A 56725-nucleotide genomic window follows, 5' to 3' on the forward strand; every position below is an offset into this window, starting at 1 on the left:
ATCTCGACGCGGAGATCGTCCACCTGCAGCGCGTACAGCGCCGCCATCAGATGCTCCACCGTGCTGACCGCGACGCCGTCCTTCTGCAGGACCGTGGCGTAGAAACTCGGACCCGTGTGATCGAGGGTCGCAGGGATCTCGACCTCCGGGTGATCGGTGCGCAAGAAGAGGATGCCCGCTCCCGCCTCGGCGGGAAGGAGCCTCATTCGGACCTTGGCGCCGGAGTGCAGACCGACCCCGCGCACCTCGGCTTCCCTGGCGAGCGTCTGGCGGTTGTGCACCGGCCCCGTCCTCCGGCCGTCGGAATCCCGCGGGCACTATAACGTGAGCGCCGCCCGGCCGTCGACGGCCCGGCACGGTCCCGCCCTCTCCGCCCCGGGTTTCAGGCGGAACGGCCGGGCACCGTGGACGTATTGCATCTTTCGTTGACCGATGGCGAGGGCTGGTGGTAAATAGGAGGGGGAAGGCGCAGCGACGAGCCGTGGGGGCGCTGGCGGGCGGTCCCTGCGGACCCGGACCGGCGCCGACCGTCGCACCCGAGGGGTTCTCCAGCGATCGGTGGTCGAGTGGCCGCGAGCCCGGCAACCTCCGGCAAAGGTGGTGGAGTGAGCCCGAGCGAGGAACGAAAGGACCTGCCGCCGGGCACGAGGGTGCGACGAGGCAGCGCGCGTCGGCCCTTGAAGATCGATGGCCGCGAGCCTCGGAGCCTGTCGCCGAAGGAGTCCGACCATGCCGCCCATGCGGTCCTCTTCCTCGAGGAGGGTGTAGGCCGCTTCGGCGAGGGCGACCTGAAGGGGGCCATCGCGTCTTGGGAGAAGGCCCTCGAGTCGGATCCGGGCCTGGCCGAGGCGTGGAGCAACATCGGCAAGGCCAGCGAGATCGAGGGGCGCTACTTCGACGCCGCGCGATCGTTCCGGCGCGCCATCGAGATCCGGCGGGACCAGCACGAGGCGTGGTTCCACCTCGGCAATTCGGAGGACAGTTGCGGGCACTTCGGGGAGGCGGTGACCGCCTACCGGGAAGCGGTCCGGCTCGAGCCGGGCCTGTACGAGGCCTGGAACAACATGGGAAACGCCTACGTCCACCTCGGTCGTCTCGACGAGGCGGTGGAGTGCTATCGGCACGCGTTGTCGCGCCGACCCGGCTCGTACGAGTGCTGGGCGAACTTGGGGAACGCCCTGGTGGATCTCGCGGATCTCGATTCGGCGATCGAGGCGTACCAGCGGGCGATCGAGATCCGGCCCGACGGGCACCAGGTCTGGTACAACCTCGCGTTCGCCCAGGCCTCGAGCGGCCGTCTCGTGGAGGCCGCGGAGGGATACCGCCGAGCGGCCGGCCTGCTCCCCGACGACTACGAGGTCTGGTACAACCTCGGGAACACCTGTCTCGAGATGGGCCGTTTCGACGAAGCGGTCGAGGCGTTCCGATCGGCGCTCAGGGGCGGCGACGGGGACCACGAGGTCTGGAACAATCTGGGCAACGCGCTCGCGCAGCAGGGATGCCTCGTCGAGGCGACGGAGTGCTTCGAGCACGCGCTGCGGATCAAGCCGTCGTACGACCTCTCATGGAACAACCTCGGCAACGTTCTGGAGGAGCGCGGCGAACTCGCCCGGGCGACGAACGCCTACGACAGGGCGGTCTCGCTCGCGCCGTACCAAGCCACGTACCACCTCAATCTCGCGTCGGTGCTCGCCCGCCGCGGCGAGACCGACCGAGCCCGCGAGTCGCTCGCCCGGGCGCTCGGCCTCGCGCCCGAGTTACGCCAGCTCCTTCCGGGCTTCGCGGAGTTCGTCCCGATGCTCGGCCACCCGGACCTCCAGCTCTAGCGAAGGACGTGTGCGCGATGAGCCTCGATCCCGATGAGGACAGCCCGACCCTCGAGACCCTCCACCGAAAGGTCGCATCCCTCGCCGACGCGGTGCGACCCGCGGAGGTCTTCCGGCGCCTCCTCGACGCCTCCCGGTTGTTCGTGCCCCGGTCCGCGGTCTTCCTCTCCCGGGACGGGTGCTGGAAGGGCTGGGGCGCCTCGGGGTACGCGCGGGAAGCGTCGGAGCGTCTGCGCCAGGTCCGCGTGGTCGCGGGGGACGGACCGCTCGACCATCTCGTGCGACCCGAAGGGGAGGGCGGCGGCGTGCCGCTGCCCGCCGATGCTCTGCCCGAGTTCGGACAGCCTCCCGCCGCCGAGACGCGGGGGATTCCGCTTCGCGCCGGCACGCGGACCATCGGCGTCTTGGTCGCTCAGCGCGCGCCGGGCGAGGAGCCCTGGTTTCCGGCGGCGCTCGGGATCCTGACGACGGCCGCTCGCCTGAGGCTCGAGCTGGACCTCACCCTGAGGAAGCTCCAAGGCGCCGCCACGCCTCATACGTCGGACGGCGTTCCCGCCCTCACGGCTCCTTCCGGACCTCCCGCCCCGGAGCGACTCGCCGCTCCCGTCACGCCGGCGGAATCCTCGATCGCGCCGTGGCTCGGCCATCCAGCGACCCCGCCGGACGACTTGCGGCGCGAGGAAGCGCGCCGTTTCGCAAAACTCGTCGCAACGGACATCCGGCTCTACAACGAGGAGGCGGTGGTGCTCGGGCGGCGCGACCGGGACCTGTTCCGGCGCCTCGAGGAGCAGATCGAGAGGGGCCGGGAAGCCTTCGAGCGCCGCTTCCCCGATCTCGGCACGCCTGGCAGGGTCGTCCTGCACGAGGCGTACGTCGAGATCCTGGCGGGAGGCGACGCGGATCTGTTGCCGATGCCCGAAGCCGAGGAGCAGGGTCCCGAAGAGGCGCCCCAGGCCTGATCCGGCGCCTCGCGCGCCCCGCGGGCGCGGCCGCGCGGTGGACCTTCGCCGCCCGTGCCGCTAACATCGGCGACCGATGGTTCTTCGAGCCTGGCGCCCGCGCTCGCTGATGGTCGCCGCGATCGTCCTCGTGGCGGCGGGAGCGTCGCTCTGGTGGTGGACTCGGCCGCGTAGGTGGGACGATTCTACCCATCCGCCCCCACCGATCGAGCGGGCGATCGCGCGGTACGGAGCGGGGAAGCCGCGGGAGGCCGAGGAAGACGTTCGGCGATTCCTGCGCACCTATCGCGCTCCCGCTTGGGAGCCCCGGGCGCGCGTGCTGGCGGCCTGGAGCCTGGCGTCGCGCGGACGCGCCGCGGAAATCCCGTCGATCCTCCCGTCCCCGCTCGATCCGGGCGAGCCGCTTGCGGCCCACGTCGATCTTCTCCGGGCCCGCGGTCTCCTGGCCATCGGGCGGTGGAACGACGCCCTCGCGGTGGCGGGAAGGGCGGCGGCCGTGGAGGGATTTCCCGGCCGGGAGGAGGCCCTCCGATGCCAGGCGGCGGCGCTGGAGGGATGCGGGCGCGACCGGGAGGCGGCGGCGGTGCTCGACCGCGCCGGAAGCCCGGCGCTGCGTTTCGAGGCCGCGCGCATCGCGCTCCGCCACGCGGATCGCCAGGGGGCGAGGCGGCGCCTGACCGCGATCCTCCTCGAAGCTTCACCGGGCGACGACTCGGAGCGCGCTCTCGACACGCTCCTGACCGAGTTCCCGGACGCAGGGTCGAGATTCCTCCCGGCGGAGCGATCGCTCGCGCTCCGCGCCGCGCGCCGCACCAGGGACGCCGGGCGAGCCCAGGCCGCCCTCGATCTGGTCGAGGCCCTGCGTCCCAAGGGTGCCGGACCCGCCGCCCTTACCGCGGACGAGGCGCTCCTCGAGGCGGACCTGCTCGTAAAGCTCGGTCGCGACCCGGAGGCGGAGGCGTTCGTGATCCGCGCGGCGCGAGGTGACGCGGAGAGTGCCGCCGGCGCCCGGTATCTGCGCGCGAAACTCGACCTCGCGCGGGGGCGTGGCGGTGCGTACCGCGCCGGCCTCGAAGGACTGGCTTCGGCCGCCGGTGCATCCAGATGGCGGCTCCAGGCGCTGGCCGACCTCGCCCGGATCGAGGAGGGGCGGCCGTCGGAAACTGCGCTCCGGGCGTACCGGCGTTATCGCGACGTGGCCGGGAGCGCGGCGGAGCCGAGCCTCCTGTGGCGCGAGGCGTGGAACGCGTACGACCTGGGGCATGCCGATCAGGCCGACGCAGGAATGCGCCGCGTGTTGGACCGGCGCGACGCGCCGGACGGGATCCGCGCCGCAGCGCTCTACTGGGCGGGCCGCCGAGAGGAGCAGGCGGGCCGGAGCGCCGACTCGCGAAGCCAGTACCAGGAAATCGTCGCGCGATGGCCGAACCACTACTACGGGATGCTGGCGGCTCGTCGGCTCGGCGTCGCACCGCCCCGGCTCGCCGACCGACCGGTGCCCCCGTCGCCGGATCCGACGTCCCCGGTGTCGCGACGCTGGCTCGTCGCGGCGAGGTCGCTGCGTTCGATCAAGCTCTGGGAAGCGGCCTCCGCCGCCTACCGCGCCGCGGCCGGTGCGGCGGGGCCACGCTCGCGCTCCGTGGCGCTGGAGGCGGCGGACGCGGCGCTCTCGGAGGGAGCGGATGGAGACGCGGTCCAGCTCGTGCTCCTGGCCGTCAAGGATCGGGATTCCGCCAACCTCGCGGGGCTAACGCTCCGAGAGGCTCGTCTCGTCGTGCCGGCGCAGGATCCGGAGCGGCTCGCCGGAATCGCCCGCGCGTCGGGGCTCGACCCGGCGCTGGTCGCCGCCGTGGTCCTCCAGGAGAGCGCGTTCAACCCCCTCGCGCTCTCCTCCGCCGGAGCCCGCGGACTCCTCCAGCTCATGCCCGCGACCGGCGAGGAGGTCGCTCGGCGAATCGGATTGGCGGGATTCCGAGCCGATCGGTTGTTCGAGCCCGAGACGAATCTCAGGCTGGGCTGTGCCTACTTCCGGGACCTCCTGACCCGGCTCGGATCGCTTCCCGTCGCGCTGGCGGCGTACAACGCCGGCGCCTCGAGGGCCGTCCGCTGGACGGCTTCAGGAGACGACCCCGACGGGGAGCGCTACGTGGAGCGTATCCCGATCCCCGATACCCGCGGGTACGTGAAGCGCATCCTCGCCAACGTCCGGCTGTACCGGATCGCCTACTCCGAGGGGCTGGGCGCGAGGTGAGCCCCGAGGCTCGTCGGAGGATCGTGGGAGCGCGGCCCCCCTTCACGCGATCTAGGGTGGCCGCGGACGCCGCGCTCCTGCTGGCGACCGCGGTCTGGGGCACGAGCTTCGTGATCGTGCGCGAGGCGCTCGCCGAGGTTTCTCCGCTGGCCTTCGTGGCGTTGCGGTTCAGCGTCGCGGCGCTTCTCCTGGGCCCGTTCGTGGTGTGGCGTGGCGGGCTGCCGTCCCGGCGCGAGGTCGGCGCGGGCGCCGCCGTCGGCATCTGCCTGTTCCTCGGCTTCGCGACCCAGACCGAGGGACTGACGACCGAGGGACCGGCCCGCGCGGCGTTCCTCACGGGCCTCGGCGTCGTGATGGTCCCGGTGCTTCAGGTCGCGATCTACCGTCGCGTTCCTCCACCCCTCTCGCTCGCGGGAGTCGCGCTGGCCGCGGGCGGGCTCGCCACGATGACGGGCATCGGCGGCGGGGGCCCCTCGCGCGGCGATCTCCTGCTCGTCGCCTGCGCGGCCGCCTTCGCGCTCCAGATCCTCGCGGTGGATCGGTTCACCGCGGCGATCGGACCGCTTCGGCTCCTCGCCGTGGAGCTCGCGGTCGTGGCGGCGCTGGCTTGGCCGGCGGCCTTCGCGCTCGAGCCGGTCCTCATGCCCCGGAGCGCGGCGGGTTGGGGGGCGGTCGCCTCGATGGCGTTGCTCGCCACGCTCGGTGCTCTCCTCGCGCAGAACTGGTCGCAGCAGCGCACCCCCCCCACACGCGCCGCCGTGATTCTCACCCTGGAGCCGGTGTTCGCCGCGCTCTGCTCGAACCTGGTGACCGGCGAGAAGCTCCGCGGCGCCGCTCTCGTGGGCTCCCTGCTCGTCCTCGCGGGGATGCTCGCCGCCGAGATGCCCGGGCGACGGGCCACGAAAGGCGGAGCGGAGGATGCCGCGGCCTTCGGGCGCGGATAAACTATCCTGTGAGTCCGCACGTTTCCCGGAGGATCTCATGCAACGCATGCTCGGCATCGTGGTGACGACGACGGTCCTCTCGTTCATGGCGCCGGCGGCCTCGGCCGACGAGAGGCGGATCGGTCGCTTCGCCGTGGACACGCTGGCCGACGGGATCTACCTCTTCCGGCCGGCCGACGCCGGATCGGAGCGGACGAACTCCCTCGTGGTCGAGCGAGACGACGGCTTGCTCGTCGTGGACGCGCAGCCGTCGCCCGCGGCCGCCGAGGAGTTGCTCCGGGCGGTCGCGCGGATCACTCCCAAGCCGGTGCGCTATCTCGTCCTCTCGCACCCCCACGCCGATGCGGCCGGAGGGGCGTCCGCATTCCCTCTCGAGACCGCCGTGATCGCCTCCCAGGGTTGCCACGACGCGATCGCGGACGCCGGCTACGATTTCGGCGCGGAGGCGAGAGCTAGAGGGGGGAACGACTTCAAGGAGCCGAAGCGGCGAATTCCGACGGTGATCCCGGTCGGGACCCTCCTCCTCGACGACACGAAGCACCTCGTGCGGGTCTTCCCGCTCCCGAAGATGCCGGCCCATTCCGTCGGCGACCTCGTGGTGTGGGTCCCCGACTCGGGGGTGATCGCGATCGGAGATCTCCTGTTTCCGTCGCGCGCGCTCTGGATCAAGGGCGGGGATCTCGGCAACTGGATCGACGTCCTGAACGGCCTTCTCGAGGAGCGGCCGAAGATCGTGGTGACCCTCAGAGGCCCGGCGGAAGACACCCTGGAGATGCGGCGGACCCGTGACGCGGTGGCGTGGATTCGAGGCCAGGTTCAACAGGCGTTCGTCGACCGGCTCGCCCCCGGGATCATGCCGGATCGGATCATGGAATCGCCCGACCTCGCCAGCCAGTTCGGCCCGGAGGTTCCTCGGCCGACGCTCCGTGCGCTGATCGAGCAGGCGGTGCGGGAGGTCCAGGAGTTCCGGCGAAGGCACAGCATTTCGTGATCCCTCGAGAGCGCCGCGGGGAAATCATCGACCCGGCCGGCGACGGACGATCCCGTCCCTGACGCCGCGGCCGGCCCGTTTCAGGCGATCGAGGATCGCGCGCGCGAATCGGCTGTGGCCGCTCAGGATCGCGAGTCCCGCGAGGACGAGGACCCACCCCTGGATGAGAGGAAGGAACCCCGCGACGACTCCCACCGCAATGAGCGTCAGTCCGAGGATCCAGTCGGCGATCCTACGTGCTCGCGAGGCGCTCACCCCTCGAACCCCAGGGTCGCCTCGTGCGCTAAGGTGCCCTCGAAGACCACACGCGCGTCCCCCTCGAGGATCGCCGCCTCCGGCGCGTCCTTCGGCCCCGGCAGTTCCACGAGAAGCGGGATCCCGCTCCGAGGCGACACCCGCACCGAATCCCCGGTCCAGCCGAGGAGCCTCGCGGCGTGGGCCGCGGCAACGGCACCGCTTCCGCAGGCGAGCGTCTCCCCCTCGACGCCGCGCTCCCACGTTCGCACGGCGATACCGTCGTGCCGGCGCCCCATGACGTCGACGTTGGTCCCTTCGGTGCCGAATTGCGGGTGGAGGCGGAGCGCGGGCCCCCATGCCTCGAGCGGGGCGCAAGCCACGTCCACCACCGGCACGACGAAATGGGGAACTCCGGAGAGCACCTCCCGTCCGCCGACGATCGTGCCCGAGACGTCGAGCTCGAGCGTCCGCCCGGCGCGGGGGGGAGGAAGGACCAGTCGGACGCGATCGCCGAGAATCCGGGCCGGGACGTCGCCCACCGAGGTCTCGAGGACCAGGGTCTCGTGGACGAGGCTCTCGAGCACGGCGAACCGCGCAGCGCAGCGGCAGCCGTTTCCGCAGAACGCGGGGACGCCGTCCGGGTTGACGAACACGACGCGGATCCTGCCGGCCGAGGACGGCGTGACCACGAGGACGCCATCCGCGCCGACCGAGAGGCCCCGGCGGCACACTCGACGGGCCCACGACGCGAGCCCGTCCCCGAGCGCCTCCGCCTCGCGCGCGCCGATGACCACGAAATCGTTGCCCGCCCCGGACATCTTGACGATCCGCATGCCGGCGATCATCGTCCGCTCTCCGGGGCGGCCCCGGTGTCCTTCACCACGTCCACGGCAACGGTCTCGGAAGGAGGGCTCTCGTTGCCCGCGCGGTCCACCGCGGTCACCCGATAGGAGACGCGGTCCCCCGGTCGCACTTCGGGGTCGAGCAGGAACGGCTCGACCCCGAGGTCCGGACCGATCCTCTGCCACGCGCCGGTCTCGTTCCGGCGCGAAACACGGTATCCCGCCAAGTCCCGCTCCTGGTTCGGATTCCAGAACAGGCGGACGGCTTGCCCTTCCTGAACGGCGACCATTCCCGTGGGCGCCGCAGGCGGGAACCGGTCCTCCGCGCGCACCTCGACCTCGGGAGACGACTCGCTCTCGCGAAAGGGCGCGCCGTCGGACACCGCGGTCCGGACCGCGTAACGGTACGACTTGCCCAGCACCACCCCGGAATCGAGGTACTCCGCGGACGTCACCGGCTCGAGCTGCAACGGCTTGTCTCCGAAGGGTTGGTCGCGCTCGGCCCGGTAGACGTTGTACTTTGGCGTGCCCTCCTCCTTCGGCGGCTCCCAACTTAGACGGACCCCGTCCGCGGTCGCCTCGGCGCGCAGAGCGGTGGGGGCCGGAGGCGGCGCCACGGGAACCAGATCGGGGGCCACCACGAGGGGAGACGGCCGCCCCCTGCGGTCCCGCACCCGGACGGCGTAGCGCAGTGTCCAGTTCACACCCGTCCCCGCGAGGTCCCTCCAGGACGCGTCCTTCGCGGCGAGGCGGCCGCCCGAGCCGAGTGGATCCCCCTCGAGCTTCGCGACGATGACCCCCGCCCGCCGGAACGCGTCCGGGTCCTGCGGGGGACGAACCCCCGGGCCGTACGCGACTCGGACCAGCTCCGCCAGAATCGGCTGCTGCGACGGTCGGGGGCCTCGCGGCGCCGGCACGACGAACGAGATGTCGATCGCCTCCCCGATCTGGCGCGCCGCCACTTCCCTGGGCGGAGTCGGCCCCCGCGGCTCGGGGGGCCTGAGCGCTCCCTTCTTCCCGCACCCGGCCCCGATGATCACGAGGAGCGCGAGCGCGCCGGCGGCGGGAAGGAACCTGCGCATCGGTGGGTCAGAGGATGAAGCGCGACAGGTCGGTGTCGCTCGCGATATCGGCGACCCGATGCCGGACGTACGACGCGTCGACGACCACCCGGCGTTCCTCGGTCTCCGCGCCCGCGAACGACACGTCTTCGAGCACACGCTCCATCACCGTGTGCAGTCTCCGCGCGCCGATGTTCTCCGTCCGCCGGTTGACCTCCTCCGCGACCTCGGCGACCGCCGAGATGCCGTCGGGGGTGAAGACCAGCTCGATCCCCTCGGTCCCCAGCAGCGCCTGATACTGACGGACCAGCGAGCTCTCCGGCTCCGTGAGGATCCTCACCAGCTCGGCGCGCCCGAGCGAATCCAGCTCGACGCGGATCGGAAATCGTCCCTGGAGCTCGGGAATCAAGTCCGACGGCTTCGAGACGTGGAACGCCCCGGCGGCGATGAACAGCACGTGATCCGTCCGGACCATTCCGTGCTTGGTGCTGACCAGCGTGCCCTCGACGATCGGGAGGAGATCGCGCTGGACGCCCTCCCTCGAAACGTCGGGCCCCTGCCCGCCCTCGCGACCGGCGATCTTGTCGAGCTCGTCGATGAACAGGATCCCCTCCTCTTCGACCCGCCGGATCGCCTCGCGCTCGGTCTGGTCGGGATCGACGAGCTTCTCCTCCTCCTCGCGGCAGAGGATCTCCCTCGCCTGGGCGACCGTCAGGCGGCTCGTGCGCGATTTGCCCTGGAAAAGCCCCGGGAGCATGTCCCGGAGATTCATGTCGAGCTCCTCCATGCCCGCCTGGGAGAAGATCTTGAATGCCGCCGGCGCCGGCGCCGTCACCTCCAGCTCCACCGGGCGCGATTCGAGGCCCCCCGACTGAAGCTCGCGCTCGAGGACGGACCTCCTCAACTCTCGCGAGCCCGCCTCCCCGCGCTGCGGCGGCGGCCCCTCCCCGGCCCGCGGGTCGGATTCCCCCTGCGCGAGCAGCAGGTCCACGAGCCTGCTCTCGGCCGACTGCCTCGCCTGCGCCCTCACCTGCTCGCGCCGCTCCTGACGGACCATGTCGAGCGCGATTTCGACGAGATCCCTCACCATCGACTCGACGTCGCGCCCGACGTACCCCACCTCGGTGAACTTCGAAGCCTCGACCTTGAGGAACGGCGAGCCCGCGAGCCGGGCCAGCCGGCGCGCGATCTCGGTCTTGCCGACCCCCGTCGGTCCGATCATCAGGATGTTCTTCGGCACGACTTCCTCGGCGACCTCCGGCGGGAGCTTCCGTCTCCGCATGCGGTTCCGGAGCGCGATCGCCACCGCCCGCTTCGCCCGGGCCTGGCCCACGATGAACCGGTCCAGCTCCGCGACGATCTGCCGCGGGAGGAGCCCGGCGCCGGATTCCTGTGGCGTCTCGACACGGCCGGGCATGTAGAACACCACGCTCAGACCTCCTCGACCACCAGCTGGTCGTTGGTGTAGAGGTCGAGGCCGGCGGCGATCCGGAGCGCCTCGGTCACGACCGCCCGCGCGTCGAGCGCCGTGTGCAGGAGCAACGCGCGCGCGGCCGCCATCGCGGCCACCGAGCCGCTCCCGATGCCGAGTACGCCGTCGTCGGGCTCGATTAGGTCGCCGGTCCCGGAGAGCAAGAACGTTCGCTTCAGATCGGCCACCACGAGCATCGCTTCGAGCCTTCGGAGCGCCCGGTCGGTCCTCCAGTCTCGAACCAGCTCCACGGACGCCCGCTCGATCTGGCCCCCGTGGGCCGAGAGCTTCTCCTCGAAGCGCGTCAGGAGAGCGATGGCGTCCGCGGCGCCGCCCGCGAAGCCCGCCAGGACGGTCCCGCCGGCGAGCGTGCGGACCTTCCGCGCCCCCTGCTTCACGATGGTCCGGTCCAGGGTGACCTGGCCATCGCCCCCCATCGCCACCCGGCCGTCCCTGCGCAGCGTGAGGATCGTGGTCCCGGTGATGGTCGGACCGTCCGCCATGACGTTCACCTCCGGAGGGATCGAAGTGTAGAACGGATCCGGGACCAAGTCACTTCGAGGGCGGTCCCGACGGGGAAGGAGCCGGGGCCGAGGCAGTTCTCGTGGATGCCCGAGGGCCTCCGCACGAGCTAGTTTGGAGTCGAGGTACTATCTTTTGCGGGGGAGCCCTTCGGCTTCCGGTGCATGGAAGGAGGCGCGCACCCTGGGCCAGCTGAGCGCCGGAGCCAAGTCCTTCGCGTGGGTGGTGATCGTCGCCGGCCTCGTCGCTGGCGTGCGCCTCCTCGTCGGATTCGACCCCTCGACGTGGAACCCTTGGCCGGTCCTCCTCTTCGGCGTGCTGGGGGTCCTGGCGACCGCCCTCTCGGTCAGCTACCAGGGGTACCTGCCCAGCACCATCGTCCACCAGATCGGCACGTCGTTCGTCTACGCGCTGTTCTTCCTCGCCGATCCGGGAGCCACCTGCATCGTCCTGGTCGTCGTGAACGCCGCGGACTGGATCTTCAACCGACGTCGGGTCCTGACCGCGCTCTTCAACACGGGACAGCTCAGCTTCTCGCTCTGGGCGGCGGTGGAGGTCAGGGGCCTCCTGCGGCCGGGCTTCCGCGTGCTCGACGGCGTCGAGCCCGCGACCCTGTTCGCGGCGCTCTCGTCGCTCCTGGTCTTCTTCACGATCAATCACACGCTCACCCATGTGATCGTGAGCCTTGCCAGCCGCCGCCCCCTCCTGAGGCTCGACTTCGGCACTCGGAGCGGGATCCTGAACGAGATCTCCTGCATCGCGTCCGGGCTCGGAATGGCGGTGCTCTGGTGGGTCAGGCCGTGGCTCTCGCTGCTCGGTGTGCTCCCCGTCTGGCTCACGATGCTGCTCCTCGTCCTCCTGAGCCGCCGAGAGAAGGAGCTGGAGGCTCGTGAAGCGGAGCTCCGCTCCCTCCAGGATCTCGGCCTCGAGATCGGCGCGGAGCTGGACGCGGAGCGTCTTCGCAGCGCGGTGGTGAGGGTCGCGACCGAGGCGCTCCGCTCGTCCGGGGCGATCCTCGCGATCCTGGACGACGGCACCCGGCGGCTGCGCGTGCTCGCCACCCACGGCATCACGGGCGACCCGCCCTCCACGCTCTCCCTGGAGGGACTCGGCTCTGACCCCCTCGCGGACGGCAGGATTCTGCGCCTCGCGGCACTCGACGCGAGCCCCTCGGCGTGGCCGGAGATCCGCCGTCTCGACGCGAGCGGCATCATGGCGGCCCCGCTCCAGATTCTCGGACAGCACGCAGGCGTGCTGATCCTGTTCCACGGCACGGGGCGACGGTCCTTCGACGACGACGACGTCCGCCGGCTCGAGACGCTCGTCCGGTTCGTGGACATGGCCCTCTCGAACGCGCAACTCGTCGCCGACCTCAAGCAGGTCCAGACCCAGCTCCTCCAGACCGAGAAGATGTCGGCGCTGGGGATGCTGGTCTCCGGGGTCGCCCACGAGCTCAACAACCCGCTGACGTCCGTGGTGGGTTACACCCAGCTCCTCCTTTCGAGCGAGCCGGACGCCGAGCGCCGGAGGATGCTGGGCAGAGTGGCATCGGAGGCCGAGCGCGCCGGTCGGATCGTCCAGAACCTCCTCACGTTCTCCCGCAAGCACAAGTCGGAAAAGCAGCCGACCGACATCAACGAGGTGCTGGACCAGGTGCTGGATCTCCGAGCGTACGAGCTGCACGTGAGCAACGTGGAGCTGGTCCGGCGCCTGAGCCCGGGACTCCCCAGCGTCGTGGTGGACCGGCACCAGATCCAACAGGTGTTCCTCAACCTGCTGACGAACGCCGAGCACGCCGTCAAGCACGTTCCCCGGCGCGGGCGTCTGGTCGTCGAGACGCGGGAGCACGACGGTCGGATCCGCGTGGTGGTCTCGGACAACGGCCACGGCATCTCGTCGGACAATCTCGGGAAGGTCTTCCTCCCGTTCTTCACCACGAAGGAGGTCGGCCAGGGCACGGGGCTCGGTCTGTCGATCTGCTACGGGATCGTCCAGGAGCACGGGGGGACGATCGACGTGGAGAGCCGCGACGGTGAGGGGGCGTCGTTCGTGGTCGAGATCCCGGCGACCCCCGGAGCGCACGAGGCGCAAGAGAAGGCGGCGGTCACCCCGGCCCCTGCCCCGCTGGCATTCGCCGGGGGGGCGCTCCTCGTGGTGGACGACGAGGAGCCCATCGCGGACCTGGTCCGTGACGTCCTCGAGGCGCAGGGGTGGACGGTGAGCTCGGCGAAGGAGGGCTCGGAAGCGCTCAGGCTCGTCGCGCAGAGGCGTTTCGACGTGCTGCTAGTGGACATGAAGATGCCCGGGATGGACGGCCAGACGTTTTACGAGGTGCTGAGGAAGTCACACCCCGAGCTGGCGCGCCGCGTCGTGTTCTCCACCGGCGACGCGGGCAGCGACGGGACGAGTCAGTTTCTCGACACCGCCGGGAATCCGGTCCTGGGCAAGCCGTACGATCTCCGATCGCTCGTCGAGACCGTGTCCCGGGTCGCCGGCGGGTCCACGCAGGTGCACTGACCGCGCGCGCGCTCCGGCAGGAACGCCCGGAGGCGCCGCGACGGGCCCTCGCCTACTGGAGGTCCTTGGGGCCGGGGACGATCGGGGCGGCGTCGGTCTCGCGGCGGACGCCGCGGCGAACGCCGAGTGCGTAGGCCGCCGCCTCGAGCCGCTCGCCGCTCTCCCGGATCCTGCGGGCGCTGTTCTCGAGGTGGGTCTTGGCCTGCCGGAGCTGGTCGGCGGGTTCGCGGTAGAGGTCCCTCGCGCGTCCGAGGCCTTCCTGCATCCGGGTCAGTGACCGCCGTGCCTCCGCGGACGAGGTGCGGATCATCTCTTCGCGGCGGAACGCTTCTTCGAGGGCGGAGAGGAACGGATCGGCGGCCTCGTCGAGCGAGATCGCCTTGCTCGTGAACAGCGCGCGCACCTGCTCCACGAACGCGAGCGGAGCGCCGGTCAGCCGGGCCAGGTCTTCGATCTCCTCGGCGATGCTCTTGGGACGTCGATCGGACATCGCTCCATCTCTCCTGTTCCCGTTTCCTATTTACGATGAAAACCGGAGCGGTCAAGCGGAAAGGTCGGACGAAGTCGGCCCGCGTTCCGTCGCCGGAACGCGGGCCGCTCGCGGAGCGCGTGACGAATGCCGATCGCGCCGAGAAGCGCGAAACCGCGGCGCGGAGGCGCATCTCCAGCACGTTTCCGTAACGTGCCGATGCGACGTCGGCGTCCCGAGCGGTAGTCTTTTCGGCGGCCGGGTGCATCATGTCGCGCAGGAGAAGGACCATGGGGTGATCCGGGTGGGCGTCGCGGGCTGGGACTATCCCGACTGGCGCGGGACCGTGTACCCCTCGAGGCCCGGCGGAGTCTTCGACCGCCTCGCCTACCTCGCGCGATTCGTCGATCTCGTGGAGATCAACAGCACGTTCTATCGTCCGGTGGATCCGCGCGTCGCGTCGTCGTGGACGCGACGGACGGCGCATCGGAACGGATTCCGTTTCACCGCGAAGGCGCACCGCTCGTGGACGCACGAGGCCGCGGACCCGGTCTCGGCGGTCCCGCTCACGCTCGCGGGTCTCGAGCCGCTCCGCGAGGCGGGAAGGCTGGGCGCGTTGCTGGTGCAGTTCCCGCAGTCCTTCCACCTCGGCGTGGCGTCCGTGGCTCGGCTGGACCGCCTGCTCGACCTCCTCGAGGGGTGGCCCGTCGTGGTCGAGGTGCGCCACGCTTCGTGGGACGACGCCGGATTCCGGGAACGCCTGCGGTCGCGCGGCGCGGGACTGTGCGCCGTCGACCAGCCGCGGGTGGGCCGCGCGACGCTCCCCCCGTTGGCCGTGGTCACCGCCGGGGTCGCCTACCTGAGACTCCACGGGCGGAACGGGGCCGACTGGTTCCGCGAGGGCGCCGGGCGCGACGCCCGCTACGACTATCTCTACGCCGAGGACGAGCTGCGGCCCCTCGCCGCGATGGCCGTCGAGATGTCCCGCGGCGTGCGCGAGGTCTTCGTCGTCCAGAACAACCACTTCCGCGGGAAGGGGCTGGCGAACGCCCTGATGATGAAGCGGCTTCTCGGCGACGAGCGGCCGGACGCCCCCGAGGAGCTCTGCGCAGCCTATCCGGCGCTGCGCGGCATCGTCGAGGTCCGGCGAGAAGGGCTGTTCGGGACGCGCGGCTAGCGCTGGTTCGGCCCGGCGCCCTTCGCCGCGTCGCCGGCGGGACTCCCGCCCGACAGGCTCGCCAGCAGCTTTCGGGCCTCGGCTGCGTGCGCGTCGCGTGGATAGTCGGCGACGAGCTTGTCGAGGTAGATCGTCCCCTCGACCCTGTTCTTCGCGAGGATCAGCGCCCGCCCGAGCTCCAGGTACACCTTCTGTTTCTCAGCGTACCTGGAATAGTTCGCGAGGATTCCACGGAACCTTTCCGCGGCGGAGAAGTACGCGTGCCGCTTCACGTAGTACCGGCCGACCAGGTACTCGTGCTCCGCGAGGTGCACCTCGGTGAGCTCGATCATCCCCCGCGCCGGCGCCGAATAGACCGAGTCCGGATACCGCTTTTCGACGTCCTCGAAGTCGGCGATGGCCGCGCGGGTCTGGCTCTGGTCCCTCGCGGGGCTGCTGATCTGCTTCAGGGAGCAGATCCCCGCCTGGAACTGCGCGTAGGCGGCCCTCGGATGGTCTCCGTAGAGCGTGACGAACTCGACGTATTTCGAGCGGGCATCGATCAGGGAGATCGAGTCCCCGGTGTAGAACAGCACGTCGGCGAGCGCCAGCCGGACCAGGGGCTCCAGCGCGGGCCGGTTCTGAGCGTTGAACTGGACGCCTTCGAGGAGCGATTTCGCCTTGGCGAGGTGGTGCCGTTGCAGCTCGCCCATCCCCCGGGCGTACAGATCCTCGGCGACCAGGAGCCCCTTCCCCTGTTCCCCTCCTCGCCGGTGGGCCGCCCCGCAGCCCGCGGAAGCGGCGGCGATCGCGAGCGACACGAGAGGAACGAGGACGCGGTGGGACCTTGGGGGCGTCATGCTCGGTCGCTCCGCGGACCGGACAGCTTCGAGCGCAGGCCTTCCGGAAGGCGCCGCGGGCGGCCGTCCCGTCCGACGGCCGCGTGCACGCTGAATCCGGCGGCGACCGGCGACCCGTCGGCGGCTCGATCGATCTCGTACTCGAACCGGACCCTGGCGCCGCGCGCCGACACGAGCTGCGTCGTGATCTGCAACACCTCGTCGTATCGGGCCGGAGCGAAGTAACGGGCGCCCACCTCGGCGACGGGAAAGAGGATCCCGTCCAGCTCTTCCACCTCCGCGTACGGGCAACCCAGATCGCGCATCAGCTCCGTCCTTCCCAGCTCGAACCAGACGAGGAAGTGGGTGTGATGAGCCACTCCCATGCGGTCCGTCTCGGGGTACCGGACTCGGGTCGTCGTCCGGCCGACCCGGGACGAGCCCCCGTCAGCGCTCCGAGCCATGCTCTTCGAGGGCCGAAAGGCGGGCCGACATTCTCGCCGCATGCGCGCGGGGGCTGCCTTCCCCGAAAATCGCGTGGCCCGCCACGATCAGATCGGCACCCGCCAAGACCAGCTCGTCCAGGTGATCGAGGGTCACGCCGCCGTCCACCTCGATCCGCGTCTTGAGACCCGCATCGTCGATCCGCCGCTTGAGGTCCCGGATCTTCCTCGTCGCGCCGGGGATGAACGCCTGCCCGCCGAATCCCGGATCGACCGTCATGACGAGGACGAAGTCCGCGAACGGCAGGATCTCGTCGAGGCTCGTGAGCGGCGTTCCGGGGTTCAGCGCGACGCCCGCCTCCGCGCCGTGATCGCGGATCGCCTGCACGGTGCGGTGAAGATGGCGCGCCGCCTCCACGTGGACGGAGATGAGGTCGGCCCCCGCGCGTCTGAACGTCTCGAGGTACCGGTCGGGCTCCTCGATCATCAGGTGGCAGTCCACCGGGAGCTTCGTGGCGCGGCGCACCGCCGCGGTCACGGCTGGCCCCACGGTGAGATTCGGCACGAAGTGCCCGTCCATCACGTCGACGTGGACGAGCCCGGCGCCCCCGGCCTCCGCCTCGCGGATCTCCTCCGCCAGGCGTCCGAAATCCGCCGACAGGATCGAGGGTGCCAGCAGCGCCGTCACGTCCGGGTCCCCTCCCATATCTTCACCGCGCCACCGTCAGGTCCACCGCGTCGCGGGAGGACACAGGATAGCCTTCCGGCGGCAACTGGCCCACCACGGTCCCCGCAGGGCGGCCCGAGGCCTCCACCTTGCGCACCGTGCCCTTCCGGAACCCGCACGTCGAGATCCACGCCTCGACCTTCGCGATCGGCCGGCCGGTCAAGTCCGGCATGACCCAGAGGACCGGCGGCGGGCCGCTCGAGACGAGGCGGTGGATCCGCATCCCACCGATCGCGAGGCTCTCCGGGGGCGGCACCTGCGCGACGACCGTCCCCGGTGCGACGGCCCGGGATGGAACGACGGCATCGTCGCCTGCGACGAGGCCGTCCCGCCGCAGCTCCACCACGGCCTGGCGGTCGGCCTTCCCCACGAGATCCGGCACCTTGAGCACCTCACCGCCGAGGCTCAACACGACCCGGATCTTCCTGCCGCGCCTGACCGACGCTCCGGCCGGCGGATCCTGCTGGAGGATCCGGCCGCTCGGGACCAGAGCGTCATGGCGCTCCTGGGCCACCTCGACCACGAGATCGCGCGCGGCAGCCCGCCGCTCCGCTTCGCGACGGTCGGTCCCCGAGAGATCCGGGACCGCAACTTGGGTGGAGCGCGTCTCGATCTTGAGGACGGCGAGGAACGACACGGCGGCCACGACCACCGCGAGGACTCCGACGCCGAGGACCCACGCCGCAACGATTCCGGTCCTATTAAGCCACCGTCGCTCGCCTCCGCTCATTCGCGCTCCCGATCGGGCGCCCGCATTATAGAAGCTCGTTCCCGCGCTCGGCTCGCCCCGCTCACCAGCCGCCGGACGCTCCTCCGCCCCCGGAGAAGCCGCCGCCGCCCGAGAATCCTCCACCGGAGAACCCGCCCCCCGATCCGCCCAGGAAACCGCCGCCCCCGCCGTAGAACCCGCCCGGGGATCGGAAACGACGTCCCCCGCCCCGGCCGCGGAACGCCGCGCTACGCGCGGCCGACAGCAGCCCCGTGATCAGGATCAGGACGACGTAGGCGAGCGGAAGCCAGGGCCTCCGCCCGCCGCGCCGGGAATTCGCCGTGTACTCCCCGCGGGTCGCGGAGATGATGGCGCGCGACGCGGCCTCGATCCCACCCGCGTAGTCCCCCTGCCGGAAGCGCGGGGCAAGCGTCTCGGCGAGAATGTCGCTCGCGACCGCGTCGGTGAGCTTCGCCTCGAGTCCGTAGCCGACCTCGATCCTGGCCCGGCGCTCGTCGAGGAAGATCGCCAGGAGCACGCCGTTGTTCCGGCCCTTCTGCCCCAACTTCCAACGCTCGAAGAGTCGGTTCGTGAAATCGTTCAGGTCGTCGCCGCCGAGGGAGCGGAAGACCGCGACCACGACCTGGTCGGTGGACTCCCGCTCGTACGCCTCGAGGACGAGCTCGATTCGCCCTCGCGAGGCGGCGTCGAGGACGCCTGCGTAGTCGTTGACCCGCGCCGAGGGAGACGCCGGGATCTCGAGCGCCGCCGCGATCGTGATCGCGGTGGCCACGACCGCGGTCGCCGCGCTCCATTTCATCGCCAGGACCCACGGAGCGCGGATCAGAACTTCACCTTCGGGGCCTTCTCCGCGCCCGGCTCGGCCTCGAAGAACGCCTTCGGCTGAAACCCGAAGAGGCCCGCCAGCATGGAAGCCGGGAACACGCGGATCGCGGTGTTGTACGCCTGCACCGTCTCGTTGAACCGTCGGCGCTCCACGGCGATCCGGTTCTCGGCTCCCTCGAGCTGGCTCTGAAGCTCGCGGAAGTTCTGGCTGGCGGTCAGCTGCGGGTAGTTCTCCACGGTCACGAGGAGCCTCGAGATCGCGCCGGAGAGCTCCCCCTGGGCCTGCTGGAACTGCCGGAACCGCGCCGGGTCGTTGAGGAGCTCGGGAGTGAGCACCATCTGCGACGCCTTCGCACGCGCCTCGGTCACCTCGGTGAACGTGCTCTTCTCGAAGTTCGCCGCTCCCTTGACGGTCTCCACGAGGTTCGGGATCAGGTCCATGCGCCGTTGGTAGACGTTCTGGACCTGGGACCAGGCGGTGTCCACGGTGACCTGGCTGCGAACCAGACCGTTGTAAACCCCGACCCCCCAGCCGACCACGCTGAGGACGATCACGAGCAGGACGAGAGCCGCGACTCCGCAACCGATCCAACCTCGCATCGGAGGCCCTCCTCGCATCCCGCACTCGCGGGGCGCCCGATTCTACCAGTCTCCGCCCGAGCCGGTCCCGGAAGAAAGCAGGATCAGCGTGGGATGCGCTCGAGAAGGTCCCCGGCCGCGACGTGTCGACCGTTTGCCGCGTCCCGCGCGCTCATGACGCGGCGGTCCTCGGGCTGGACCCGATGGACCGCGAGAACCGTGCCTCCGCCGCAAGCGATCCGCACCGCGTCCCCCTCCAGGCCGATCACCGTTCCCGAGGCCTCGGCGGTGGAGGCATCGCGGTCCGCGCTGGCTTCTACGATCCGGATCCGCCTGGCGCCGCGCCGCAGCCACACCCCCGGCCACGGATCGAATCCGCGGACGCGGGCCTCGATCTCCCCCGCGGTCAAGCCGGGATCGACCTCCCCGTCCGAAACGGCGAGAAGGTGCGCGTACGTCGCGAGGGAGGGATCTTGGGGGCGCACCACGAGGGACCCGTCCGCGAGCCGCTCGAGCGTCTCGAGGAGGAGCGCGGCGCCCACGCCGGCCAGCCGCCTCGTCAGGGACGGGGCTCGCTCGCCGGGCTCGATCGCGACCTCGCGCTGCAGGAGGACGTCCCCCTCGTCCATGCGCGCGTTCATCCGCATCGTGGTCACGCCGGTGAACTCCTCGCCGTTCGCGAGCGCCCACTGCACGGGCGCGGCGCCTCGATATCGGGGGAGGAGCGAGAAGTGCACGTTCACGGCGCCCGCCCTGGCCGCCTCGAGCACCGGCGCGGGCAGAATCTTCCCGAAGGCGACCACGACGAGGACCTCCGGCCGAGCGCAGAGAAGGGCCTCGCGAAACTCCGGACCCTTCACCGAATCGGGCTGGATCACCGTGAGGCCCGCGCGGACGGCCGCGTCCTTGACCGCGGGGCATCGAGGCGCCCCCGACCGGCCGGCGGGTCGGTCGGGCCGGGTGACCACGAGAGGAACCGCGTGGCCTGCCGCCAGGAGGGCGGCGAGGCTCGGTACGGCGCTCTCGGGCGTCCCGAGGAAGACGACGTTCACTTGGCCGCCGTGGCGACCCAGTCTCCCGTCTTCATCCGCTTGCGAATCTGCCGCTTGATCAACTCGCGCTTCAGAGGCGACACGTTGCGGAGGAAGGTTTCGCCGTCGAGATGCTCGATTTCGTGGAGGAGGGCTCGGGCCATGAGGGCCTCGCCGACGAACTCCACCTTGTTCCCGTCGAGGTCCAGCCCTCGAACTCCCGCCCGGAAGGAGCGCTCGATTTCCAGCGTGATGTCGGGAAACGACAGGCAGCCTTCTTCTCCGACCTGGCTGCCCTCGGTCGCCGTGATCTCCGGGTTGATGAGAACCTTGCGCTCCTCCGGCCTCTCGCCCACGGTTAGGTCCACGACCAGCAGCCTCCAGGGAGCGCCGACTTGGTTTGCCGCAAGGCCCACCCCGGGGGCCGCGTACAGCGTGTCGACCATGTCCCGCACGAGTTCACGGATCGCCGGAGTGATCGCGTCGACCGGTCGGGTCGGGCGGAGCAGGACGGGGTCCGGGTAGAGGACGATCGGCAGCACGGCCATGGAGGCTCTTCCCGGCGAAATCGCCTTACGTTTCTTCCTTTGGCGCCAGGCCGAAACTACCATCGGCCCCCGAGAGCGTCAAGCGAGGCAACGCTCCCGCGCGGCACTGCGGATCCGGAGCTCCTGGGGCCCTCGCGGATGTCCCCAGAGGAGGACGGAGGGATTCCTACCGGTGACAGACGCGCGGTGTTCGGGCGCACGCGAGTCCGCGCCGTCTCAACCGGATCTCTCCCGTCTGCAGTGGCATGGAGGCTGCAGATCCCACGGGCGCGACGGTGGACCTCATGGGGGCCGCCGGGGAGGTCACGATGAACCGCGCCGGTTTCGCTCTCGCACTTGCGACCACCCTCCTACTTGCAGCTGGCCCGGCGCGGGCGCAGGCCGAAGACCCGGAAGCGTACGGGGACGATTACCAGCAGGGAGATTACGGCCGCATCCGCTCCGCCGAAAACGGCGCGACGATCGATCGTTCCCAGCCGGACAGCGGCGGGCGGCCCGGAGATGGCAGCGCCACGGTCAACGCGCCGGTCTTCCCGGGCGACACCATCCGCACGGGGCGCGACCAGAGGGTCGAGATTCAGCTCGCGAGCGGCGCGCTCCTTCGCCAGGACGACGATTCCGAGATGACTTACGTTTCCCTGCCGCGCCCCGGTGCGGAGTTCCAGGACAATACGGTGCTTCGGCTGTCCTCCGGCGCCGTTCGGATCGTGGGCGTGGTGGGGGAGAAGGAGACCTTCCGGCTGGATACGCCCGCCGCGTCCGTGTACGTCCTGGGCGATGCCGACGTGCGCGTGGACGTGGTTCGCGGCGGGTCGACCAAGGTGCTCTCGCACCGAGGCGTCGTCGAGGTCGTCGGCGAAGGCGGATCGGTGCTGGTGCGCGGCGGGATGCGGTCCGCTGTGGACGCGGGGTCGATCCCGTCCGACCCGCGCGCGTTCAACACGTTCGCGTCGGACGGATTCGACCGCTGGTGTGACGGGCGCGACGACGCCTACCGCGTCCGGAGCCGCTCTGCCGGATCCCCCGAGTACGACCCCGACGCCGGATACGGCGCGGTTCCCGGCGAGGTCCGGCCATACTACCACGAGCTTTCATCGTACGGTCGGTGGGTCGACGCTCCGACCTACGGATGGGTCTGGTACCCGTACGATGTCGCTCCCGGTTGGCGGCCCTACAACGACGGCTACTGGGACTACGGTCCAGGCGGCTACTTCTGGGTCGCCAACGAGCCGTGGGGATGGGCTCCCTACCACTACGGGCGCTGGAACTGGGTGTCGGGGTTCGGCTGGTGCTGGGCTCCCGGCCGGGTGTTCGGCGGCGCTTGGGTCTCGTGGGCGTGGGGATCGGCGTACGTCGGGTGGGCGCCGCTTGATTTCTGGGGTCGTCCCGCATTCGTGGGGAGTCTCTGGTACGACTACTACGACCCCGCCTGCTGGACGTTCGTCGGCTTCAACCACTTCGGCGGCAGGGACTATCGGCGCTGGGCGGTGCCGATCGATCGACTGGGCCCCGACCTGCACCGAATGGCGGTCGTGACCCGTCCGCCGCGCTTCTCCCCGAGGGGCCTCGCCAGCGACCCGTCGGTCCGTGAGCGGGCGGCGCGAGTGGCGATGCAAGACCGGGCGGCGCACGTCCGTCCCATCGTGCGAGATCGCGTCCCCGACACGAGATTCCGCGCCGTCGAGGATCGCCTGATCGAGCGGGACCGCAAGCAGGCGCGGCCCGGCGCCGGGCCGGTGGGCGCCCGACCCGTGGCTCCCGGTCCGAGACGGTCCGTCGGCGTCTCCGAGATCCCGAGATCCGTCTCGCCCACGGCGGGCAGCAGCGGGCGCGGTTCCCGGAACCCGTCTTACGGGGACGAGTCGGGAAGCCGACGCCCCAGGGTGGCGGCGGCTCCCCCGGCCGGGAGAGAGCGGAGTCAGGGCAACGGAGCGCCCGAGCCGGAACGCTGGCAGCGCAGCCGCTCTCCGAACGCGGAGCAGCAGCAGGCGCCCGGCGTTCAGGAACCGGCGCGTGGCCGTCGCGGACAAGACGGAGGGAACGGCTACGCGAGACGCATCCTCAAGGACCCGCTGGCCGAAGAGCGGGCACGCCAGCCAAAGCCTCACACGGACCGGCCGGCCGCCGACCGTGACACGCGCGACCGCGTCCGCGACATGTATCAGCATCTCGCCCGGCCCAGGGAGACAGGTCCCCGCGAGGTTCCACGCGACGTCCGACCGAGCCCGCCGTCTCCGCGGTACGAGCCGCCGACGCCCCGCGTCGAGCGGCGCGCCTCGCCGCCGGCCACATCGCCTCCACGGGTCGAGCGCCCTCGCTCGCAGCCGACGCCGCAAAGCGGTCAAGACGCAGGGCGCGCCCGGCCGAAGGAGAAGGAAAAGAAGAGATGAACGGATCCGAAAGCGTCCGACGCCGGCACCCACCCCTCATCCGGTAGTCGGCGCGGGCCGGCGGCATGGGTCGCCGGCCCGCTTTCTGTTCGGGTCAAGGCTGCCGGTTCGCAAGGGCGATTGCGCGCCTCGAGACGGCGGATTCTACCCATTCCGATGGGTACGTTGCGGACTCCGCCGCGACCTCGAGGTGAACAGTCAACACTGCGGTGCGATCGCGATCGAGCCTCGACCCGATCCCACGGTCGATCGCAGCCCCCATCACATGACCCATCTGAATGGGGAGAATCCGCCGTCACCAGCCTTGGATGTCCGTGGACGCCGCCCTCAGCGACCTCCCGCCCGCGTCTCCAGGGCAGCCAGCAGCTTCGCGTGGATTCCCCCGAAGCCGCCGTTGCTCAGGACGGCGACCACGTCTCCGGGACGCGACGCCTCGGCGAGATGCGCGACGATCGCATCCACGCCGGGGAGAAAGCGCGCGCGGCGTCCGCGCGTCGAGATCTCGCGCGCGAGGCGGTCGGGGTCGAGACGCTCCGCCGGAGGCAATGAGCTCGCCCCGAACACTTCCGCGATCAGCACCTCGTCCGCGGGATCGAACGAGGCGGCCAGCCGGTCCTGGAACACGTTGCGACGCAGCGACCAGGACCGCGGCTCGAGGACGGCCCAGACCTTCCTCTCCGGATATCGCCCCCTGACCGCCTTCAGCGTTTCCGCGATCGCGGTCGGATGGTGGGCGAAGTCGTCGAGCAGCGTCACTCCATCCGCCTCGCCTCGGACCTCCAGGCGGCGGCGGACGCCGCGGAACGAGGCGAGCCCCGCGGCGATCTCCTCCGGGGAGAGCCCTTGTTCCGCGGCGGCGGCGACTACCGCCAGCGCGTTCCGCACGTTGAACTCGCCGAATACGCCGAGGGCGGTCTCCGCGTACCGCCGGCCGTCCCTCTGCACCTCGAATCGGGCCCCCTCAGGCGCCGCCGAAAGTCCGGCGGCCCGCCAGAGTCCGGCCGTCAGACCGTACCCTTCCACGCGGGACAGCGCCCCTCGGGTCACCTCGACGGTCGTCTCGCAGTCCTCGTGGCGGATGACGAGCCCACGCCTCGGCACGATGTTCACGAGCCACCGGAAGGCCGTCTTCACCTGTTCGAGGTCCCGGTAGATGTCCGCGTGGTCGAACTCCACCGTCCCCACCAGAGCGGTGTCCGGGCGGTAGTGCATGAACTTCGGCCCTTTGTCGAAGAACGCGGTGTCGTACTCGTCCCCCTCGATCACGAACGCCGCGCCGTGGCCGAGGCGGTACGGCCGGTCGAAATTGGCGGGGAGCCCACCGACCAGGAATCCCGGATCCTGTCCCGCGTGGTGGAGCACCCACGCGAGCATCGCGGTGGTCGTGGTCTTGCCGTGGGTCCCTGAAACGACGATCGAGTGGCGCCCCGGCAGAAACCGGTCCTCCAGAACCTGCGGCATGGAAGCGTGCCGCAGGCGGCGGTCCAGGACTTCCTCGGCCTCGGGATTCCCGCGGCGGACCGCGTTGCCGACGACCACGAGGTCCGGAGCCGGGCGGAGGTTCCGCGCGTCGTAGGCCGCGCGGATCTCGAGACCCATCGCCTCGAGGAGCGTGGACGTCGGCGGGTACAGCTCCGTGTCCGAGCCCGTGACACGACAGCCGCTCTCGTGAAGGAGGCCGGCGAGCGCCGCCATGCCGGTGCCTCCGATCCCGATCAGGTGGACATGCTCCGACATCGTGGACTCCCTCAGTTCCCGCCGAGCAGCCGCTTCAGGAACCCCTTCCGGCCACGGTCACCCGCCGAGCGCTCGAGCCCTTCCCGCAGGACGCGATCGAGGTCGAGCTGCACGGACGGGGCCTTGAAGTCCCCACGGATCTTGAGAGGCATCGTGAGCCGGCCGCCGGGATCGAGGCGGAATTTGAGCTGTGGCGTCTCGCGAACGAGATCGCCGCTGGCCCGCCGCGAGAACGACGCGATCACGTCGAGCCCCAGCGCGCCGTCGAAGCCGACGCTCCCCCGGCCGTCGAGGTCGAGATCCGCGGAGCGGAACTCGAGGTCTTTCGTGTCCCCGCGCCCTTCGTGCACGTCGAACGACGCGGACACGTGATCGAAGGGCGTTTCGTCCCGTCCGATGCCTCGGCCCCCCGCCAGCTCCAGGATTTGGGCGACCTGCTTCAGGATCCCGACGGTCGGGAGCCGCCCGTCCTTGAGCTCCGCGCGCGCCGACCCCCGGATCGAGCCGGCGACGCTGCCCCCGGCGGCGTCCCCGCCGACGTCGAGCGTGAACGAGCCGACGCCGTGAATCGACCCCTTGCGCGAGGGGTCGATCGACGTCAGCAGTCGGTCGGCGTCGACGCCCTCGAGGCGCGCGTCCAGCCGGAACGGCGCGCCTGGCGATCCGAGGTCCAGGACCAGCGTCCCGTGGCATCGTCCGCCGTACAACGCGAACGTCGCATCTTCGAACCGCGCCGCCTCGCTCTCGATGTCCAAGCGCGCGCGGAGATCGGTCATCTCGAGTCCCGCCAGCCGCCCTTTCGCGGCCTCGATCGTGCCGCGGCACGCCGCGCGGAAGAGGAAGCCGCGCCGCGGCACCGGCTCCGCCGCGAACGACGTGGGGAACAACGCGCTAAGAACGGCGGCCGCCCCGGTTTCTCCGCGGCGGATGCCCGACAGCCGCGCCATCTCGTCGAAATCCACCAGTGGAGAGGTCAGGTGGAACTCCAGCTCCGGGCGGTCGCCGGCGAGCCCCTCGCCCGCCAGCGTCCCCTCGACCCGAGTCCGGCCGATCTCCGCCGTTCCCCTCAGGAAGAGCCGCAAGCGACCCGTCGCGAAGCCGTCGACGTCCCCGGAAGCGGCGACCCTGGAGGCGCCCGACTCCGCGTGAAGCGATGCGAGCCGCAAACGGTCGGGAAGGACCGTGGCGTCGAAGGCCGCGCGGAACTCCGGAGCGCCCGGCGCCGCACGGAGCGATCCCCTCGCGTCCCCCACGAGGCGCGGCGATCCGCCCTCGGTCCGCCCGAGCCTCACGTTCGCCGAGAGGCCCGACGCGAGCACCTTCTCTCCCGCGAGGATCGCGCCCTCGAGGAGAGAGACGCTCCGCAATCGGACGTCGCCGAGCAGCAACGACAGGATCGCGGGGCGGACCGAAACGCGTGACGCGGCGAAGCTGACGCCGGAGCCGGTCTCCGCCGCCTGCGATCCTTTGACCTCGAGCCCTTCCGCCACCAGCGCCAGACCGGCCCACAGGGACAGCCGCATCCGGGCCAGCGAGACCTTGTGTCCGAGAGCCTCGGTGAGACGCGCCTCGACGCGCGGACGGAACCGGTCGGCGTCGACGAGCCAGGGTACCGTCAGGCCTGCCGCGACGTACAGGGCGGCAACGGTCGCGACGCTCGCAACGGCGATTCGTGCCGGCCGTCTCACCCGATCACCCGACGCGTGCGCGGAGGGCGCCGGCACCGTGTCCGCGACCCGCTTTCCGCGCGCCGAGGTGCGCTTCGAGAACCCCGATGCGAGCGAGGCCTCGCGCCCCTCCTCTCCCGAGCGCCGGGCCCGGGATCGGTCGCCTCGGGACGCGCATCAGAACGTCCATTCGACGCGGACGACCTTGGCCGACCCGGGGACGACCGCGACCGACGCGACGCCCCATTCCGAGTGGCAGCTTCCCCTGCGCTCGACGCGTTTCAACGTCCAGCGCAGCGTCAGGGACTTCAGCGCGTCCAGGGCCATCCGGCCCGAGCCCTCCTGGACGCGGACCGTGGTGACGGTCCCGACGGGAAGCACCGCGACCAGGAACGTCGCCCCGTTCGGCAGGCTCGGCGCGTCGATCTGGTCGTAGTTGAACGTCGCGGGCGTCAGCACGTCGATCCCGTCCCCGCTCGCTGCGACGGACGAGATCCCCACGAGGGTTCCCGTGCCGAGCCCGAGCGCCTTGATCATCACGATGCCGTCGTCGTCGAGATCCGCCTGGCCGCGAGCCTTCTCCGCGTCGAACGCCGCGAGACGCCTGTCCACCCACGCGTTGAACACCTCGTCCGTCGGCGACGGCCCGCCGGGGACTCGCTGGCCCGCGTAGAGGCACCGGAGCATCTCGTGGTTCGCCGCCTGCACCGCGTCGATGTACGGGAAGAGCGCCTCCCCCGCCGTCCTGCGGCCGGGACCGCACCCTGGAGCGGCCAGCAGTAGCGAGACCAGAGCCATCCGGATCGGGGTCGGTGGCGCGACGCGCCACGTCATCGCTCGCATGTCGGTCTCCTCCCCCCCGGGCCGCATGCCGGGACAGCGGCCGGATTCTAGCCCATATGCGGTGCAGGAGCGCCGCGGCCTTGACACGCGGCGATCGCCCCGGTTACGTTCGGGTTGCGAGGAGACGAGATGCCGAGACGGGGGAGGCCGACGTGGCGCTCGGAGCGGCGGTGTTGAGCTTCGCGGCGGTCCTCGGGCTGGTCGGCGCGGGCGCCGCGTGCACAGTGGGAGGGGGCGACGGCCGCGAAGCGTCGCCGGCCGCGGAGGATCGGGAGCGCGCGGAGCGCCTCGGGATGGTCGAGTCCCAGATCGCCTCGCGGGGCGTGTCGGACCCGGTGGTCCTGGACGCGATGCGGAGCGTGCCGCGCCACCGGTTCGTCCCCTCGTCCGAGGCCCGGTTCGCCTACACCGACGGGCCGCTCCCGATCGGCCACGACCAGACGATCTCGCAACCGTACATCGTCGCCCTGATGACCGAACTGCTCCGCCCGACCCGGGAGATGAAGGTGCTCGAGGTCGGCACGGGCTCCGGCTACCAGGCGGCGGTGCTCGCCGAGTGCGTCGGCGAGGTGTACACGATCGAGATCGTCGAGCCGCTCGGCCGGCGGGCCGCGAGCCTCCTCGAGGAGCTCGGGTACCGGAACGTGCACGTCCGCGTGGGCGACGGCTACGACGGGTGGCCCGACGCCGCCCCATTCGACGCGGTCCTCCTAACCGCCGCACCCGAGAGGATTCCGCAGCCGCTCCTCGACCAGCTCAAGACCGGCGGCCGCCTCGTGCTCCCCCTCGGGGCCGGCGCCCAAGACCTCGTGGTGGTGACCAAGACGGACCACGGGAGCGTGCGCGAGGTCGTGGCCGCCGTCCGCTTCGTGCCGATGACGGGGAAGGTGCGGGACGCCCGATAGGTCTGGCCGCCTCGCCCCGACGGGCCGTATAATCCCGCCTTCACGCGCCGCCCGACGCCGAGAGGACCGCATGGCCAAGCTCATCACCCCGCGCGCCGAGGACTACTCTCGCTGGTACACCGACGTGGTCACCCAGGCCAGGATGGCCGACTACTCCCCGGTCAAGGGGTGCATGGTGATCCGGCCGCACGGGTACGCCCTCTGGGAGAACATGCAGCGCGTGCTGGACCGGATGTTCAAGGAGACGGGCCACCAGAACGCCTACTTCCCGCTGTTCATACCGAAGTCGTTCCTGGCCAAGGAGGCCGCGCACGTCCAGGGGTTCGCGAAGGAGTGCGCCATCGTCACCCACTCCCGGCTCAAGACCCTGGTGGTGGACGGCAAGACGACGGTCGTCCCCGACCCCGAGAGCGCGCTCGAGGAGGAGCTGATCGTCCGGCCGACGTCCGAGACGATCATCTACGCGATGTACGCCAAGTGGGTCCAGTCGTACCGGGACCTGCCCGTCTTGATCAACCAGTGGGCGAACATCGTCCGCTGGGAAATGCGGACCCGCCTCTTCCTGAGGACCACCGAGTTCCTCTGGCAGGAGGGGCACACCGCGCACGCGACCCACGCGGAGGCCGAGGAGGAGACGCTCCGGATGCTGGACGTGTACGCGACCTTCGCCGAGGAGTACATGGCGGTTCCGGTGTTGAAGGGGCTGAAGACCGACAAGGAGAAGTTCGCGGGGGCGCTGAAGACGTACTGCATCGAGGCGCTGATGCAGGACAACAAGGCGCTCCAGGCCGGCACCTCCCATGACCTCGGGCAGAATTTCGCCAAGGTCTTCGACCTCAAGTTCCAGACCGAGGCCGGAGACTGGGAGCACGCCTGGAACACCTCGTGGGGCGTCTCGACGCGCCTCGTGGGCGCGATCGTCATGGCCCACGGGGACGACAACGGCCTCGTGCTGCCGCCGCGCCTCGCGCCGGTGCAGGTGGTGGTGGTCCCGATCTTCAAGGGATCCGATCCGGTGGACCGGATCCTGGCGGCGGCTCGAGAGGTCCGAGACCGCCTCGCGAAGGTCGGGCTCTCCGTGAAGCTCGACGATCGGAGCAACTTGTCCCCCGGCTTCAAGTTCAACGAGTGGGAGATGCTGGGAGTGCCGGTCCGGATCGAGCTCGGGCCGAAAGATCTCGAGAAGGGTTCGGTGGTCGCCGTCAAGCGACCGAACCGCACCAAGACGTTCGTGCCGATGGCCGACCTCGAGGTCCGGATTCCCGCGACGCTCGAGGAGATCCAGCAGGAGATGTTCGAGGCGGCCCGCGCCCGGCGGGACGCGGCGACGTTCCCCGTGGACGGCTGGGAGGAGTTCAAAGAGAAGATCGAGTCGCCGGGGGGCTTCCTGCTCGCACATTGGTGCGGAAGCTCCGACTGCGAGGCAGCGATCCAGGAGGACACTAAGGCGACCGTCCGCTGCCTGGCGTTCGGCCAGCCGACGGAGGAGGGACGGTGCGTCCGCTGCGGCGAGCCCTCTCGGAAGCGCGTGCACTTCGCGAAGGCGTACTGAGCCCGTCCCGCGCGGCCGGGTCGCTCCCGTGAGCCGGCTCGCGCCGCGCGGACGGCGCGGCGGCGTCTTGCTCGCCGTCGGGATCGCGGCGGTGCTGCCGTACCTCCTCCTTCCCGGTCAAACGTTCGTGTTCGACGCTCCCATGGCGGTCGTGGAGAACCGCGCGGTCCAGTCCGGCTCCTTGCACGACCTCCTGACGTCGGATTTCTTCGGCGCTCCGGCGGACGCCCCGTACAGCAACCTGTCCTATCGCCCCCTCGTCTCGCTGACGTACGCGCTGGAGGTGCGAGCGGTCGGCAACGCGCCTTGGGCCTTCCACGCGGTGGACATGCTCCTCCACGCGGCCGCGTCGGTGTCGGTCCTGCTGCTGCTCGAGGCCCTGGGGATCGGGGGAGGCCTCGGTATCGCCGGCGCGTTCCTGTTCGCGGTCCACCCGGTCGCGAGCGAGACCGTCGCCAGCGTGGTCGGGCGGGCCGATTTGATGGCGTGCCTCGGCCTCCTCCTCGCGCTGCTCCTCCACCACGACGCCGGGCACCGGCGGAGGCCGTGGGTCGCGGAGGCTCTGGCGCTCCTCGCGCTGGGCGCCGCGCTTCTGAGCAAGGAATACTCGGTCTCGTTCCCCTTCCTGCTGGTCGCCTTCGACGAGATCGTTCGCGCGGGCGGTGCGAGGGATCGGCGCGACGCGACGCGACGGTGGGGATTCTGGGCGGGGGCGTTCCTCCTCCTCGGCGCGTACGTGGCCACGCGCCTCGCGGTCCTCGGGTCCCTCGGCGCGCCACCGGGGTTCTCGCCGTCCGACAACCCGCTGGCGGGGGCGCCCTGGTGGATCCGATGGAGCACAGCGTTCTCCATCCTCGCCCACGCCGCGAGACTGCTCGTGGTCCCGCTCGGCCTCAGCCATCACTACGCCGGCGGGAGCCTGCCGGTCGTCACCAGCCTCCTCGACCCACGCGCCATGCTCCCGGCGATCGGGCTCGCCGTCGCCGCCGCCCTCGCCCTCGTGGGCCTCCTCCGGCGGAAGTGGCTGGCCCCTCCCCTCGCGCTGCTGCTGTTCCTGTTCCCGCTCCTCCCGTCGCTCAACACCGTGGGGATCACCGGGGTGCTGTTCGCCGAGCGGTGGCTGTACCTCCCTGCCGCCGGCTTGGCGGTCCTCGCCGCTTGGGCCCTCGCTCGGGTCCCCGTGCGCCCGCCGTGGCCGCGGGCCGCCTGGGCCGCCTCGGCGTGCGTCCTGGTCCTGCTGGCCGGTCTCACGGCCCTCCGTGTCCGAGATTGGGGCTCGCCCGTGAGGCTCGCCGAATCGGCCCTCGAGGGATATCCCCGGACCGCCAAGGTCTGGCACGAGCTCGGAATCGGCCGGGAGGAGGGCGGACGGATCGCGGAGGCGGCGGACGCGTTCCGCCGATCCCTCGACCTCGATCCGTCGAATCCTCGAGCGTGGAAGAGCTACGCCGCCGTGCTCGGGCGGCTCGGCCGGCACCGGGATGCCACCCTGGCCTGGCGTCGTCTGATCACGCTCGCGCCGAAGGACCTGGCCGTGCTGTGGGTGGGCCTCGGAGATTCGGAGCTGGCGGCGGGGGATCTCGCCGAGGCCGTCCGGGCACTGGAGAAGGCGCGCTCGATCGCCCCGGCGGACCCTGGGGTCCGCTCGCATCTCGCCGAGGCGCTCCTCGGGAGCGGGAACGCCGCCGAGGCGGTGCGGGCACTGATCTCGGACCCGGTCGATCGCGAGGCGAAATCCGTGCTGTCCGCTCCGCTGCTTCAAGCTCTGCTGCGGCTGGCACGCGCCGGGACCACGGATCCCGCGGCGAGCTCGGAGTCCCTGACCCTGGCGCGAAGGGCCGCGGCCTCGGGTCTTCCGGACGCGGAGTGCCTCTTCGCGTGCGGGCTCGTCGCGTCGCAAGCCGCCAAGGAGGACGAGGCGCGCCATTGGTTCCGCCAGGCGCTGTCCGCGGACCCGGCGATCCTGCGTCGCCGCCACGAGGCGGCGGTGCGTCTCGAAGGCGAGGGGCGCTACGGCGAGGCCGCTGGGATGTACCACGAGATCCTGGCGGCCGACCCGGGCCACGCGCCCACGCTGTTTAACTTCGGACGGGTGCTCCTGCTCGCCTCTCGCCCACGGGAGGCCGTTCCCGCGCTCGTGCGCGGCCTCGCGATCCAGGACGACGCCAGAGCGCGGGAGCTGCTCGCCGAGGCGCGACGGAGGGCGGGCGGCGCGAAATAGAGGGCGGAACGGCGCGGGAGCTATTCCAGAAGCGTCTTCAGCTTCCCGAGGGTTTCGCCGACGACGCCCGCGGGAAGCGCGCAGATCAAGCTCGCCTTTCGGGCGCGCCAGTCCAGCGACTTCACCTGGTCCGACAGGATCGTCCCCGCCACGCCCAGGCCTGCGGGGATCCTCACCTCGAAGGGATACCCCTTCACCTGGCTCGTGATCGGGCAGACGAGCGCGAGCCCGACCTTCCGGTTATACGCGGCCGGGGACACGACGACAGCCGGACGTCGCCCCGCCTGCTCGTGACCGGCCTGCGGGTTGAGGGTGATCCACACCGCGTCACCCTGCGCGGGAACGAACGGGCGAGACGTCACCATACCTCGCGTCCCACGGGGGTTCCGGTCCCGACCTCGGCGTGTAGGTTGGCTCTCGTCACGCCGGAGAGGAGATCCTTCAGCGAGTATCGCGGACCCGCGGAGGGCGTCATGACGACTTTCCCCTTTACGACCGACATGTCCAGCTCGGCGCCCTCGTCGATGCGGGCGTCCTGCGCGACGGACCTCGGGATCCTGACGGCCAAGCTGTTCCCCCATCGGGCGACCGCGACGCGCATCCGGCACCTCCGCTCGTATCTACAATGAAGATACAGCGACCGGTTGCCGGATTCAAGCGCCGGAAGGGAAACGACTCCGATCTCCTTCGCGGGGACCGACCGGGACCATCGTATCGCCGCGCCGCGCCGTGGGCGATCTTCGCTCAAGTCACTCCGTTGCGATGGCACAACCCTCGCGCTAACGCGGTGGCTCGACCCGATAGATCGCAAATCCCGTTCGCTCGGAAAGTCCGACGTAAGCGTCGCCCTGCGAAGATGGATCGACGGCAAAGATTTGGCTGGGTCCTTTCGAGTAGCGGAGGGTGATCCGAAGCACCTCGTCGGGGACGAGCGTGGCTCGCTTCGCCTGCCCGCGATCGACGTCGGCGATGAGAACCGCCGTTTCTCCCCCGAAATCGGATGAAACCCAGGCCCTCCCCACGTTGTCGATCCAGATCAAGTGCTCGTAGCCCGCGTTGATTTCCATGGACGCGTCGACGGTACTCCCCGCGCCGATTCTGGCCACATGGGATCGACCGCTTGCGCTCCCGAGGAGATAACGAGGACGTCTGTCCCAGACCAGGTCGTCGACGTCGTCTAGCTTGAGCGGGTTCGCGACGTGAGCCGATACCGTCCTTTGCATGCCGCCCTCGTGAGACCACGAGTAGACGCGGAACTCGAGGTCCCCGTTTCGGGCATCGCAATAGATGAACAGCAACCCACCGTCGGGCGAAGGCTCGACGTGTACGTGTCCCTTTTCCGGAAGGTCGAGCCGCCACGGTCCGTCCACCCGCGCCCCCGCCTCGACCGAGTAAGCTGCAAAGGCGCTGGTCGTCTGGAAGATCGCGTAGGCCCTCTGGCCGGCCGAGACAAGCCACGTTTGCCAGGAAGGTAACGCGACTCCCGCTTTCCGCCGCCCCGGCAGCGCAGATTTGGTAGCGTTCCCCGTCGATGGGTCGAGGACGGCGATGGATCCCGTTGCCGGATCGTTGATGACCAGGCGATTGCCGACGAACACCATCGCGTCGGGGACGGCCCAGTCGGTTCGCGGATCGGCGGTGGGGTGCCCAGGCAGCCGGAGTCTACCGACCACCGCATTCCGGTCCGCCCACGATGTCCGAAGAACCTCGACCGCGCCCGGCCAACGTGATGGGTGGGGTACGCGACTTGCGTGCGGGGGCTCGGCCGCGATGCAGCACGCACAGGCCAGAGTGGCGGCGATCGCGCAGACGAGAGCCGCCGTGGCTCTCATTCGAACTGGAAGACGCTCCAGGAACATCGTGCCCGGGACCTCGAGCCGGAGATAGAAGAACGCGCTAGAGCGCCCAGAGCTTGTGGATCAGGTCCACCACCCGGCAGCTGTACCCCCACTCGTTGTCGTACCAGGCGATCACCTTGGCGAAGGTCCCGCCCAGCACGCGGGTGGACAGGGCGTCGAAGATCGCCGAGGAGCCGTTCTGGATGATGTCCGAGGAGACGATCGGCTCCTCGGTGTACTCCAGGATTCCCTGGAGTGGCGGCTTGGACGCCGCCTCCTTCATCGCCGCGTTCAGCGACTCCACCGTCGCAGGCCGGGTCAGCTCCGCCACGAGGTCCACGGTCGAGCCGTCCGGCACCGGGACGCGCATCGCGATGCCGTCGAGCTTCCCCTTGAGCACCGGGAGGACCTTGCCCACGGCCCGGGCGGCCCCCGTGGTGGTCGGGATGATGTTCTCCGCCGCGGCGCGGGACCGCCTGAGGTCGCTGTGAGGCACGTCGGCCAGCCGCTGATCGTTCGTGTACGCGTGGACCGTGGTGATGTAACCCTTGACGATGCCGAACCGCTCCTCCAGCACCATGGCCACGGGGGCGAGGCAGTTGGTCGTGCAGGAGGCGTTGGACACGATCCGGTGCTCCGGCTTCAGGTCCTTGTCGTTCACGCCGATCACAACGGTCGCGTCGATCTCGTCCTTCGCCGGCACGGTGAGGATCACCCGCTTGGCGCCGGCATCGAGATGCAGGGCGATCTGCTCGCGCTTCCTGAACCTCCCCGTGGCCTCCACGACGACGTCGACACCGAGGCTCTTCCACGGGAGCTTCGCCGGGTCTTTCTCCTCGAGCATCAGGACGTCCTGGGTTCCGGCCTGCATCCGGTTGTCGAGCAGCGTCACCTTCCCATCGTAGGGACCGTAGACCGTGTCGAACCGGAGGAGATAGGCCAGCGCATCGTTGCTTGTGATGTCGTTGAGGGCGACGACCTCGATGTCGTCCCGCTTGCTCAGGATGCGGAACACGGCCCTTCCTATCCGGCCGAACCCGTTGATCGCGACCCGCGGCTTCCCCGTCGCCATGTCCCTCACCTCCCCGCCGGCGCGGCCATGTCGTTGAACTTGGCGAGGCGCAGGACGAGCTCCACGACCCTCGTGGCGTAGCCCCACCCGTTGTCGTACCAGGTCAGGGTCTTGAGCAGGTTGCCCCCGAGGACCAGGGTGGACAGCCCGTCGAAGATCGCCGAGTGCGCGTTGCCGATGACGTCGGACGAGACGATCGGCTGGTCCACGTACTCGATGATGCTCTTGAACCGGGTGGCGGCCGCCGACTTCACCACTTCGTTGACCTCCTCGGCGGCGACCGCCCGCTTCATCAGAGCGACCAGGTCCACGATCGAGCCGTCGGGGACCGGCACGTTGAGCGCCATGCCGTCGAGCCGGCCCTTGAGCTCCGGCAGGATCCGCTCCACCGCCTGCGGGGACCACGTCGTCGCCGGGATGATGTTCTCGGCGGCGGCGCGGGACCGCCTGAGCTCGGTATGCGGGACGTCGGCGAGCCGCTGGTCGTTCGTGTACGCGTGCACCGTGGTCATGAAGGCCCGCTCGATCCCGAACGCGTCGTTCAGGACCTTGCAGATCGGGGCCAGCGCATTGGCGGTGCACGAGGCGTTGCTCACAATCCGCGTCTCGGGAGTCAGCACGTGCTCGTTCACCCCCATCACCACCAGGGCGTCGATCTCGTCCCGCGGCGGAACCGTCAGGATCACCCGCTTGGCGCCGGTCTCGAGGTGCTTCTCGAGAATGGCGCGAGTCCTGAACTGGCCCGTCGACTCGATCACGATGTCGACGCCCAGGGCGCCCCAATCCACGTCCCCCGGCGCCTTCCGCTGGAGCATACGGATCTGGCGCCCCTTGGCGTACATCGAGTCGCCGGACACCCACACCGGCTCGTCGAAACGCCCATGGACGGTGTCGAACTTGAGCAGGTACTCGAGCCCCTTGGGGTCGGCGATGTCCACGATGGCCACGATCTCGATGTCGTCCCGGGGGTAGAGAATCCGGAATACGTTCCTGCCGATCCGGCCGAAGCCCATGATCCCGATCCGAATCGTCATGTGCGTTTCTCCCTCGACCTCGGAGGGTCGTGGAATGCCGAGGCCGCGCCATTAGAGCACGCGCTACGACGGAGGGGCAACCTCTCCGCCGGGCCTCGCCAGGCCCTCTTTGTTATCATGGCGCGGCCCGGTGGGCGCTCCGCCGGCCTCCGTGACCGAGGACGTCATGCGGAACCTGTTCGCCACGATCAGCCGGAATCTGACGAGCCTGGCCGGCGTCGCCTTGACCACCGCCGCCGCCATCCTCTTCGTCGCGATGTTCCTCGTGGAGGCGATCGGGATCGTGGAGGCGGGCCCCTACGTCGGGATCCTCGGCTTCCTCGTGCTCCCCGGGCTGTTCCTGCTGGGCCTCGTGCTCATCCCCGCGGGGCTCTGGCTCGAACGGAGGCGGGACCGGAGGATCGCGGAGCGAGGCGGAGCGCCGCCCGCGCTGCCGGTGTTCGACTTCAACGATCCCCGCACCCGAAAGACCCTCCTGCTGCTCCTGGCGCTCACGACGCTGAACCTCGCGATTCTCGGCGTGGCGGGATACAAAGGGGTCGAAGTGATGGACTCGACCTCGTTCTGCGGCAGCGCCTGCCACAGCGTGATGGCGCCCGAGTACGCCAACTACCAGCGCTCCCCTCACGCGAGAGTCGGCTGCGTGTCGTGCCACATCGGCCCCGGCGCCAACTGGTTCGTGAAGTCGAAGCTGTCCGGATCCTGGCAGCTGATCGCCGTGATGTTCGATCTCTACCCGAAGCCGATCCCGACGCCGGTCCGGAATCTCCGCCCGGCACGGGAGACCTGCGAGCAGTGCCATTGGCCCACGAAGTTCGTCGGCGATCGCCTCAAGGTGCTGACCCACTACGCCGAGGACGAGGCCAACACGGAGCTCAAGAACGTACTTCTGCTCCGGGTGGGCGGGGCCCAGGGGCGGTCCTCCAAGGGGATTCACTGGCACGTCGACCCGGCCATCCAGATCCGCTACCGATCCGACGAGAAGCGGGAGAGCATCTCGGAGGTCGAGCTGACCCTGCCCGATCGGACCGTCAAGACCTTCAAGACGGGCGGGGACCCGGCGAAGGCTGCCGCCGCGGAGGAGACCTGGCGGACCATGGACTGCGTGGACTGCCACAACCGGCCGACCCACATCTACCGGATGCCCCAGGACGAGATGGACGCGGCGCTGCGGGAGCAACGGATCGACCGGTCGCTCCCGTTCGTCCGGCGGGAAGGGTTGAAGGCGCTGGAGGGAGCCTACGCATCCCACGAGGAGGCCCGGGCGAGGATTCGCGAGCAGGTCCTGGCGTTCTACGCGAAGAACTACCCCGAGGTCGCCTCGGGAAAGCGGGACCTCGTCACCACGGCCGCGGAAGAGCTGGGGAAGATCTACTGCGTCAACGTCTGGCCGAGCATGCACATCGCCTGGGGGACCTACGCCAATCACATCGGCCACCAGCACGCCCCGGGCTGTTTTCGCTGCCATGACGGCGAGCACAAGACCGCGCTGGGCGAGGAGATCTCGCAGGATTGTTCCACCTGCCACACGCTGCTCGCGCAGGAGGAGAAGGAGCCCGCGATCCTCAAGGAGCTCCAGCCCTAGCGTCGCGGACGACCGAGCCTACGGCCGGGATCCGGACGCACCCCGAAGCCTCTCGAACGAGTAGATCCCCGTGTCGTGCCCGTCGGACCAGACGATCTGGATCGCGTACGAGCCCACGGGCACCACGCGGACGATCGACAGCTCCCCCGCCGAGGCGGCCCGGACAACCCTCAGCGGGTCGGCGGAAGGGGGAGCCGCCGCGCGCGCACGGCATGCCGCGCAGGGACAGCTCCGACGAAGGTCGTCGAACCCGAGGCAGGTCTCTTGGCCGTCCGCCCACGCGATCGCCAGCTCGCGGCCGATCACTGCGACGTTCACCGGCGCGAATCGATTCACGGGGTCGCTCATGGCCCCGAGGGCAGGTCGGCGAGGCCGTACTCGCGGACCTTGAGGGCGAGCTCCGCGAGGCGCGCGTCCACCCGGCCGAACACCGAGTCGCGCGGCCAGGATCCGTCACCCGCGCGCTCACCGGCCGGGAGTCCGGTGAGGATCTCGATCCCCGCCTCGATGGTCGAGATCGCGAAGATGCGGAACCGGCCCTTCTCGACCTCCTCGACGACGTCCTTCCTCAACATCAGCTGCGTCAGGTTGCGGGAGGGGATCAGGACCCCCTGCTCCCCGGTGAGCCCCTTGAGCCGGCAGAGGTCGAAGTACCCTTCGATCTTCTCGTTGACCCCGCCGATCGGCTGGATCTCTCCCCTCTGGTTCACGGAGCCGGTGACCGCGATGGATTGGCGGATCGGGACCCCCGACAGGCTCGACAGCAGCGCGTACAGCTCCGACGACGACGCGGAGTCGCCGTCGATCTCGTCGTAGCTCTGCTCGAAGCAGAGGCTCGCCGAGAGGGCCAGCGGCTTGTCCTGCGCGAAGCGCGAGCGGAGGAACCCGGCGAGGATCAAGACCCCCTTCGTGTGGATCGCCCCGGACATCTCGGCCTCGCGGTCGATGTCGACGATCCCGGCGCGCCCCACCGCCGTCGACGCGGTAATCCGTGACGGGAGGCCGAAGGCATGGTCGCCGACGTCGAGGATCACGAGACCGTTCACCTGGCCGACCTTCTCGCCGTCGAGGTCCACGAGCATCGTCCCGTCGGCGAAACGCTCGCGGAGAACCTCCTCGACGAGATCGACTCGCCGCACCCGCTGGGCGATCGCCTGGTCCACGTGTCGCGCGTCGACCCGCTTCGCCTTCTCCTGCTTGGCCCAGTAGCCGGCCTCGCGGATCACGTCGGCCACCTCGTTGAACCGCGTGGTGATCTTCTCCTGGCGGCCCGCGAGGCGGACCCCGTGCTCGACGACGGCCGCCACCGCTTCCCGGTGGAACGGGGGGAGCCGGTCGTCCTGGCACTTCTTCCGGACGAACGCCGCGTAGTTCTTGAGCTCGTCCGCGCTGCGCGGCGTCTCCACGGCGAAGTCCGCCTTCACCTCGAAGATCTTCTTGAAGTCCTCGTCCAGGGCGTGGAGCAGCCGGTAGATCTGCCGGGTGCCGATCAGGATCACCTTGACGTCCAGCGGGATCGGCTCGGGCTTGGTGGAGACGTTCGAGCAGAGGTTGAACGGGTCGAACGTCTGGATCTCGATCACCTGGTTCCGGAGCGTCCGCTTCAGCGCGGGCCACACCCCGCTCTCCGCCAGGACGTCCAGGGCGTCCACGACCAGGAAGCCTCCGTTGGCCCTCGCGAGACTTCCTCCCTTGACGCGCGTGTGATCGGTGCTCCACTCCCCCGACGCGTCCCGAGCCCGCTCGAGGGTCCCGAACAGGTTCCGGTAGGTCGGCGAGGTCTCCCAAATGATCGGGCGTCCCTTCGTCTCCGCGTTGTCCACCAGGACGTTCACCGCGTACGGGAGCATCCGTTCCCGCACCTCCGCCCGCGCCCGATCGCGCTCGGCGCCGGAGGACGGTGGTTCCTCCCCGTCGCGGAAGCGATCGAGGTGATCGAGGATATTCTCCGCGGCTTCGTCGATGAACCCCGCGACCCTCTCCCCCGGGAACTCCTCCTTGAGGTCCGAGGTCGCCTCCCGGACCAGCGGGCGGGCGAGCTCGCGGTCCAAGTCGATGAGCTCGCGCCGCAGGTCGCGCTCGAGGTCGCGGAACTCCTTGGTCAGGATCTCCATCGCCTCGGTGAGCTTGGCGTACTTGGACTTCAGCCGGTCGAACTCGCGGCGCTGGAACTTCTCCTCCTCGACCAGGGACTCCAGCTGGCTCATCGCCACCGGATTCCCGGCGACCACCGGCATGAGGTCCGGTCGAACCACGGGGCCGAGCTGCACCTGCACCAGGGCGAATCCCTCCGCCTGAACCCGCTTCTCGAACTCCTTGAGACGCTCCTTCTGGAGTTCCTTCGCGGCGTCGATCTTCTCCGATCGCCGCTTCCGGTACGGATCGGAGTCGAACAGCTCCGGGACGTGCTTCCGGAACCCCTCGACCAGATCCTCCAAGGCCTTCCTGAACGCCCGCCCCTTCCCGGCCGGGAACGAGAGCAGCCGGGGCTGATAGGCGTCCTTGAAGTTGTAAACGTAGACCAGGTCGTCGGGTGCGGTGTCCCCCCGCTCGACGGCCGCGAGCTGGCGCTTGACGGCCGTGGATCGGCCGGTCCCGACCTCGCCCGCGACGAAGATGTTGTAGCCCGCGCTCCGTATGGCGAGGCCGAGCTTCAACGCCTCCATCGCCCTCGGCTGGCCGATGATGTTGATCGGCCCGTCGCCGAGCTCGTCGGTGGTCTCGAATCGGAACTTCGACGCGTCGCACCGCCACCGGAGCTGCGGCGCGGCGAGCTCCATGGGGACTTTCGGACCGGATCGCTTCGGGGTGGGGCTCATCCGCGTCCTCCTGGCGGAATCAAGCTCTTCCGGCATCTCGTGCGGCCGCCGGAGACGTCTATACTAGCCCGTTCCGGGCGCGGCGCGCCGGGGTTCGGGAGTTCTCCCGAGGCGCCGGGAACCGCGGGAGTCGGGCCTCGTTTCACTCGATGGGAGCGGTCATGGAGGATCGGGCGGCCGACGACCTGGTCCGGGTCGATTCGATCCTCCGGGGCGACCGCGACGCTTTCGCCGACCTCGTCCGGCGATATCAGAGCCTGGTGGCGGGGGTCGCGTGGCGATACGGGATCCGGCGTGACGACATCGAGGACATCGTGAGCGAGGTCATGATCAAGGTCTTCAAGAACCTCCACCTGTACCGGCCGGACTATCCCTTCTCCACCTGGCTGTACCGGCTCGCCGCCAATCACGTGCTCGATCAGGGACGCCGCGCCCGGCGGGAGCACGGGCGCACCGAAATGCCGGCCGAGATCGCGGACGACACCCCGGGGCCCGGCGAGGGCATGGAGGGGCGGGAACGGGCCGCGCTGGTCCGCTCCGCGCTCGAAGAGATCGACAGCCGGTACCGGGAGGTCATCTTCCTGGTTTACGTCGAGGGAAACAGGGTGGACGAGGTCGCGCGGACCCTGGGGATTCCGGAAGGCACCGTGAAGACCCGGCTGATGCGGGGACGGGAGGCGCTCCGCAGGATCCTGGTCCGCCACCATCCCGAGCACTTCGGAGTCTGATGTGGACTGTCGCGGCGCGAGGTCGGCCATTGTGGAGGCGAGCCTCGGGGGACTTGCGCCCGAGGCCGAGGCCGCCCTGCGCGTGCACCTCGCAGTCTGCCCGGGGTGCGCCGCGGAGGCTCGCGCGGAAGCCGATCTCGAGGCGGCGCTGGCGCTCCTCTCGACCGACCCACCTTTCGAGGCGGACGTCGCAAACCGGGTCCTGGACGCCATCGCGGCGATGGAGCCTCCGCGGCGCGACGCGGTGCCCGCCCGCCAGCTGGGATGGGCCGCGCTCGCCGCGGCGGGCCTCACGGTCGGGATCCTCGTTTCGGGCGTCTACCTCGCCCCCTCGATCTTCGGCCTCGCCTTGGAGGCGGGCCGGTCGCTGCCGGCAGCCGGCGGCGTCCTCGCGCGGCTCGGAGGCGCGGCCCTCGCGACGCTCGCGAGCACGAAGCCGCTCTTCGTAGCGACGTGGGATCTCCTGACCGCAGCTTCCACGCTGGTGCGAAAGGCCGAGCCGCTCTTCCGCGGGGCGGCGGCTCTCACCGTTCTTGCCATGTTGATCCTGACCACCGCGGTGATCGCGCGCGACCTCAGGGGCCGCGCCCCCGCGGACCGCCGATGAGGAGCCGTGAGATGAGACGCAACGCGAGAATCCTGGCGTCGTGGGTCGTTGCCACCCTGGTGCTCGTGCTCCTGGTCCCGGCGGCGCCGGCCGCCGACGGCAAGGCGGGGACCGCGGCGGCACCGACGGCGAACGCCGCCAGCCAGGCCGCCCCGAAGCCCGTGGTGCCCCCTGCCCCCGCCGAGGCCGGTCGGCCCTCCGCGGCCACCGGGAAGCCGTCGGCGCCGGAGTCCGAAGCGGAGGATGCCGAGGCCGGGGAAGAGGAATCGCATCACGAGGGGCGTGGCGGCGGCGACAAGCTCGCCGTGATGAGCGACGTGGACGTCGTCGAGGGTCAGGAGGTCCACGGCGATGTCGTCTGCATCGGCGGGAAGGTGAAGCTCCAGGGAAAGGTCCGAGGCGACGTGGTTGTGATTGGCGGAAGTCTCGACATGCTCGGATCGACCCGCGGCAGCGTCGTGGGCGTCGGCTCGAAGCTGGTCCTCCATCCCGGCGCGAGCGTCGGGCAGGACCTCGTCAACGTGGCCGGCGGACTCGACCGCGGCGGGGCCAGCGTCGGCGGCAAGGTCGTGAACATCGGCGTCGGCGGGAGATGGCTCGCGCACCTGCCCGGGCCGTTCGGGATGCTGGGCTTCATCCTCTTCTGGATCAAGCTCCTGAAGCTCGTGCTGGTCTTCATCGGCCTCTTGCTGCTGGCCGCGTTCGTTCCCGACCGGATTCGCCTCATGAGCGAGGAGGCTCCCCTTCGCCCGTTCCTCGCATTCTTCGCCGGCCTGGGAGCCTACATCGTCCTGACCATGACGATGATCCTGCTGTGCATCACGATCATCGGGATTCCCGCGGCGCTGCTCCTGTATTTCGCGTTCATCGTGGTCAAGTGGATGGGCCTCGCCGGCGTCTTCCACCTCGTCGGCAAGCGGATCGGGCGGCTTCTCGGTCGCGACTTCTCGCTCCTCGGAGCGATCCTCCTCGGCTTTCTCCCGTTCGCGGTCCTCCGGTTCCTCCCGTTCTGCATCGGGACCCTCATCTGGTTCGTGCTCGAGGCCATGGCCGTCGGCCTCGTCGTGCTGACCCGCGCTGGGGGACGGCGGTACGGCCTCGCCCCCGGACCGCCGACGCCGCCGGTGCCTCCCGTTTCGACGGCTCCCTCTCCACCCGTTCCCGCGCCCTGATCGGAGAACGCGCCGGCTGCTAGAATTCGGCGGAATGAACGATCGGGACGGATCACTCGGGGCGTGTTGTCTCACGCTGCGAGGCAGGGGGACCGCTCCGGGCCTGGCCTGCGGTCCGCTCCTCAGGAATTCCCCCGACCTGGCTCCGGAAGCGTTCGAGGGCGCGATCCTGCTGGCCGAGCGCGCGGTTCCCGACGATGTCGGGAGGATCCTCGCTTCCGCGGGCACCCTCACGCTCTCGGGAACCCTCCTGTCCCACGTCAGCCTGCTTTCGCGGGAGTTCGGAAAGCCCTCGGTGGCCCTCGGACCCCGGTGTCCCGCGCGCCTCGTCCCCCCCGGGAAGGACGACACGCTCGTCGAGCTGATCGACGTCGTCGGGAGTCCGGGGGAGCTGGCGGTTCTCCGCGAGGGGGACATCGTGTCGATCGACGGCGACGCGGGGACGATCTCGCTCCCGGGGGGACTCGGCGAAGCATCCCGGCTTGCATTCCGCCGGATCCACGCCGCCCTGGTGAACTACTCACGGGCCCCGGACAGCGAGGCTTCCCTCGGCGCGCTACTGGCCGTGGTGGAAGCCGGCGGGCAGCCGGCTCTGGCCTCGGTGATCGGATCCGCCGTCCTCTGCCGACTCGTCCCTCCGGGTTCCGCCTCCAGGAGGCTGGTCGAGGGGATGCGATCATCGCGCGCGCTCGGGGAGGTGGCCGAGGCTCTCCTCTCGGAAGCCCGCGACCGAATCGCCTCCGAAGCACGCTCCCGCTGCGAGCGCACGCTCGACGCGCTCACGACCTGTTCCGACCTCGGATCGCTCGATCAGCTCCATCGATCGGCCCACGAAGGCACGCGCCGGGATCAGGCGCGGGTCCGGGACCTCGGGGACTCCGAATCGAGCCTCGCGCCGCTTCTCGCTCCGGTCGACGCCGAGGCCTCACGCCGCCGTGCGAAGATCGTGGTGCGCCTCGTGGCGGACGTCGGGGCCGCTTCCGAGCTTTCCGACGCTGCGCTCCGACCGCGCCTAGGAGGCCTCCTACGCTTGGCCCGAGACGCGAGGTCCGCGGGGCTCGGAGGCGAGGACGTCGCGCTCCTCGAGCGCCGGCTCGCCCACGCCGTCGCCGACGAGCGAGAGCGCACCGGCAGCCGCCTCGTGGTTCCGCTCTCCGAGGGGGAACCGGCCGATCGCCGCTTGCTGGGGGGCAAGGCCGCCGGTCTCCTCGCCGCGCTCGAGGTGCTGCCCGCGGGCTGCCGGGTCCCCCGAGGATTCGTCGTCACCTCCTCCGCCTACCGCCTGCACCTGCTCGGCGAGCGAGGGGAGCGGCTGCACGATGCGGTTCGGGAGATTCGAGACGGCGCCGCTCTATCGCGTCGGGCCCGTGCGATCCTGCTGGGGAGCGAAGTCCTCGAGGACGTGGTCCGGGAGATCGAAGCCGCGTGGACGCTCCTCGGCGCGGCCCGAGTGGCGGTTCGCTCCTCGGCCACCGTCGAGGACGGGCCGTCAGGGAGCCTCGCGGGACTCTTCGACACCTGGCTCGGGGTCGCCGGTCTCGACGAAGTTCTCCACCGGACCCGACTCGCCTGGGCCTCGCTCTGGAACACGAGAGCCTTGAGAGCCATGGCCGCGATCGGGCTTTCCCCGCTCGACGTGGCTCAGGCGGTCCTGGTCCAGGAGATATCGGAGACCCGAGCGGCCGGCGTGCTCTTCTCGCGCGACCCGGCCGGCAGATCCGACGCGGTGCTGGTCAACGCGACGTGGGGGCTCGGCGAGGCGATCTCGCAAGGAGAGGTCGGTGGCGACCTGTACTGGGTCCGTCGCGAGACGGGAGAGGTGCTCGCGTCGGAGCCCGGCGCCGCGGTCTCGTGCCTCGCTCTCGATCCGGCGGGGACCGGTACGATCGAAGTCCCTCTCCCGCTGGAGCGGGCCGGCCGTCCGTGCCTCGGCCCCGGAGACCTCTCCCGTCTCGCCGCGCTCGCGCGCGCCCTGGAGGCGTCGGCCGGCCGGGCCCAGGACGTGGAGTTCGGCATCGCCGAGGACGGGAGCGTGCTGGTCTTCCAGGTCCGCCGCATCGTTCCCTCCCGTGCCGGGTGAGTGCGGCCCGATCTCCGCACGGAACCCGCCGGCCCGGCGCGTCCGTGGGACTTCTCCCGGCCGACGCCGTATGATGAACTGGACGATTGACGCGTCCGCGGAGGATCCGAGCGAGATGAGCTTCACGACACGATGGCTCCCCGCCGGGGCCGCCATCCTCGCCGGGGTGGCTGCGACGGTCCTCGCCGGGGATCCGTCCCCCAGCGTCCGTTTCCTGTCCCCCCCGAATCTGGGGCGGGTCGTGGGCAAGGTGAGCGTCGAGGTCTCGTGCGAGCCGCCCCAGGGCGCTTCGGTCGCGCGGGTGGCGCTGAGCGTGGACGGCAAGCCGCTGGCCGTGCTCGAGTCGCCGCCCTACAAGACGGTCTGGGACGCCGGCGACGGGACATCGCCGCACCGACTCGACGCGGTCGCGTCGTTCTCGGACGGGACGGAGGCGCGCGGCATCGTGCGCACGTCCGCGTTCCGGGTGGACTTCGTCGAGAACGTCGACCTGGTGAACGTCTACGCGGTGGTCCGCGATTCCCATCGGACGTACGTCCAGGGGCTGCGGCAGGAAGACTTCCGGATCTTCGAGAACGGGCGGCCCCAGGAGATCGACCGTTTCAGCACCGAGTGGAAGCCCTTGAGGGTCGCGATCGTGCTCGACACGTCGTTGAGCATGAAAGGGGCTCGCCTGGAGGCGGCTCAGGACGCCGCCCTCGAGTTCCTGAAGCTGCTGGAGCCGGAGGACGAGGAGCTCCTCGTCACCTTCAACGACAAGGTCGTGATCGCCCAGCCGCTCACCACCGACCGAGGGGCCGTCGGGCAGGCGATACGGAAGGCGACGGCGACGGGGGGCACGGCTCTCTACGACGCCGTCTACCGGACCTCGGACCTGCTGGAGAAGTTCGAGGGCCGCCGGGTGCTGGTGCTCCTGTCCGACGGGCGGGACGAGGCGGCGAGCGGTCTCGAGCCGGGCAGTCTCCACACCCTGGCCGAGGCCCTCGACCGCGCTCTCCGCAACGAGGTGATGATCTTCACCATCGGCGTCGGGAGCCACCTCGACGAGCAGATGGACTTCGACGGGAGCCACTCGCTCGAAACGATCCTCAGGGACCTGGCGGAGAACACCGGCGGCCGCACGACGTTCTCCTCCAGGGCCGGGCAGCTCCGTAAGGCGTTCGACGAGGTGGCCCAGGATCTCCGCCACCAGTACTCCCTCGCGTACGTCCCCGACGACCGGCGCCACGACGGAACCTGGCGCGACATCCGGGTGACCGTGGCGAGGTCGGGACTCAAGGCCGCGGCGAAGCGTGGATACTACGCCCCCTACCCCTCCCCCGGCCCTTCACGTCCGGCCGGCGGAGCCCGCTGAGCACCGTCGTGCGGCGGATCCCGGCCTAGACCTTCGCGTCCTCCGGCGGACGCTTCCGGATCAGGGCGAGGTTCCGGAGGTAGACGGCGAGGCCCGCCGACTGCCCCAGCACGAAGACGGGGTCACGCCGGTGGAGCGCGTACGCCAGGAGCAGCGCCCCTCCGGCGAGGGACAGCCACCAGAACGACGACGGCACCACGCTCCGGCGGCGCCGCTCGGACGCGAGCCACTGGATCACGAACCGCGCGGAGAACGCGGCCTGTCCCACGAGTCCCAGGAGGAGCCATCCGGTGGGGATCCGGTCAAGGGTCATGGCGGATCACCTCGTAACCGAGTCCGCGCCTCTTCATCCAACGGACCGCCAGGAGATCCGCGAACGAGCGGAACACCCGGTTCCAGACCCCGTACTTGCTGCGCCCCGACCGGCGGGGTCGGTGGTTGACGGGGAGCTGCACGACGCTCCGGCCTTCCATCCGGATCAACGTCGGAAGGAACCGGTGCATGCCCGTGTAGAGCTTCAGACCGCGGAGCGCCTCGGCCCGGAACGCCTTGAGCGAGCATCCGGTGTCCACGATGTCGTCCCCCGAAAGCCGGTTCCGAACCGCGTTGGCGATCACCGAGGAGACGCGCCGGAGCCAGGAGTCGTGCCGGATCCCGCGGTACCCCACCGCGGCGTCGTGGTCCCGCAGCGCTTCGAGGAGCGCCGGTATGTCCCGCGGGTCGTTCTGGAGATCGGCGTCCATGGTCACGACGAATCTTCCCCGAGCCGCCTTGAATCCCGCGTCGAACGCCGCCGACTGCCCCCGGTTCTCGCGGAAGTGGAGACCGCGGACGCCCGGGCGCGAGCGCGCCAGCTCGGCGATCCTCTCCGCGGAGCCGTCCCGACTCCCGTCGTTCACCAGGACGATCTCGACGGACAGGCCCGACGGGCCGAGCGCTCCCAGGATCTCGGCGACGAGCGGCTCGAGGTTGTCCCGCTCCTCGAACACGGGAACGACGACGGTCAGGTCGGGCGCACCCATCGGCTCCGTCACGTTCGCGCCTCCGTCGAACGGCGATGTTTGCGGTTGAACGGCCACAGCCTCCGCAGTACGCGGAAGCGCCGCAGGAACGCATCCTCCTTCGCGGTGAATTTCCCCGGCGCCAGGAATTCCTTCCACTTGAGGTAGGCCGCCTCGTCGGTCAGGGCCAGCCCGCGGAAGAGCAGCCGGTGCGCGAGACCGTCGGGCTCGAGGCAGATCGCCCCCGCGAGGTCGAGCAGCACCAGCTCCCCGTCCGGCCTCAGCATGAGGTTCTCCCGACCGCGCAGGTCGTTGTGCACGACGCCGGCCTCGTGGAAGCGGTCGATCAGCGCCCGCAGCTTGAGGAGGTGGTCCTCTCCCCTCGCCCTGGGGTTCGGGGAGCCGTGGAGGCGCTCCCCTTCGACCCGCTCCACCGCCAGCGCGAGGGCGTCCACCGCGCCGACGAATGCGGGGATTCCGGGCATCCGCCCGAGCCAGCGATAGGCCTTGAGCTCACGGTGAATCTGGATCCGGCCGAGCAGGCGGGTCCAACGCGACTTCGCCGCGAAATCCTTCACCACCATCACGCCGTCGCCCACGTTCACGAGAAGGAGATCGGCCTTGTCGCGGCCCCCCTTTTGGAGAATTCCAACCGTCGCCGCCGCGATCTCGTCCCGTCGAGGGGCGCGTCGCGGGACCGCCGGGCGATTGTGGGACCCGTGCGGGGATGGTATGTTGGGCGAGTCCGGAGGCTTCAAGAGGAACAATCCCAGCGATTTCAGCAGCTTACCGTGTTCGAGACCGTGTCAGAGTCTAGCACACCGTTCCCGTCCGGCGTGGACCTGCGCCGATTGGCGGCTGCGACTCCTTTGGGGCGGATCGAGGGACGGAACTGGACCAAGGCCGACGTGCTTCGGTACCGGCTCGACGGCCTGGACATCGCCGTCAAGGACTACGGAGCGCGGCCGTTCCTCGTGCGACATACCCTCGGTCGTCTTTTCACCCGGCGCGAGCAGGCGGCGTACCGCGCGGCACGGGGGCTCCTGGGCCTCGCGGACTGCTACGGGCGCGTCGGGCCGTTCGCCATCGCCCTCCGGTGGATCGACGGGAGGACTCTCGCGGAACTCCGGGACGAGCCCTTCGACGACGCCTTCTTCGACAGGCTCGCCGCGATCCTCGCCGGATTCCACGAGCGCGGGGTCGCCCTGGGAGATCTCCACCACCGAGACGTCCTCGTCGGCGCCGACGGCTCGATTCACGTCGTCGACCTCGCCACCGCGCTCACGCTCGGCGATCGTCCCGGCCGGATCCGCCGCGCGGCGTTCACGCGCCTCAGGGACCAGGACCTCGTGGCGCTGGCGAGACTCCGCGCGATATGGACGGGCCGCGAGGAGGCCGAGGCGGTGGCCGCGGTCGGGAGCCGGGCGGCGGCTTGGCATGCGCGCGAGCGGCGGCTCCGCCGCGTCTGGGACCGCCTTCGCGGCCGGTACCGGCGCGGAGCGAGTTGATCCATGGCCACGGGCGTTTCGACGCGTGCCGGGTCCCGCGCGGCCCGCTCCCCGGCCAGGGTAGCGGCCCTGTTGCTGGCGGTTGCGCTGGTCGCGTACCTCCCGGCGCTCCGAGCCGGCTTCGTCTGGGACGACGACTACCACGTGACCCGGAACGCGGCCCTCGTCGACGCCGGAGGGCTCGCACGGATCTGGCTCGATCCCTCCGCGACGCCGCAGTACTACCCGCTCACGCACACGACCTTCTGGATCGAGCACCGGCTATGGGGCCTCGCCCCGCTCGGCTATCACCTCGTGAACATCGTCCTCCACGCGGGATGCGCGATCCTCCTGTGGCGGGTCCTGTTGGCGCTCGAGGCGCCCGGCGCGCTCCTCGCCGCCGCGGTGTTCGCGCTCCACCCGGTCCACGTCGAATCGGTGGCGTGGATCACCGAGCGCAAGAACGTGCTGTCCGGAGCGCTGGCCTTGGGCGCGATCCTGGCGTGGCTGCGCTTCTCCCTCGTGGCGCGGGAGCCCGGGGAGCGGATTCGACACCACCCGTGGCGAGCCGGCGCGCTGTCGGCGCTCCTGTACGTCCTCGCCCTGCTGAGCAAGTCGGTCACGGCGACGTTGCCGGGAATCGCGGGCCTCCTCACGATCTGGCGGCGCGGCCGGCCGAGGCGGCGCGAGGTCGTGCTCCTGTCGGCGATGCTGCTCGCCGGCGCCGCGGCCGGCCTGACGACCGTCTCGCTCGAGCGGCAGCAGATCGGCGCCGAGGGGCCCGAGTGGTCGCTCGGCCCGCTGGAGCGGCTCCTCGTCGCCGGACGCGTCCCGTGGTTCTACCTCTCGAAGCTCGCCTGGCCGGCCGGCTTGTCGTTCGTCTACCCTCGCTGGACCGTGAGCGCTCGGGCCCCCGTCGCGTGGCTCGGACTCCTCGCGACGACGGCAATTCTCGCGGGGCTGTTCGTCGCGAGGAAGCGCATCGGCGCGGGCCCCTGGGTCGCGTTCGCCGCGTTCCTCGTGGCGCTCTTCCCGGCGCTCGGGTTCTTCAACGTCTATCCGATGCGGTACTCGTGGGTCGCCGATCATTTCCAGTATCTCGCCAGCGCCGCACCCATCGCGCTCTTCGCCGCGTCGGCCGCCAGGGCCGCCGCGAGAGCGAGGGCGCACGTCCCTCCCTGGCTGCCGCGGGCCGTGGCCGCGGTGCTGCTCCTCGCCCTGGGGGCGGCGACCTGGAGCCGGGCCCACGCGTTCCGAGACGAGGAGACGCTCTGGCGAGACACGCTCGCCCGGAACCCTTCGGCCTGGATGGCCCACAACAACCTCGCCGGGATGCTCCAGGCTCGCGGGGAGACCGAGGAGGCGATCGCGCACCTCCGGGAAACGCTGCGCCTCAAGCCGGACCACGCCGGCGCGCGGGAGAACCTCGGGCTCCTCTTGGCGCGCAGCGGAAGGGCATCGGAGGCGATCCCCGAGCTGATCGAGGCCGTGAGGCAGCGCCCCGACGCCGCGGCGGCGCGGGCCGCCCTGGCCGGACTTCTCGCGGCAGCGGGGAGACTCGGGGACGCGATCGCGGAGTACGAGGCGGCGCTCAAGCTCGACGCCCGGGATCCCGATCTCCTGTTCGGCTTGGCGAACGCGCTCGCGCGGGACGGCCACGTCGGCGAGGCGGCGAATCGTTACGCGGAGGGCCTCAGGATCCGACCGCAGGACGCCGACGCCCACTACGACCTCGGGACGCTCCTCGCGCGCGGCGGGCGGCTCTCCGAGGGGATCGCGGAGCTCGAGGAGGCGGTCCGGCTCCGTCCCGGCATGACCGAAGCGAGGCGGAACCTCGAGATCGCGCGGCGCCTCGTCGCGGCGACCCCGCGGCCCTGACGCCCGCCGGGTGCGGCTCGCTACCTTCTGGGCTATGCTCCCCTCCATTTGCCCGGAGGATCCGCGATTGAGCGCGACGACGTACAGCCGGACGCTCTTCCGCGTGCGCCTCGCGTCGATCTACCTCCTGATCGCGCTGATGCTCGCGCTGTCGCGCCCGACGCCTTTGACGGTCACCGTGGGGTTCGCGGCGGCCCTCGCGGGAGAGGCGATCCGCTTCTGGGCCGCGGGGCACCTCCTCAAGACCGAGGAACTGGTCACGTCGGGCCCGTACCGGTTCACGCGGAACCCGCTCTATCTCGGCCGCCTCCTGATCTTCATCGGTCTTTCCGTCATGGCGCGGCTTCCCTACGGCGCGAACTGGCTCGTGCTCGTGCTCGGCTGCGCGGTGTTCTTCGGGTATTACTTGAGACGGAAGGAGCGCGTGGAGCCCGCTCGCCTGCGCGAGCGGCACGGCGAGGCGTTCGAGCGCTACCTCCGCGCGGTCCCGGCCCTCTTGCCGACGCTCCGCCCTTATCCGGAGGGGGCGTCGGCAGGATGGTCGTCGGACCGAATGCTGAGGAACCGCGAGCACTGGATGGTCGGCGGCCTCCTCGCGGTCTCCCTCCTCATGCTTTGGCGCGCCTACGCGATCCAGGCGACGGAGCTCGGCACGGGGGCAGAGGGCGCGACGGAGGCTCCTGCGGCGACTTCCCCCGGACGCTGACTTCGAGCGCCGCCGGGCGTTCGCGCGCTCAACGGCTCGAAAAGAGGTAGGCGGTGGTCCCGCCGATCTCCGCCCGGACCAACGGCTCGCGTCCGCCCAGCACGCTCCTCGCCTCCGTCACCTCCGCCTCCTCGACGATCACGAACGACCGACGCCCGGCGGCGAGGAACGACGCGAGATCCTTCGCGGACTCCAGGTTGGGGATCGCTCGGTGCGTGTAGAACGCGTAGCTGGCCCGCCAGGCCCAGAACCGATAGGACGCGAGGGGCTCCTCCGGCGAGACCCTCGCGATCACCTGCTCGCAGAACGGGCGGGCGGACTTGAAGCGGTTCGCCGCCGGGAACAGCGAGACCGCGGCCAGGATCTCGAGGGACAGCACGAGCGCGAGGAACGCCGCGGGCGCCACAGCGCGCGCGCGCGCGCGGCTGGCGAACGCGGCGAGAATCGCCGTCCCGCCGGCGATCAGAAGCCCGCCGAGCGCCTCGCCCTGGGACGCGACCTCCGGGTAATGCGGCACCACCCGGAGGAGCACCGCGAGCCCGCAGGCCGCGGCCACGAGCCCCGCCGCGGCGAGAAGGACGAGAGCAGCGATCCGGCGGGCCTTCGACAGGGCGCCGTCCACGAGCCGGTCGCCCAGCCCGGACGCGAGGATCGCCACCGCCGGCGCGATCGGGAGGATGTACGGGCTGCGCTTGCTCTCCGAGAGCGAGAAGAAGGCGAGGATCGCGGCCACCCAGATCCATGCGAGCAGGTCGAGCCGTCGCTCCTCGTGATCGCGTCCCGGGAGTGCCGCCGCCAGCGGCACGAACCAGGCCCAGGGCGCCATGTCGATCCAGAAATACTCGAGGTAATACCAGAACGGCGCCCGATGGTCCCACGCCCAGAGGAACCTCGTGACGTTCTGGCGGAGGAGCATCTCCCGCAAGAAGCCGGTCTCCCCCCGGATGTAGAGGACGGCGAGCCACGGCATCGACACCGCGAGGCCGACCGCGACCCCCACCGCGGCGTACGACGAGCGCAGCGCTCCGAGGCGGCGCGTCGCGGCAAGGTAAGGGAGCAGCACCAGCGCGGGGCCGAGCCACGCCACCGGGCCTTTCGCGAGGAATCCCAGCCCCGCCGCGAGCCCCGCCAGGGCGAACCCCGGAAGCGGCGCGGCTCCGTGGTCCGCGACGCGCACCACCGCCAGCACCACCGCCAGCGTCGACACCGCGACGAAGATGTCCATCTGCACGGCTCGGGAGTTCCAGTAGACGCCGTAGGTCGTGCCGAAGAGCACCGCGGCGAGCCGCGCCCGGCTGCGTCCGGCGCCGGGAACGACGAGGAGGTAGGTCAGCAGCACGCCGAGCACCCCTGCGGCCGCCGCGGGCAACCGGAGCACGAACTCGTCGACGCCCCCCAGAGCGCCGGCGGCCGCCAGCGCCATCCAGTAGTAGAGGACCGGCTTCTCGGCGAACTCCCTTCCGTTCACCGTCGGGACGATCCAGTCGCCGCGTTTCGACATCTCGACGACCGCTTGGCCGTACGTGGGCTCGTTCGGCTGCCAGAGGTCGCGCGCCCCGAGGGAAACGAAGAAGAGCACTGCCGCCCCGAACCCGAGGGCCAGGAGGTCCCGCCGGACCTCCGCGCGTCCCGGGCGGAGCGGGGTCAAGGCGGGGCTTCCTGGAACTGGAGGGAGTGGAGGCGGGCGTACACGCCGCCCCGGTCGAGCAGCTCGCGGTGGGTGCCTTCCTCGACGATCCGGCCTTCCTGGAGCACGACGATCCGGTCCGCCCTCCTCACGGTGGAGAGCCGGTGAGCGATCACGAGGCTGGTCCGTCCCTCCATCAGCACCTCGAGGGCCTGCTGCACGAGCATCTCGGACTCGGAGTCGAGAGCGGACGTCGCCTCGTCGAGGATCAGGATCGGCGGGTCCTTGAGGAGCGCGCGCGCGATGGTGATCCGCTGCCGCTGCCCCATGCTGAGCCGCGTGCCCCGCTCGCCGAGCATGGTGTCGTAGCCGTCGGGAAGGGCCTCGATGAATTCGTGGGCGTGGGCGGCACGCGCCGAGTCGATCACCCGATCGAGCGGCGCGTCGGCGCGGCCGTACGCGATGTTGTTCCGGACCGTGTCGTCGAAGAGTACCGTCTCCTGGGTCACGAGGCCGATCTGCGACCGGAGCGATGCGAGCGTCACGCCGCGGACGTCCTGCCCGTCAACGAGTACCGCTCCCGCCGTCGGATCGTAAAAGCGCGGCACGAGGTTCGCCAGGGTGGTCTTGCCCGACCCCGACGCTCCGACCAGCGCGACCACCTCCCCTTTCCGGAGGACGAGGCGGACCCCGTCGAGCACCTTCTCGCCCTCGTAGGCGAAATCCACCCGCTCGAATCGGATCTCGCCCCGGAACGGGTGAAGCGGCTTCGCCTCCCGGGCGTTCCGGACGTCGCGCTCGCGGTCCATCATGTCGAAAACGCGGCTGGCGGCGGCGAGGGCCTGCTGGAAGTACACGTTCAGCTGGTTGAGCTTGCGGACGGAGATGAACAGGAAACCGAGAGACGCCAGCACCACCGCGAAGTTGCCCGCGTCGAGCGTGCCCCGGTGGATCTGGCGCCCCGCGTAGTAGAACAAGACGGCACCCGCCATCGCGCCGACGATCTCCATCGCGGCCGGCGCCAGCGCCGCGGCCCGACCGGCCTTGAGGTCCGCCCTCAGCATCCGATCGAGGGTCCCGCGGAACCGCTCGATCTCGAAACGCTCCATCGCGAAGCCTTGGACGACCTTCGCCCCTCCCACCGCCTCGGAGACGAGGCTCGCCGCCTCCGCCATGGTCTCCTGCGACCGGGTCGAGGCGCGTCTCAGCCGCCTGCCGAGGCGCACCATCGGCCAGGCCAGGAGCGGGAGGACCACGAGGGCGAAGAGCGAGACCCGCCAATCGTGGACGAATGCGACGACGAGCATGAAGGGGACCATGGTCCCGACCCGGATCAGGTCGGCGAACACCGCGGTGGTCAGCCACTGGAGCCGCTGGACGTCGTTGAGGATGCGGGAGAGGATCACGCCGGTCGGATTCGCCTGGAAGAACTTGAGCGATTGGTAGGTGACCGACTCGTACAGGTCCGCCCTCAGGTCGCGAATCACCGACGCCCCGGACTTGGTGGTCAGGTACTCGCCGAAGTACAGGAAGATCCCGCGAACGAAGAACACCAGGACCAGCAGGACCGGGACCTGGACGTACGCGCCCTTCTGAAGCCAGGCCGACCACGGTCCTGCCCGGAGCCACGTCCGGATCCTGGCGAGGATGTCGGGCCCCGCGACGTCCGGGGAAGCCAGCGCCGCGGCCTGCGGCGCGGCCGCCGGCGCCAACACCTGGTTGATCAGCGGCTTCACGGTCGCCACCACCGCGGACATCAACGCGCCGGCCACCGCCAGCATCAGCGCGGCGGCGGCCATCTGGCCCAGGTAGGGCTTCGTGTACCGCAGGAGCCTGCGGAAGCTGGCCATCGGAGGGATGCTAGCAGAAAATCGCTCCCCTCCGAGCCGCGCCGGTCCGCCGCCGCCGCCCGGCCCGGACGATGTGCTAACCTGGTGAACCAGGCGCCGGAGGGCGACCTGCCGCAGGAGATCTTGAAGGAGATTCACGTCCGCCGCGTGGCCCGAGCCGCCGCCGGCCGGATGGCTTCCACGGCCGATCGTCGCGAGGTGAACTGATGCACAAGCGTGCCCTGCCCCTCGTCGTCGTCCTTCTCGTCACGTGCAGCGTCGCGTCGCGGGTCCACGCCGCTTCCAAGGTGTCGGGTAAGGTCGTCAACGCGTCCGGCGAGCCGGTGAATGACGCGGTCGTGAAGCTCGAACCCTCGGCGCCGGGGGATCCGACCCTCGAGTCCAAGACGAAGAAGAAGGGGCAGTACTTCTTCGCCATGGTGGACGGCGGCGACTACACGATCCGCGTCACCGCCGAGGGGTGGCGCGTATCGGCGGTGGACATCCTCATTCGCAACAAGGACAACAAGAAGACCTTCGACTTCAAAGGACCTCTCGAGCCCGGCGCCAAGCTGCCCCCGATCACCGTGGGCGACACGGACACGGTGATCTACGACATGACGCTCTCGCCGTCGACGAGCGGGTCCGGCGAGTTCGGGACCGGAATCGCGGTCATGGGCACCGGAGACCTCGTGGGCCTGGTCCAGAAGGGGGATTCCGCGAAAGCGCGCAAGGAGATCGGCCGGAGCCTCGAGACCGCGCCGAACGATCCCAAGCTCCTGTACCTCGCGGCCTACCTCGACCTGCAGGACGGCAAGGACTCGGACGCGGGAGCCGAGATCGACAAGGCGATCGCCGCCGAGGACACATTCCCCGGCGCCCACCTCCTGCGCGGGGCGATCCTCGAGAAGAAGGGGGACGACGAGACCGCCCTCGCCGACTACCGCAAGGAGGCCGAGACCGCCCAGGACAACGGTCTCAAGCGGGACGCGTACGTCCGGGTCGCCATGGTGGCCAAGAAGATGCACCGGGACGACGATCTGGTCCAGGCCCTCCGCAAGGTCATCGAGATCGACCCCGCGAACGACGTCGCCTTCACCCAGCTCCTGGAGATCTACCTGAGGCAGCGGAAGGAGGACGAGGTCAAGGCGCTGCTCGCGATCGCCCCCGACAGCGTGAAGAACGACGCCAACGTGCAATTCAACATCGGCGTGCAGAGCTGGAACCGTGGGAACGCCGAGGCGGCTTCCGTCGCGTTCGCCCGCGCGGTGGAGCTCGATCCGAAGCTGCCCGACGCGCACCGCCAGCTCGGCTACTGCCAGGTCAACCTCGGCCAGTTGGACAAGGCGGTGTCGGAGCTTCAGCGCTACCTCGAGCTGGCCCCTCAGGCGCCCGATGCGGCCGAGGTCAAGGAGCTGATCAAGAAGATCAGCAACAAGACGTAGCGGACCTTGGCGGGGAGCCGCGGGCGCATGAAGAGAGCTCGGGACGGACGCCGCAGGTCCGGGGGTCGGCGCCTTGCCGCCCGGGTGCTCCTCGCGCTGTCTCCTGTCGCTCTCGGGCTCGCGTCCACCGCGGGGGAGACTCCGCCGGCCGCCGGACCGGCGCCCCGGGTGGAAGGTCCG

The 56725-nt window shown here is 70.4% G+C and carries 52 protein-coding genes (1 of these 52 cut by a window edge); 22 read left to right on the forward strand and 30 right to left on the reverse strand.

Annotation, left to right across the window (positions count from 1 at the left end; all coding sequences use genetic code 11):
• A partial coding sequence (locus tag LAO51_01670; GenBank protein MBZ5637445.1) for a UDP-3-O-acyl-N-acetylglucosamine deacetylase occupies positions 1–281 on the reverse strand: 281 nt, incomplete at its 3' end.
• A 396-nt stretch (positions 282–677) separates the two neighbouring features.
• On the opposite strand from LAO51_01670, the gene LAO51_01675 reads away from it, so the two are divergent.
• From LAO51_01675 to LAO51_01695, 5 genes are all read left to right on the forward strand, one after another.
• Positions 678–1826, forward strand: coding sequence for a tetratricopeptide repeat protein (locus LAO51_01675; GenBank protein ID MBZ5637446.1), 1149 nt, complete (start codon positions 678–680; stop codon positions 1824–1826).
• A gap of 17 nt (positions 1827–1843) precedes the next feature.
• A complete protein-coding gene (locus LAO51_01680) occupies positions 1844–2785 on the forward strand; it encodes a hypothetical protein (protein ID MBZ5637447.1) in 942 nt (313 codons plus the stop codon).
• 109 nt (positions 2786–2894) lie between these two features.
• Positions 2895–5036 carry a transglycosylase SLT domain-containing protein gene (locus LAO51_01685; GenBank protein MBZ5637448.1) on the forward strand — a complete coding sequence of 714 codons (2142 nt, stop codon included), beginning with the start codon at positions 2895–2897 and terminating at the stop codon, positions 5034–5036.
• A gap of 56 nt (positions 5037–5092) precedes the next feature.
• A complete protein-coding gene (locus LAO51_01690; protein ID MBZ5637449.1) occupies positions 5093–5980 on the forward strand; it encodes a DMT family transporter in 888 nt (295 codons plus the stop codon).
• Positions 5981–6017: 37 nt separating this feature from the next.
• Positions 6018–6971 (forward strand): MBL fold metallo-hydrolase, encoded by a 954-nt coding sequence (locus LAO51_01695; GenBank protein MBZ5637450.1) that lies wholly within the window; start codon positions 6018–6020, stop codon positions 6969–6971.
• 24 nt (positions 6972–6995) lie between these two features.
• On the opposite strand, the gene LAO51_01700 is transcribed toward LAO51_01695, so the two are convergent.
• Genes LAO51_01700 through hslV form a run of 5 tightly spaced genes read right to left on the reverse strand, consistent with a single transcriptional unit; the run spans position 6996 to position 11085 of the window.
• Complete coding sequence (locus tag LAO51_01700; protein ID MBZ5637451.1) at positions 6996–7226, reverse strand: PGPGW domain-containing protein; 231 nt, start codon at positions 7224–7226, stop codon at positions 6996–6998.
• Complete coding sequence (dapF, locus tag LAO51_01705) at positions 7223–8053, reverse strand: diaminopimelate epimerase (protein MBZ5637452.1); 831 nt, start codon at positions 8051–8053, stop codon at positions 7223–7225. Before dapF ends, LAO51_01700 begins: the two co-directional genes overlap by 4 nt.
• Positions 8050–9132: a hypothetical protein gene (locus LAO51_01710; GenBank protein MBZ5637453.1), complete on the reverse strand. Its 1083-nt coding sequence runs from the start codon at positions 9130–9132 to the stop codon at positions 8050–8052. The genes dapF and LAO51_01710 overlap by 4 nt, the downstream gene beginning before the upstream one ends.
• 7 nt (positions 9133–9139) lie before the next feature.
• Positions 9140–10528 carry an ATP-dependent protease ATPase subunit HslU gene (gene hslU / locus LAO51_01715; protein MBZ5637454.1) on the reverse strand — a complete coding sequence of 463 codons (1389 nt, stop codon included), beginning with the start codon at positions 10526–10528 and terminating at the stop codon, positions 9140–9142.
• Positions 10529–10542: 14 nt separating this feature from the next.
• On the reverse strand, positions 10543–11085 hold the full coding sequence (gene hslV, locus LAO51_01720) for an ATP-dependent protease subunit HslV (GenBank protein ID MBZ5637455.1): 543 nt from the start codon (positions 11083–11085) through the stop codon (positions 10543–10545).
• A 133-nt stretch (positions 11086–11218) separates the two neighbouring features.
• Here hslV and LAO51_01725 point away from each other — a divergent pair, with 133 nt between their 5' ends.
• Positions 11219–13621: a response regulator gene (locus LAO51_01725; GenBank protein MBZ5637456.1), complete on the forward strand. Its 2403-nt coding sequence runs from the start codon at positions 11219–11221 to the stop codon at positions 13619–13621.
• Between the two features lie 52 nt (positions 13622–13673).
• Here LAO51_01725 and LAO51_01730 read toward each other — a convergent pair whose 3' ends face one another.
• Entirely contained in the window at positions 13674–14111 is a 438-nt protein-coding gene (locus tag LAO51_01730; GenBank protein MBZ5637457.1) for a hypothetical protein, read from the reverse strand.
• Between the two features lie 241 nt (positions 14112–14352).
• On the opposite strand from LAO51_01730, the gene LAO51_01735 reads away from it, so the two are divergent.
• The gene (locus LAO51_01735) at positions 14353–15267 is read left to right on the forward strand and encodes a DUF72 domain-containing protein (protein ID MBZ5637458.1); all 915 of its coding nucleotides are present in this window, start codon (positions 14353–14355) and stop codon (positions 15265–15267) included.
• On the opposite strand, the gene bamD is transcribed toward LAO51_01735, so the two are convergent.
• The 8 genes from bamD to def all read right to left on the reverse strand — a co-directional run bounded on the left by bamD (position 15264) and on the right by def (position 20968).
• Positions 15264–16106, reverse strand: a complete 843-nt coding sequence (gene bamD, locus LAO51_01740; GenBank protein ID MBZ5637459.1) for an outer membrane protein assembly factor BamD — start codon at positions 16104–16106, stop codon at positions 15264–15266. The two genes, LAO51_01735 and bamD, sit on opposite strands and share 4 nt — an antisense overlap.
• The gene (locus LAO51_01745) at positions 16103–16549 is read right to left on the reverse strand and encodes an acyl-CoA thioesterase (GenBank protein MBZ5637460.1); all 447 of its coding nucleotides are present in this window, start codon (positions 16547–16549) and stop codon (positions 16103–16105) included. Before LAO51_01745 ends, bamD begins: the two co-directional genes overlap by 4 nt.
• Positions 16533–17234: a ribulose-phosphate 3-epimerase gene (gene rpe, locus LAO51_01750; protein MBZ5637461.1), complete on the reverse strand. Its 702-nt coding sequence runs from the start codon at positions 17232–17234 to the stop codon at positions 16533–16535. Before rpe ends, LAO51_01745 begins: the two co-directional genes overlap by 17 nt.
• A gap of 4 nt (positions 17235–17238) precedes the next feature.
• The gene (locus LAO51_01755; protein ID MBZ5637462.1) at positions 17239–17985 is read right to left on the reverse strand and encodes a PASTA domain-containing protein; all 747 of its coding nucleotides are present in this window, start codon (positions 17983–17985) and stop codon (positions 17239–17241) included.
• Between the two features lie 61 nt (positions 17986–18046).
• Positions 18047–18784 carry a TPM domain-containing protein gene (locus LAO51_01760; protein ID MBZ5637463.1) on the reverse strand — a complete coding sequence of 246 codons (738 nt, stop codon included), beginning with the start codon at positions 18782–18784 and terminating at the stop codon, positions 18047–18049.
• 23 nt (positions 18785–18807) lie between these two features.
• On the reverse strand, positions 18808–19410 hold the full coding sequence (locus LAO51_01765; GenBank protein MBZ5637464.1) for a LemA family protein: 603 nt from the start codon (positions 19408–19410) through the stop codon (positions 18808–18810).
• An 83-nt stretch (positions 19411–19493) separates the two neighbouring features.
• The gene (fmt, locus tag LAO51_01770) at positions 19494–20441 is read right to left on the reverse strand and encodes a methionyl-tRNA formyltransferase (GenBank protein ID MBZ5637465.1); all 948 of its coding nucleotides are present in this window, start codon (positions 20439–20441) and stop codon (positions 19494–19496) included.
• Complete coding sequence (gene def / locus LAO51_01775; GenBank protein ID MBZ5637466.1) at positions 20438–20968, reverse strand: peptide deformylase; 531 nt, start codon at positions 20966–20968, stop codon at positions 20438–20440. Before def ends, fmt begins: the two co-directional genes overlap by 4 nt.
• 308 nt (positions 20969–21276) lie before the next feature.
• Here def and LAO51_01780 point away from each other — a divergent pair, with 308 nt between their 5' ends.
• Positions 21277–23358, forward strand: a complete 2082-nt coding sequence (locus tag LAO51_01780; GenBank protein ID MBZ5637467.1) for a FecR domain-containing protein — start codon at positions 21277–21279, stop codon at positions 23356–23358.
• A gap of 327 nt (positions 23359–23685) precedes the next feature.
• Here LAO51_01780 and mpl read toward each other — a convergent pair whose 3' ends face one another.
• The 3 genes from mpl to LAO51_01795 all read right to left on the reverse strand — a co-directional run bounded on the left by mpl (position 23686) and on the right by LAO51_01795 (position 27605).
• A complete protein-coding gene (gene mpl, locus LAO51_01785; protein MBZ5637468.1) occupies positions 23686–25095 on the reverse strand; it encodes a UDP-N-acetylmuramate:L-alanyl-gamma-D-glutamyl-meso-diaminopimelate ligase in 1410 nt (469 codons plus the stop codon).
• 11 nt (positions 25096–25106) lie between these two features.
• Positions 25107–26783 (reverse strand): AsmA family protein, encoded by a 1677-nt coding sequence (locus tag LAO51_01790; protein MBZ5637469.1) that lies wholly within the window; start codon positions 26781–26783, stop codon positions 25107–25109.
• A gap of 156 nt (positions 26784–26939) precedes the next feature.
• Entirely contained in the window at positions 26940–27605 is a 666-nt protein-coding gene (locus LAO51_01795) for a hypothetical protein (protein MBZ5637470.1), read from the reverse strand.
• Positions 27606–27898: 293 nt separating this feature from the next.
• On the opposite strand from LAO51_01795, the gene LAO51_01800 reads away from it, so the two are divergent.
• The 3 genes from LAO51_01800 (at position 27899) to LAO51_01810 (ending at position 32283) form a co-directional block, all read left to right on the forward strand.
• The gene (locus LAO51_01800) at positions 27899–28510 is read left to right on the forward strand and encodes a protein-L-isoaspartate(D-aspartate) O-methyltransferase (GenBank protein MBZ5637471.1); all 612 of its coding nucleotides are present in this window, start codon (positions 27899–27901) and stop codon (positions 28508–28510) included.
• A 70-nt stretch (positions 28511–28580) separates the two neighbouring features.
• Complete coding sequence (gene proS, locus LAO51_01805) at positions 28581–30062, forward strand: proline--tRNA ligase (GenBank protein ID MBZ5637472.1); 1482 nt, start codon at positions 28581–28583, stop codon at positions 30060–30062.
• A gap of 28 nt (positions 30063–30090) precedes the next feature.
• A complete protein-coding gene (locus LAO51_01810) occupies positions 30091–32283 on the forward strand; it encodes a tetratricopeptide repeat protein (GenBank protein ID MBZ5637473.1) in 2193 nt (730 codons plus the stop codon).
• Between the two features lie 20 nt (positions 32284–32303).
• Here LAO51_01810 and mazF read toward each other — a convergent pair whose 3' ends face one another.
• The 5 genes from mazF to gap (LAO51_01835) all read right to left on the reverse strand — a co-directional run bounded on the left by mazF (position 32304) and on the right by gap (LAO51_01835) (position 36227).
• Complete coding sequence (gene mazF, locus LAO51_01815) at positions 32304–32648, reverse strand: endoribonuclease MazF (protein ID MBZ5637474.1); 345 nt, start codon at positions 32646–32648, stop codon at positions 32304–32306.
• Entirely contained in the window at positions 32642–32884 is a 243-nt protein-coding gene (locus LAO51_01820; protein ID MBZ5637475.1) for an AbrB/MazE/SpoVT family DNA-binding domain-containing protein, read from the reverse strand. The genes mazF and LAO51_01820 overlap by 7 nt, the downstream gene beginning before the upstream one ends.
• A gap of 178 nt (positions 32885–33062) precedes the next feature.
• Positions 33063–33956, reverse strand: a complete 894-nt coding sequence (locus LAO51_01825) for a hypothetical protein (protein MBZ5637476.1) — start codon at positions 33954–33956, stop codon at positions 33063–33065.
• A 223-nt stretch (positions 33957–34179) separates the two neighbouring features.
• Complete coding sequence (gene gap / locus LAO51_01830) at positions 34180–35193, reverse strand: type I glyceraldehyde-3-phosphate dehydrogenase (protein MBZ5637477.1); 1014 nt, start codon at positions 35191–35193, stop codon at positions 34180–34182.
• A gap of 5 nt (positions 35194–35198) precedes the next feature.
• Entirely contained in the window at positions 35199–36227 is a 1029-nt protein-coding gene (gap, locus tag LAO51_01835) for a type I glyceraldehyde-3-phosphate dehydrogenase (protein MBZ5637478.1), read from the reverse strand.
• 166 nt (positions 36228–36393) lie between these two features.
• Between gap (LAO51_01835) and LAO51_01840 the strand changes: the two genes are divergently transcribed.
• Positions 36394–37812 (forward strand): NapC/NirT family cytochrome c, encoded by a 1419-nt coding sequence (locus tag LAO51_01840; protein MBZ5637479.1) that lies wholly within the window; start codon positions 36394–36396, stop codon positions 37810–37812.
• An 18-nt stretch (positions 37813–37830) separates the two neighbouring features.
• Here LAO51_01840 and LAO51_01845 read toward each other — a convergent pair whose 3' ends face one another.
• Positions 37831–38160, reverse strand: a complete 330-nt coding sequence (locus tag LAO51_01845) for a DUF971 domain-containing protein (protein ID MBZ5637480.1) — start codon at positions 38158–38160, stop codon at positions 37831–37833.
• Positions 38157–40631 (reverse strand): AAA family ATPase, encoded by a 2475-nt coding sequence (locus LAO51_01850; GenBank protein MBZ5637481.1) that lies wholly within the window; start codon positions 40629–40631, stop codon positions 38157–38159. Before LAO51_01850 ends, LAO51_01845 begins: the two co-directional genes overlap by 4 nt.
• Positions 40632–40792: 161 nt before the next feature.
• On the opposite strand from LAO51_01850, the gene LAO51_01855 reads away from it, so the two are divergent.
• From LAO51_01855 to LAO51_01875, 5 genes are all read left to right on the forward strand, one after another.
• Positions 40793–41359 carry a sigma-70 family RNA polymerase sigma factor gene (locus LAO51_01855; protein ID MBZ5637482.1) on the forward strand — a complete coding sequence of 189 codons (567 nt, stop codon included), beginning with the start codon at positions 40793–40795 and terminating at the stop codon, positions 41357–41359.
• Between the two features lie 31 nt (positions 41360–41390).
• Positions 41391–41966, forward strand: coding sequence for a hypothetical protein (locus tag LAO51_01860; GenBank protein MBZ5637483.1), 576 nt, complete (start codon positions 41391–41393; stop codon positions 41964–41966).
• 11 nt (positions 41967–41977) lie between these two features.
• A complete protein-coding gene (locus LAO51_01865) occupies positions 41978–43138 on the forward strand; it encodes a hypothetical protein (GenBank protein MBZ5637484.1) in 1161 nt (386 codons plus the stop codon).
• Between the two features lie 34 nt (positions 43139–43172).
• A complete protein-coding gene (locus tag LAO51_01870) occupies positions 43173–45218 on the forward strand; it encodes a hypothetical protein (protein ID MBZ5637485.1) in 2046 nt (681 codons plus the stop codon).
• Positions 45219–45333: 115 nt separating this feature from the next.
• Positions 45334–46572, forward strand: coding sequence for a VWA domain-containing protein (locus LAO51_01875; protein MBZ5637486.1), 1239 nt, complete (start codon positions 45334–45336; stop codon positions 46570–46572).
• A gap of 25 nt (positions 46573–46597) precedes the next feature.
• On the opposite strand, the gene LAO51_01880 is transcribed toward LAO51_01875, so the two are convergent.
• The 3 genes from LAO51_01880 to LAO51_01890 are packed head-to-tail and all read right to left on the reverse strand — an operon-like array spanning position 46598 to position 48331.
• Positions 46598–46885 carry a lipid-A-disaccharide synthase N-terminal domain-containing protein gene (locus tag LAO51_01880; GenBank protein MBZ5637487.1) on the reverse strand — a complete coding sequence of 96 codons (288 nt, stop codon included), beginning with the start codon at positions 46883–46885 and terminating at the stop codon, positions 46598–46600.
• On the reverse strand, positions 46875–47594 hold the full coding sequence (locus tag LAO51_01885) for a glycosyltransferase family 2 protein (protein ID MBZ5637488.1): 720 nt from the start codon (positions 47592–47594) through the stop codon (positions 46875–46877). The genes LAO51_01880 and LAO51_01885 overlap by 11 nt, the downstream gene beginning before the upstream one ends.
• Positions 47595–47602: 8 nt before the next feature.
• The gene (locus LAO51_01890) at positions 47603–48331 is read right to left on the reverse strand and encodes a hypothetical protein (GenBank protein MBZ5637489.1); all 729 of its coding nucleotides are present in this window, start codon (positions 48329–48331) and stop codon (positions 47603–47605) included.
• Positions 48332–48424: 93 nt separating this feature from the next.
• Between LAO51_01890 and LAO51_01895 the strand changes: the two genes are divergently transcribed.
• The 3 genes from LAO51_01895 (at position 48425) to LAO51_01905 (ending at position 51644) form a co-directional block, all read left to right on the forward strand.
• A complete protein-coding gene (locus LAO51_01895; GenBank protein ID MBZ5637490.1) occupies positions 48425–49081 on the forward strand; it encodes a hypothetical protein in 657 nt (218 codons plus the stop codon).
• Positions 49082–49084: 3 nt separating this feature from the next.
• Positions 49085–50938 carry a tetratricopeptide repeat protein gene (locus tag LAO51_01900; protein MBZ5637491.1) on the forward strand — a complete coding sequence of 618 codons (1854 nt, stop codon included), beginning with the start codon at positions 49085–49087 and terminating at the stop codon, positions 50936–50938.
• Positions 50939–51005: 67 nt separating this feature from the next.
• A complete protein-coding gene (locus LAO51_01905) occupies positions 51006–51644 on the forward strand; it encodes an isoprenylcysteine carboxylmethyltransferase family protein (protein ID MBZ5637492.1) in 639 nt (212 codons plus the stop codon).
• Between the two features lie 28 nt (positions 51645–51672).
• Here the strand turns inward: LAO51_01905 and LAO51_01910 are convergent, their stop codons facing one another.
• Positions 51673–53292, reverse strand: coding sequence for a glycosyltransferase family 39 protein (locus LAO51_01910; protein ID MBZ5637493.1), 1620 nt, complete (start codon positions 53290–53292; stop codon positions 51673–51675).
• Entirely contained in the window at positions 53289–55121 is a 1833-nt protein-coding gene (locus LAO51_01915) for an ABC transporter ATP-binding protein/permease (GenBank protein MBZ5637494.1), read from the reverse strand. The genes LAO51_01910 and LAO51_01915 overlap by 4 nt, the downstream gene beginning before the upstream one ends.
• A 206-nt stretch (positions 55122–55327) precedes the next feature.
• Between LAO51_01915 and LAO51_01920 the strand changes: the two genes are divergently transcribed.
• Together LAO51_01920 and LAO51_01925 are read left to right on the forward strand one after the other, a co-directional pair.
• The gene (locus LAO51_01920; GenBank protein MBZ5637495.1) at positions 55328–56545 is read left to right on the forward strand and encodes a tetratricopeptide repeat protein; all 1218 of its coding nucleotides are present in this window, start codon (positions 55328–55330) and stop codon (positions 56543–56545) included.
• 27 nt (positions 56546–56572) lie between these two features.
• Positions 56573–56725, forward strand: partial view of a VWA domain-containing protein gene (locus LAO51_01925; protein ID MBZ5637496.1) — the beginning only. 2214 nt of this gene lie beyond the right edge of the window; the window shows 153 of its 2367 coding nt (coding positions 1–153); it begins with the start codon at positions 56573–56575; its stop codon lies off the right edge, out of view.

It is taken from the genome of Terriglobia bacterium (assembly GCA_020073205.1).
Classification (GTDB): Bacteria; Acidobacteriota; Polarisedimenticolia; order Polarisedimenticolales; family JAIQFR01; genus JAIQFR01.

Bases quoted from the DNA above. Each gene is read 5' to 3' on its own strand.
- LAO51_01680 (MBZ5637447.1), top strand. From the start codon at position 1,844: ATGAGCCTCGATCCCGATGAGGACAGCCCGACCCTCGAGACCCTCCAC.
- LAO51_01685 (MBZ5637448.1), top strand. From the start codon at position 2,895: ATGGTCGCCGCGATCGTCCTCGTGGCGGCGGGAGCGTCGCTCTGGTGG.
- LAO51_01695 (MBZ5637450.1), top strand. From the start codon at position 6,018: ATGCAACGCATGCTCGGCATCGTGGTGACGACGACGGTCCTCTCGTTC.
- dapF (MBZ5637452.1), bottom strand. From the start codon at position 8,053: ATGATCGCCGGCATGCGGATCGTCAAGATGTCCGGGGCGGGCAACGAT.
- LAO51_01710 (MBZ5637453.1), bottom strand. From the start codon at position 9,132: ATGCGCAGGTTCCTTCCCGCCGCCGGCGCGCTCGCGCTCCTCGTGATC.
- hslU (MBZ5637454.1), bottom strand. From the start codon at position 10,528: ATGCCCGGCCGTGTCGAGACGCCACAGGAATCCGGCGCCGGGCTCCTC.
- hslV (MBZ5637455.1), bottom strand. From the start codon at position 11,085: ATGGCGGACGGTCCGACCATCACCGGGACCACGATCCTCACGCTGCGC.
- LAO51_01730 (MBZ5637457.1), bottom strand. From the start codon at position 14,111: ATGTCCGATCGACGTCCCAAGAGCATCGCCGAGGAGATCGAAGACCTG.
- bamD (MBZ5637459.1), bottom strand. From the start codon at position 16,106: ATGACGCCCCCAAGGTCCCACCGCGTCCTCGTTCCTCTCGTGTCGCTC.
- LAO51_01745 (MBZ5637460.1), bottom strand. From the start codon at position 16,549: ATGGCTCGGAGCGCTGACGGGGGCTCGTCCCGGGTCGGCCGGACGACG.
- rpe (MBZ5637461.1), bottom strand. From the start codon at position 17,234: ATGGGAGGGGACCCGGACGTGACGGCGCTGCTGGCACCCTCGATCCTG.
- LAO51_01755 (MBZ5637462.1), bottom strand. From the start codon at position 17,985: ATGAGCGGAGGCGAGCGACGGTGGCTTAATAGGACCGGAATCGTTGCG.
- LAO51_01760 (MBZ5637463.1), bottom strand. From the start codon at position 18,784: ATGAAATGGAGCGCGGCGACCGCGGTCGTGGCCACCGCGATCACGATC.
- LAO51_01765 (MBZ5637464.1), bottom strand. From the start codon at position 19,410: ATGCGAGGTTGGATCGGTTGCGGAGTCGCGGCTCTCGTCCTGCTCGTG.
- def (MBZ5637466.1), bottom strand. From the start codon at position 20,968: ATGGCCGTGCTGCCGATCGTCCTCTACCCGGACCCCGTCCTGCTCCGC.
- LAO51_01780 (MBZ5637467.1), top strand. From the start codon at position 21,277: ATGAACCGCGCCGGTTTCGCTCTCGCACTTGCGACCACCCTCCTACTT.
- mpl (MBZ5637468.1), bottom strand. From the start codon at position 25,095: ATGTCGGAGCATGTCCACCTGATCGGGATCGGAGGCACCGGCATGGCG.
- LAO51_01795 (MBZ5637470.1), bottom strand. From the start codon at position 27,605: ATGCGAGCGATGACGTGGCGCGTCGCGCCACCGACCCCGATCCGGATG.
- LAO51_01800 (MBZ5637471.1), top strand. From the start codon at position 27,899: ATGGTCGAGTCCCAGATCGCCTCGCGGGGCGTGTCGGACCCGGTGGTC.
- proS (MBZ5637472.1), top strand. From the start codon at position 28,581: ATGGCCAAGCTCATCACCCCGCGCGCCGAGGACTACTCTCGCTGGTAC.
- mazF (MBZ5637474.1), bottom strand. From the start codon at position 32,648: ATGGTGACGTCTCGCCCGTTCGTTCCCGCGCAGGGTGACGCGGTGTGG.
- LAO51_01820 (MBZ5637475.1), bottom strand. From the start codon at position 32,884: ATGCGCGTCGCGGTCGCCCGATGGGGGAACAGCTTGGCCGTCAGGATC.
- gap (MBZ5637477.1), bottom strand. From the start codon at position 35,193: ATGGCGACGGGGAAGCCGCGGGTCGCGATCAACGGGTTCGGCCGGATA.
- gap (MBZ5637478.1), bottom strand. From the start codon at position 36,227: ATGACGATTCGGATCGGGATCATGGGCTTCGGCCGGATCGGCAGGAAC.
- LAO51_01840 (MBZ5637479.1), top strand. From the start codon at position 36,394: ATGCGGAACCTGTTCGCCACGATCAGCCGGAATCTGACGAGCCTGGCC.
- LAO51_01845 (MBZ5637480.1), bottom strand. From the start codon at position 38,160: ATGAGCGACCCCGTGAATCGATTCGCGCCGGTGAACGTCGCAGTGATC.
- LAO51_01850 (MBZ5637481.1), bottom strand. From the start codon at position 40,631: ATGAGCCCCACCCCGAAGCGATCCGGTCCGAAAGTCCCCATGGAGCTC.
- LAO51_01855 (MBZ5637482.1), top strand. From the start codon at position 40,793: ATGGAGGATCGGGCGGCCGACGACCTGGTCCGGGTCGATTCGATCCTC.
- LAO51_01865 (MBZ5637484.1), top strand. From the start codon at position 41,978: ATGAGACGCAACGCGAGAATCCTGGCGTCGTGGGTCGTTGCCACCCTG.
- LAO51_01870 (MBZ5637485.1), top strand. From the start codon at position 43,173: ATGAACGATCGGGACGGATCACTCGGGGCGTGTTGTCTCACGCTGCGA.
- LAO51_01875 (MBZ5637486.1), top strand. From the start codon at position 45,334: ATGAGCTTCACGACACGATGGCTCCCCGCCGGGGCCGCCATCCTCGCC.
- LAO51_01880 (MBZ5637487.1), bottom strand. From the start codon at position 46,885: ATGACCCTTGACCGGATCCCCACCGGATGGCTCCTCCTGGGACTCGTG.
- LAO51_01885 (MBZ5637488.1), bottom strand. From the start codon at position 47,594: ATGGGTGCGCCCGACCTGACCGTCGTCGTTCCCGTGTTCGAGGAGCGG.
- LAO51_01900 (MBZ5637491.1), top strand. From the start codon at position 49,085: ATGGCCACGGGCGTTTCGACGCGTGCCGGGTCCCGCGCGGCCCGCTCC.
- LAO51_01915 (MBZ5637494.1), bottom strand. From the start codon at position 55,121: ATGGCCAGCTTCCGCAGGCTCCTGCGGTACACGAAGCCCTACCTGGGC.
- LAO51_01920 (MBZ5637495.1), top strand. From the start codon at position 55,328: ATGCACAAGCGTGCCCTGCCCCTCGTCGTCGTCCTTCTCGTCACGTGC.